General features: G+C 62.5%; 51 protein-coding genes and 3 tRNA genes (2 of these 54 cut by a window edge). 36 read left to right on the forward strand and 18 right to left on the reverse strand.

What is annotated here, in order from left to right; all coding sequences use genetic code 11:
• From KUV41_RS11025 to urtE, 7 genes are all read left to right on the forward strand, one after another.
• Positions 1–3,718 carry the 3' end of a non-ribosomal peptide synthetase gene (locus KUV41_RS11025; RefSeq protein ID WP_222486111.1) on the forward strand. Its footprint begins 9,500 nt before the window's first position, so 3,718 of the gene's 13,218 nt are visible here — the last part of the coding sequence; the start codon falls outside the window, past its left edge; its stop codon occupies positions 3,716–3,718.
• Between the two features lie 76 nt (positions 3,719–3,794).
• On the forward strand, positions 3,795–4,589 hold the full coding sequence (locus KUV41_RS11030; RefSeq protein WP_222486030.1) for a 4'-phosphopantetheinyl transferase: 795 nt from the start codon (positions 3,795–3,797) through the stop codon (positions 4,587–4,589).
• A gap of 363 nt (positions 4,590–4,952) precedes the next feature.
• Positions 4,953–6,203, forward strand: a complete 1,251-nt coding sequence (urtA, locus tag KUV41_RS11035; RefSeq protein ID WP_224852092.1) for an urea ABC transporter substrate-binding protein — start codon at positions 4,953–4,955, stop codon at positions 6,201–6,203.
• 105 nt (positions 6,204–6,308) lie between these two features.
• Positions 6,309–7,952 carry an urea ABC transporter permease subunit UrtB gene (gene urtB, locus KUV41_RS11040; protein ID WP_222486114.1) on the forward strand — a complete coding sequence of 548 codons (1,644 nt, stop codon included), beginning with the start codon at positions 6,309–6,311 and terminating at the stop codon, positions 7,950–7,952.
• Between the two features lie 2 nt (positions 7,953–7,954).
• Positions 7,955–9,094, forward strand: a complete 1,140-nt coding sequence (urtC, locus tag KUV41_RS11045) for an urea ABC transporter permease subunit UrtC (protein WP_222486115.1) — start codon at positions 7,955–7,957, stop codon at positions 9,092–9,094.
• A complete protein-coding gene (gene urtD / locus KUV41_RS11050) occupies positions 9,091–9,924 on the forward strand; it encodes an urea ABC transporter ATP-binding protein UrtD (protein WP_206944663.1) in 834 nt (277 codons plus the stop codon). The genes urtC and urtD overlap by 4 nt, the downstream gene beginning before the upstream one ends.
• 139 nt (positions 9,925–10,063) lie before the next feature.
• Positions 10,064–10,762 (forward strand): urea ABC transporter ATP-binding subunit UrtE, encoded by a 699-nt coding sequence (gene urtE / locus KUV41_RS11055; protein ID WP_206944661.1) that lies wholly within the window; start codon positions 10,064–10,066, stop codon positions 10,760–10,762.
• Between the two features lie 65 nt (positions 10,763–10,827).
• Here the strand turns inward: urtE and KUV41_RS11060 are convergent, their stop codons facing one another.
• The 5 genes from KUV41_RS11060 to KUV41_RS11080 are packed head-to-tail and all read right to left on the reverse strand — an operon-like array spanning position 10,828 to position 18,570.
• Positions 10,828–12,177 carry a sensor histidine kinase gene (locus KUV41_RS11060; RefSeq protein WP_222486117.1) on the reverse strand — a complete coding sequence of 450 codons (1,350 nt, stop codon included), beginning with the start codon at positions 12,175–12,177 and terminating at the stop codon, positions 10,828–10,830.
• On the reverse strand, positions 12,155–12,847 hold the full coding sequence (locus KUV41_RS11065) for a response regulator transcription factor (RefSeq protein WP_222486021.1): 693 nt from the start codon (positions 12,845–12,847) through the stop codon (positions 12,155–12,157). Before KUV41_RS11065 ends, KUV41_RS11060 begins: the two co-directional genes overlap by 23 nt.
• Entirely contained in the window at positions 12,841–15,993 is a 3,153-nt protein-coding gene (locus tag KUV41_RS11070; RefSeq protein WP_222486019.1) for an efflux RND transporter permease subunit, read from the reverse strand. Before KUV41_RS11070 ends, KUV41_RS11065 begins: the two co-directional genes overlap by 7 nt.
• Positions 15,986–17,212 carry an efflux RND transporter periplasmic adaptor subunit gene (locus tag KUV41_RS11075; RefSeq protein ID WP_222486017.1) on the reverse strand — a complete coding sequence of 409 codons (1,227 nt, stop codon included), beginning with the start codon at positions 17,210–17,212 and terminating at the stop codon, positions 15,986–15,988. Before KUV41_RS11075 ends, KUV41_RS11070 begins: the two co-directional genes overlap by 8 nt.
• Positions 17,209–18,570 (reverse strand): TolC family protein, encoded by a 1,362-nt coding sequence (locus tag KUV41_RS11080; protein ID WP_222486120.1) that lies wholly within the window; start codon positions 18,568–18,570, stop codon positions 17,209–17,211. Before KUV41_RS11080 ends, KUV41_RS11075 begins: the two co-directional genes overlap by 4 nt.
• Positions 18,571–19,006: 436 nt before the next feature.
• Between KUV41_RS11080 and KUV41_RS11085 the strand changes: the two genes are divergently transcribed.
• The 10 genes from KUV41_RS11085 (at position 19,007) to KUV41_RS11130 (ending at position 27,419) form a co-directional block, all read left to right on the forward strand.
• Entirely contained in the window at positions 19,007–19,942 is a 936-nt protein-coding gene (locus KUV41_RS11085; protein WP_222486123.1) for an urease accessory protein UreD, read from the forward strand.
• Positions 19,943–19,999: 57 nt separating this feature from the next.
• A complete protein-coding gene (gene ureA / locus KUV41_RS11090) occupies positions 20,000–20,302 on the forward strand; it encodes an urease subunit gamma (protein ID WP_206944647.1) in 303 nt (100 codons plus the stop codon).
• Positions 20,303–20,392: 90 nt separating this feature from the next.
• Positions 20,393–20,731 carry an urease subunit beta gene (locus tag KUV41_RS11095; protein WP_206944645.1) on the forward strand — a complete coding sequence of 113 codons (339 nt, stop codon included), beginning with the start codon at positions 20,393–20,395 and terminating at the stop codon, positions 20,729–20,731.
• Positions 20,728–22,431: an urease subunit alpha gene (ureC, locus tag KUV41_RS11100; RefSeq protein WP_206944636.1), complete on the forward strand. Its 1,704-nt coding sequence runs from the start codon at positions 20,728–20,730 to the stop codon at positions 22,429–22,431. Before KUV41_RS11095 ends, ureC begins: the two co-directional genes overlap by 4 nt.
• A gap of 125 nt (positions 22,432–22,556) precedes the next feature.
• On the forward strand, positions 22,557–23,219 hold the full coding sequence (locus KUV41_RS11105) for an urease accessory protein UreE (protein WP_315900579.1): 663 nt from the start codon (positions 22,557–22,559) through the stop codon (positions 23,217–23,219).
• Positions 23,220–23,227: 8 nt separating this feature from the next.
• Positions 23,228–23,923, forward strand: a complete 696-nt coding sequence (locus tag KUV41_RS11110) for an urease accessory UreF family protein (protein ID WP_222486282.1) — start codon at positions 23,228–23,230, stop codon at positions 23,921–23,923.
• A 127-nt stretch (positions 23,924–24,050) separates the two neighbouring features.
• Positions 24,051–24,701, forward strand: coding sequence for an urease accessory protein UreG (gene ureG / locus KUV41_RS11115; RefSeq protein WP_206944634.1), 651 nt, complete (start codon positions 24,051–24,053; stop codon positions 24,699–24,701).
• 62 nt (positions 24,702–24,763) lie between these two features.
• Positions 24,764–25,375 carry a HupE/UreJ family protein gene (locus tag KUV41_RS11120; RefSeq protein ID WP_206944631.1) on the forward strand — a complete coding sequence of 204 codons (612 nt, stop codon included), beginning with the start codon at positions 24,764–24,766 and terminating at the stop codon, positions 25,373–25,375.
• Between the two features lie 127 nt (positions 25,376–25,502).
• Complete coding sequence (locus KUV41_RS11125; RefSeq protein ID WP_222486125.1) at positions 25,503–26,978, forward strand: phospholipase D-like domain-containing protein; 1,476 nt, start codon at positions 25,503–25,505, stop codon at positions 26,976–26,978.
• A 219-nt stretch (positions 26,979–27,197) separates the two neighbouring features.
• Entirely contained in the window at positions 27,198–27,419 is a 222-nt protein-coding gene (locus KUV41_RS11130; protein ID WP_222163348.1) for a LapA family protein, read from the forward strand.
• Here KUV41_RS11130 and KUV41_RS11135 read toward each other — a convergent pair.
• Positions 27,355–28,341 (reverse strand): YihY/virulence factor BrkB family protein, encoded by a 987-nt coding sequence (locus tag KUV41_RS11135; protein WP_206944625.1) that lies wholly within the window; start codon positions 28,339–28,341, stop codon positions 27,355–27,357. The two genes, KUV41_RS11130 and KUV41_RS11135, sit on opposite strands and share 65 nt — an antisense overlap.
• A 117-nt stretch (positions 28,342–28,458) precedes the next feature.
• Here KUV41_RS11135 and arfB point away from each other — a divergent pair, with 117 nt between their 5' ends.
• From arfB to dcd, 4 genes are all read left to right on the forward strand, one after another.
• On the forward strand, positions 28,459–28,869 hold the full coding sequence (gene arfB / locus KUV41_RS11140; RefSeq protein WP_222163347.1) for an alternative ribosome rescue aminoacyl-tRNA hydrolase ArfB: 411 nt from the start codon (positions 28,459–28,461) through the stop codon (positions 28,867–28,869).
• A 411-nt stretch (positions 28,870–29,280) separates the two neighbouring features.
• On the forward strand, positions 29,281–30,942 hold the full coding sequence (locus tag KUV41_RS11145) for a hypothetical protein (protein ID WP_222486127.1): 1,662 nt from the start codon (positions 29,281–29,283) through the stop codon (positions 30,940–30,942).
• Between the two features lie 159 nt (positions 30,943–31,101).
• Complete coding sequence (gene apbC / locus KUV41_RS11150; protein ID WP_206944767.1) at positions 31,102–31,905, forward strand: iron-sulfur cluster carrier protein ApbC; 804 nt, start codon at positions 31,102–31,104, stop codon at positions 31,903–31,905.
• A 161-nt stretch (positions 31,906–32,066) separates the two neighbouring features.
• Positions 32,067–32,633 (forward strand): dCTP deaminase, encoded by a 567-nt coding sequence (gene dcd / locus KUV41_RS11155; RefSeq protein ID WP_206944619.1) that lies wholly within the window; start codon positions 32,067–32,069, stop codon positions 32,631–32,633.
• Positions 32,634–32,781: 148 nt separating this feature from the next.
• Here dcd and purN read toward each other — a convergent pair whose 3' ends face one another.
• Positions 32,782–33,513 (reverse strand): phosphoribosylglycinamide formyltransferase, encoded by a 732-nt coding sequence (gene purN, locus KUV41_RS11160; protein WP_206944617.1) that lies wholly within the window; start codon positions 33,511–33,513, stop codon positions 32,782–32,784.
• Positions 33,510–34,580 carry a phosphoribosylformylglycinamidine cyclo-ligase gene (gene purM, locus KUV41_RS11165; protein WP_222163344.1) on the reverse strand — a complete coding sequence of 357 codons (1,071 nt, stop codon included), beginning with the start codon at positions 34,578–34,580 and terminating at the stop codon, positions 33,510–33,512. Before purM ends, purN begins: the two co-directional genes overlap by 4 nt.
• Positions 34,581–34,752: 172 nt before the next feature.
• On the opposite strand from purM, the gene KUV41_RS11170 reads away from it, so the two are divergent.
• Together KUV41_RS11170 and hda are read left to right on the forward strand one after the other, a co-directional pair.
• Entirely contained in the window at positions 34,753–35,859 is a 1,107-nt protein-coding gene (locus KUV41_RS11170; RefSeq protein WP_206944613.1) for an AI-2E family transporter, read from the forward strand.
• The gene (gene hda / locus KUV41_RS11175) at positions 35,856–36,557 is read left to right on the forward strand and encodes a DnaA regulatory inactivator Hda (RefSeq protein ID WP_222239211.1); all 702 of its coding nucleotides are present in this window, start codon (positions 35,856–35,858) and stop codon (positions 36,555–36,557) included. The genes KUV41_RS11170 and hda overlap by 4 nt, the downstream gene beginning before the upstream one ends.
• Before the next feature lie 28 nt (positions 36,558–36,585).
• On the opposite strand, the gene KUV41_RS11180 is transcribed toward hda, so the two are convergent.
• Entirely contained in the window at positions 36,586–37,182 is a 597-nt protein-coding gene (locus tag KUV41_RS11180) for a carboxypeptidase-like regulatory domain-containing protein (RefSeq protein WP_261396018.1), read from the reverse strand.
• Positions 37,183–37,609: 427 nt separating this feature from the next.
• Entirely contained in the window at positions 37,610–37,993 is a 384-nt protein-coding gene (locus KUV41_RS11185) for a phasin family protein (RefSeq protein ID WP_206944765.1), read from the reverse strand.
• A 346-nt stretch (positions 37,994–38,339) separates the two neighbouring features.
• On the opposite strand from KUV41_RS11185, the gene KUV41_RS11190 reads away from it, so the two are divergent.
• Positions 38,340–39,719 carry a class II fumarate hydratase gene (locus tag KUV41_RS11190; protein ID WP_222486129.1) on the forward strand — a complete coding sequence of 460 codons (1,380 nt, stop codon included), beginning with the start codon at positions 38,340–38,342 and terminating at the stop codon, positions 39,717–39,719.
• Between the two features lie 85 nt (positions 39,720–39,804).
• Here KUV41_RS11190 and KUV41_RS11195 read toward each other — a convergent pair whose 3' ends face one another.
• The 4 genes from KUV41_RS11195 to KUV41_RS11210 form a co-directional block, all read right to left on the reverse strand.
• On the reverse strand, positions 39,805–40,881 hold the full coding sequence (locus KUV41_RS11195; RefSeq protein ID WP_206944608.1) for an endonuclease/exonuclease/phosphatase family protein: 1,077 nt from the start codon (positions 40,879–40,881) through the stop codon (positions 39,805–39,807).
• 225 nt (positions 40,882–41,106) lie between these two features.
• Positions 41,107–42,735 carry a glycerol-3-phosphate dehydrogenase/oxidase gene (locus tag KUV41_RS11200; protein WP_222486131.1) on the reverse strand — a complete coding sequence of 543 codons (1,629 nt, stop codon included), beginning with the start codon at positions 42,733–42,735 and terminating at the stop codon, positions 41,107–41,109.
• A 21-nt stretch (positions 42,736–42,756) separates the two neighbouring features.
• Complete coding sequence (gene glpK / locus KUV41_RS11205; protein WP_222163340.1) at positions 42,757–44,259, reverse strand: glycerol kinase GlpK; 1,503 nt, start codon at positions 44,257–44,259, stop codon at positions 42,757–42,759.
• Between the two features lie 187 nt (positions 44,260–44,446).
• The gene (locus KUV41_RS11210) at positions 44,447–45,205 is read right to left on the reverse strand and encodes a DeoR/GlpR family transcriptional regulator (protein WP_222163339.1); all 759 of its coding nucleotides are present in this window, start codon (positions 45,203–45,205) and stop codon (positions 44,447–44,449) included.
• 282 nt (positions 45,206–45,487) lie between these two features.
• Between KUV41_RS11210 and KUV41_RS11215 the strand changes: the two genes are divergently transcribed.
• From KUV41_RS11215 to KUV41_RS11225, 3 genes are all read left to right on the forward strand, one after another.
• Positions 45,488–45,564 (forward strand) — tRNA-Val (locus KUV41_RS11215).
• Between the two features lie 90 nt (positions 45,565–45,654).
• A tRNA-Val gene (locus tag KUV41_RS11220) sits at positions 45,655–45,731 on the forward strand.
• Positions 45,732–45,760: 29 nt separating this feature from the next.
• Positions 45,761–45,837, forward strand: a tRNA-Val gene (locus tag KUV41_RS11225).
• Positions 45,838–46,126: 289 nt separating this feature from the next.
• On the opposite strand, the gene KUV41_RS11230 is transcribed toward KUV41_RS11225, so the two are convergent.
• The 4 genes from KUV41_RS11230 to KUV41_RS11245 all read right to left on the reverse strand — a co-directional run bounded on the left by KUV41_RS11230 (position 46,127) and on the right by KUV41_RS11245 (position 49,246).
• Complete coding sequence (locus tag KUV41_RS11230) at positions 46,127–46,594, reverse strand: GAF domain-containing protein (RefSeq protein WP_222486003.1); 468 nt, start codon at positions 46,592–46,594, stop codon at positions 46,127–46,129.
• 83 nt (positions 46,595–46,677) lie between these two features.
• The gene (locus KUV41_RS11235) at positions 46,678–47,472 is read right to left on the reverse strand and encodes a MetQ/NlpA family ABC transporter substrate-binding protein (protein ID WP_206944598.1); all 795 of its coding nucleotides are present in this window, start codon (positions 47,470–47,472) and stop codon (positions 46,678–46,680) included.
• Positions 47,473–47,568: 96 nt separating this feature from the next.
• The gene (locus KUV41_RS11240) at positions 47,569–48,222 is read right to left on the reverse strand and encodes a methionine ABC transporter permease (protein ID WP_206944596.1); all 654 of its coding nucleotides are present in this window, start codon (positions 48,220–48,222) and stop codon (positions 47,569–47,571) included.
• On the reverse strand, positions 48,203–49,246 hold the full coding sequence (locus KUV41_RS11245) for a methionine ABC transporter ATP-binding protein (protein ID WP_222163336.1): 1,044 nt from the start codon (positions 49,244–49,246) through the stop codon (positions 48,203–48,205). Before KUV41_RS11245 ends, KUV41_RS11240 begins: the two co-directional genes overlap by 20 nt.
• A gap of 493 nt (positions 49,247–49,739) precedes the next feature.
• Here KUV41_RS11245 and KUV41_RS11250 point away from each other — a divergent pair, with 493 nt between their 5' ends.
• From KUV41_RS11250 to KUV41_RS11290, 9 genes are all read left to right on the forward strand, one after another.
• Positions 49,740–50,366, forward strand: a complete 627-nt coding sequence (locus KUV41_RS11250; protein ID WP_222163335.1) for a riboflavin synthase subunit alpha — start codon at positions 49,740–49,742, stop codon at positions 50,364–50,366.
• Positions 50,367–50,595: 229 nt separating this feature from the next.
• The gene (locus tag KUV41_RS11255) at positions 50,596–51,090 is read left to right on the forward strand and encodes a cytochrome P460 family protein (RefSeq protein WP_224907536.1); all 495 of its coding nucleotides are present in this window, start codon (positions 50,596–50,598) and stop codon (positions 51,088–51,090) included.
• A 238-nt stretch (positions 51,091–51,328) separates the two neighbouring features.
• The gene (locus KUV41_RS11260; protein ID WP_222486135.1) at positions 51,329–52,660 is read left to right on the forward strand and encodes an NCS2 family permease; all 1,332 of its coding nucleotides are present in this window, start codon (positions 51,329–51,331) and stop codon (positions 52,658–52,660) included.
• Positions 52,661–52,816: 156 nt separating this feature from the next.
• Positions 52,817–53,362, forward strand: coding sequence for an adenine phosphoribosyltransferase (locus tag KUV41_RS11265; RefSeq protein ID WP_206944586.1), 546 nt, complete (start codon positions 52,817–52,819; stop codon positions 53,360–53,362).
• Positions 53,363–53,365: 3 nt separating this feature from the next.
• On the forward strand, positions 53,366–53,842 hold the full coding sequence (gpt, locus tag KUV41_RS11270) for a xanthine phosphoribosyltransferase (RefSeq protein WP_206944584.1): 477 nt from the start codon (positions 53,366–53,368) through the stop codon (positions 53,840–53,842).
• 5 nt (positions 53,843–53,847) lie between these two features.
• Positions 53,848–54,531, forward strand: coding sequence for a uracil-DNA glycosylase (ung, locus tag KUV41_RS11275; RefSeq protein ID WP_222486137.1), 684 nt, complete (start codon positions 53,848–53,850; stop codon positions 54,529–54,531).
• A gap of 176 nt (positions 54,532–54,707) precedes the next feature.
• Positions 54,708–55,337, forward strand: a complete 630-nt coding sequence (gene upp / locus KUV41_RS11280; RefSeq protein ID WP_206944580.1) for a uracil phosphoribosyltransferase — start codon at positions 54,708–54,710, stop codon at positions 55,335–55,337.
• A 361-nt stretch (positions 55,338–55,698) separates the two neighbouring features.
• On the forward strand, positions 55,699–56,841 hold the full coding sequence (locus tag KUV41_RS11285) for an ABC transporter ATP-binding protein (RefSeq protein WP_222485997.1): 1,143 nt from the start codon (positions 55,699–55,701) through the stop codon (positions 56,839–56,841).
• A protein-coding gene (locus KUV41_RS11290) for an ABC transporter ATP-binding protein (protein WP_222486139.1) crosses the window boundary here: on the forward strand, positions 56,842–56,960 show its 5' end (the start). The gene runs 982 nt beyond the window's last position; 119 of the gene's 1,101 nt are visible here — the first part of the coding sequence; its start codon is at positions 56,842–56,844; its stop codon lies off the right edge, out of view.

A 56,960-nucleotide genomic window follows, 5' to 3' on the forward strand; every position in this document is an offset into this window, starting at 1 on the left:
GGTTGCGAGATCACTGACGCTGGATGAACACTGCTTCCGTCTTCGGGATATCAGCGACGTACCGCTCGAGGAGCATGATCGAACCATTGAGGAGATTCAGGCGCAGGATCGTTTGGAGAGTTTCGACCTGTCGCGCCCGGGACTGTTCCGCGTCACGCTGATTCAGCGCGGTACTCACGGAGTGACCGTGCTGGTCAATACCCATCATGCGGTGACCGACGGATGGTCGACCGCCCTGTTGTGGCAAAGCCTGCATGGCTACTTCGATGCCATCGAGCGGGGGGAGCATCCTCGTCCGGGGCGCGATGATGCCTACGCCGAAGCCCAGCGCTATCAGTTGCGACAGGCAGACGCTACCCGCTCCTATTGGGCCGCCAAGAAGGCGACCTGGGAAGGGGAGACCAGTCTGGAGGGGCTGCTCGAGGGTCGCGAGTGGCGTGATACTCGGGTCATACGGAGCCCGGTATCGGCAGGTCTGGTGCTGGAGGAGCCGGTGCAGGACGGCATGCAGTCTCTGTGTCACGAGCTGGGTGTCACCCTGAACACCATCGTGCAGACGGCTTGGCACAAGCTCTTGCAGGTCTACAGCGGAGCCTCCCAGACCATCACCGGCATGACGCTTTCCGGGCGCGATATCGCGGTACAAGGGATCGAGCAGAGCGCGGGTCTGTTCATCAATACGCTGCCGCTGGTCATCGACTGGCCCGCCGATGGCAGGCTACGTGATGTGCTCGCCACTGTTCAGGCCACCACCCTGGAGATGAACACCCACTGTGGGATTCCCTTGGCCGAGCTGCAGCCTGGGGCGCAGCGGCTGTTTCACAGCCTGGTGGTGTTCGAGAATTACCCGGTGGCCAAGGCCGACGGTGAAAGCGGAGACACCAAGCGTCATGTGCGCGGGGCCCAGGAAAAGGTCAACTACCCGCTGTCGCTGATCGTCTTCATGGACCAGGGTCGGCTGTCGTTCAAGCTGGAGTCTGACGCCAGCTGGTTGAATGAAGACAACGCTCAGCGTTTGCTCGAGCGGCTGACCCATGTGGTGGGGCAGATGGTGCATATCGCGGCGATGGGCGGTCGCCACTCCGAGATCGAGCTGTTGCTTAAGGAGGAGAAAGCGCAACTGCTGGACCAGTGGAACAGCACTCATCAGCCGCTGACGTCCGCCATGACCCTGCATGGTCTGTTTGAGGCCCAGGTGGCAAGGACCCCAGACGCCATTGCCCTTGTCGATGACGCGGTCCAGCTAAGCTATGCGCAGCTGAACAGCAGAGCCAATCGCGTCGCGCATGGTCTGCGTAAGCAGCACGTTGAGCTGTTCCAGCGACCGATCACCGCGGATACGTTGATTGGCCTCTACCTGGATCGCGATGTCGACCTGGTGGTGGCCATCCTCGGGATTCTCAAGGCGGGGGCCGCCTACGTACCGATGTCGCCGGAGCATCCGAACGAGCGTTCCCGTTTTATCGTGGAGGATGCTGGCCTCGGCTTGGTGCTGTGTCATGAGCAGTACCGTTCAAGGCTACAGGAATGGTGGTCCGACATGGCGCAGATGCCCGGGCTGGTGACGCTGACCGATGACGCCGCTTGGCTGGGCTCGGAAGACGACGCGACAGGGGGCGCAACGCCGGACAGTCTGGCGTATGTCATCTACACCTCAGGCACCACGGGGGTGCCGAAAGGGGCGATGATCGAGCACCGTCATGCGGTCAATCTGGTGGCGGCCCAGCGGCAGCGGTTTGGGGTGGAAGAGTGTGCCACCAGCCTGCTGTTCGCCGACGTCATCTTTGACGCCAGCGTGTTTGAGCTGTTTGTCAGCCTTGCCTGTGGTCTTCGCTGTGTCGTGTGTTCTCACGAGGTCAGGCGAGATGTGCTCGAGCTTGACCGAGTGGCCAAAGAGCAGAAAATCGAACTGGCCATCCTGCCCCCGGTCATGCTGGGGCAGCTTGACCCGAGTCACTGGCGCTCGCTCAAGACGCTGGTGGTGGGTGGAGAGGCGCCTGTCACCGAGCTGCTTGACCGCTTCTATCGGGACGATCTGCGTCTCTACAATGCCTATGGTCCCACCGAAGCCGCGGTCTGTGCGACGGCCCATCGCTATCACCCCGGAGACGCCGCCCAGCAGATCGGTACGCCGCTGTTGAACACCCAGGTGTACGTTCTTGATCAAGGCATGCGGCCTGTCCCGGTGGGCGCCACAGGAGAACTCTACATTGGTGGAGCCGGCGTAGGACGGGGCTATCTGAACCGTGACAGCCTGACCCAGGAGCGCTTCCTCGAAAACCCGCTGGCGCCGGAGCCGGATGCACGTTGTTCCGGTAGCCATCGTCTCTACCGCACGGGTGACCTGGTCCGCTGGCTACCGGATGGCGGCCTGCTCTACCTGGGGCGTAATGATGCTCAGGTGAAAATCAGGGGCAATCGTATTGAACTGGGTGAGATCGAAGCGGCATTGACGGCTCAGCCGGAGGTGCGCCAGGCGGTAGTGGTGGCTTATGGCGACGCCGGTCAGCAAAGTCTTGCCGCCTATGTGGTGTCCGCGGAGGAACAGCAGATCGAGGTCGCCACCTTGAAGCAGCGCCTGTCGGAGCGGCTGCCGTCCTATATGGTGCCAGCCAGCTGCCAGTTCATTGACGCGATTCCGTTGACCATCAACGGCAAGCTCAACCGCAAGGCGCTTCCTGCACCGACCCTGGAGGGCTCCGCCCAAGCCTACGTGGCGCCCAGGACGTCACTCGAGGCTCAGCTGTGCCAGCAGTGGCAAGAGGTGCTGGGCCATGAGCGGGTCGGCGTCGAGGATGACTTCTTCCTGTTGGGAGGAGACTCGATCAAGCTGATCAAGTTGACCTCCCTGATGCGGGCCCAGGCAGGGCACACGGTGTCCGTATCGGCGTTCTATCGCTACACCACGGTGTCCCAGCTGGCCGAGTTCATCGCCAGCGGGGAAGGCGAGGAGCTCAGCATGCTGATGCGCTTCCTCGGCGGCGGCAGGGAGAGCGGTAGTAAGCTGTTCATGGTTCATGCAGGCTACGGCAACAGTGATGTGTACAGGACGTTGGTCGACGCCATGGGCGAACACTACGCCTGTTACGGCATCGACAACTACAACCACACCGTGGTCCAACCGGAAGCCTCTTTGATCAATATTGCAGCGCTCTACCTCAAGGTCATGGAGGAGCATCTGGCGGTGGATCAGGAGGTGCGCCTGCTGGGTTGGTCACTGGGCGGCAATATCGCCACCGAGATGGCCTGGCAGCTGGAGCAGCGAGGCTTCACCAAGGTTCGTCTGTACCTGCTGGACACCTACTTCAACATGGGGGACGCGGACTTTCTTGGTAACGCCAAGGACGTGCGCGATGATTTCGAGCAGGAGTTGGTCAACAAGGGTATCCCGCCGGATGAGTTTCTGTTGAACCGCTGGGAGGAGCTGTACGAGGTCAACCGTGACATGCTGCGCTCCGCCCTTGAGCGACCGCTGAAGAGTACTCAGGTCGTGCTGTTCAAGGCGCTGGAAGAGGTGGCGCCCGTCGAGGGCCGGCCTGGTGGTGTCCCCGATGATCTGGTGCTGAGCTCGGTCTTTGACAATAACGTTGCCGAGTTCTCACGTACGGTACCCGCCCTCATTCCATGCCCGGGAGTGACCCATATGGGGATGCTGGATGCCGTTGACTGGATCGCCGAGGTGCTGGTCAACGACCTGACCGACCCCTTGAAGACGTAAGCGTATCGGCGAAGGTGATGCAGTATGTCAAATGTGACTGCCTGAGCCGTTCAGCCCCCGTCGGTCGAGAAGGGGAATGAGCTTCATCTCGATCGGCGGGGCTGGCACTCCGCTCACGGGCGATCGACAGGCCTACGGCCAGCCCTTCCAGCTGAGGGCACTGCACCGGCCTGGGCTCGCTATCGCTGGCTTCTGGCTCGCTAGCAGTGGGGCGGTGCAAATGTCGTGGGCGCGCAGCAAGGAGCCTGTGCGACAGGCGCTGGCCAGGGTGCCGTTGCCGTCCGAATTGGAGGGCGCTGTAGCGAAACGGCGCGATGAGTACCGGGCCGGGCGACTCTGCGCGGTCTATGCGCTTGGTCTGTTGGGCATCGACAGCGGGGTGCCGGGCAGGGGGGCTGACCGTCTTCCGCGGTGGCCCCCTGGCGTGCTTGGCAGCATCTCTCACTGCAGCGATCTGGCGTTATCCGCCGTGGCACCCTCTGATTTATATGCAGGGGTGGGCATTGACGTGGAGCAGTGTCTGGACGCTGATGAGGCCGATAGCGTGGCAGAGGTGGTCGCGAGTGGTGCTGAACTCCTGCACCTTCCAGGGTGGCTATCGAGGTCTATGGCGGTGACGCTTCTTTTCAGTGCAAAGGAGGCGATCTACAAGGCCATCTTTCCTGATCTAAAGCGCTACGTGGACTTTGCGGAGGTCTGTCTGCATCGTGCGCTGCCTGGCCTTCTTGTCTTTCGTCCGTCGTGCGCATGGCAATCTGCTGGACCAGCCCACGGGAGGGCGCCTTGTCACGAGCATATCGAGTGGCCTGTGGCCTTCCATATTGAAGCGGGGAAGGTCATCACCCTGTGCCTGCTCGGGGGTGAGTCGTAAGGCGGCTCTTAGCGGGATGGCGCGGAACGTCTTGAAGAACGTTACTAAGGCTTTGGGATGGCAGACGTCAACGTCTGCTTTTGGTGCAAGTCGGCTAGGGTGGCTGCACCAAGAGGGTGCCTTTGCCAGTCCGAAGAGAACCGGGAGATAACACCGGGGCCCGTGAAAACATAAGTGGCATGGAACTTGCTTTGTCAGAGTGAGGCGACGATCGCGCACCGCGACCTGTCGCCACGACTCCGATAACGACAACGTCACCCTGGAGAATTTCCCATGTCCTTAGCTTCGGCCTCTGCTGTGCTCAATCCTGCCCGCCGTTCCTTGGCGCTTTCTGCCTTTGCGCTGTCAGCACTGTCTGTGGCGATGGCGGCTCCCGCCGTTGCCGACGAGGACCCGATCAAGGTCGGCATCCTGCATTCCCTGTCCGGCACCATGGCGATCAGCGAGTCGACGCTTAAGGACACCATGCTGATGCTGATCGAGCAGCAGAATGAAGCGGGGGGATTGCTGGGTCGCGAGCTGGAGCCGGTGGTGGTTGACCCGGCATCCAACTGGCCGCTGTTTGCCGAGAAAGCGCGTGAGCTGTTGGCCCAGGATGAGGTCGACGTGATCTTCGGCAACTGGACCTCGGTCTCTCGCAAGTCCGTGTTGCCGGTGGTGGAAGAGCTTAATGGGCTGCTGTTCTACCCGGTTCAGTATGAGGGGGAAGAGTCCTCCGAGAACGTCTTCTACACCGGCGCTGCACCGAATCAGCAGGCCATTCCGGCCGTCGACTACCTGATGAACGATGTCGGCGTGGAGCGCTGGGTGCTGGCGGGTACCGACTACGTCTATCCGCGCACCACCAACAAGATCCTCGAGGCCTACCTGAAGTCCCAGGGGGTGGCCGACGAGGACATCATGGTCAACTACACCCCTTTCGGTCACTCGGATTGGCAGAACATCGTCTCCGAGATCAAGCAGTTTGGCGGAGCGGGCAAGAAAACCGCCGTGGTCTCCACGATCAACGGCGACGCCAATGTTCCCTTCTATCGTGAGCTGGCCAATCAGGGCGTTGATGCCGCTGATATTCCAGTCGTCGCCTTCTCCGTAGGTGAGCAGGAGCTGTCCGGCCTGGATACGGCTCCCTTGGTAGGCCACCTGGCAGCCTGGAACTACTTCATGAGCGTCGACGAAGACGCCAACTACGACTTTATCGACGCCTGGTACGACTACACAGGGGACGACAACGCCGTGACCAACGACCCCATGGAAGCTCACTACATTGGCTTCAACATGTGGACAGAAGCGGTGCGCAAGGCCGGTACCACCGAGGTGGACGCCGTCAAGGAAGCCATTATTGGGGTGTCGGTGCCCAACCTCACCGGTGGTTACGCCACCATGATGCCCAACCACCACATCACCAAGCCCGTGCTGATCGGTGAAATCCAGGACAACGGCCAATTCTCGGTCGTGTGGGAAACGCCCTCCACCGTCGCTGGGGATGCCTGGTCAGACTACCTGGAAGGCTCCCGCGATCTGATCAGCGACTGGCGTGCACCGCTCGAGTGCGGCAACTACAACGTGGTGCAGGGTAGCTGCGGCGGCGGCGCCGACGTTGCTGCCACGGAGTGACATTCGCTACCAAAAACACGGCCGGGGCGCCATGACGTCCCGGCCAGGACCACGCCCATCATGATGCCCTTGACGATCTGACAAGGGCGCTCACGGAATTCCGCTATGAACACAACAGCATGGCGATACTGGTTGAAGGCGCTGCTGCTGGTCAGCCTGGTCGCTCTTGGGCCATGTGCTCTTGGACAGGACAACGCCGCAGCGCAGGACACCAGTGCAACTCCAGAGGAAGACGCTGGTCGCGAGCTGCTGCAGGCACTCGCTGAGGCCAGCTTTCGCGAAAAAGAAGCGGCGATCGATGCCATTGCCGCGAGTGGTGACACGCGCGCACGCGGATGGCTCGAGAGTTTCGCCGAGGGCAAGCTGGCCCAGGTCAAGGACAGCGGCGACATTGTCGTGATTCTGGCCAACCGAGGCCGTCAATGGCCGGTGGCAGATGCCCTCACCATGGAAGAGGCAGGGGAGGTGTCGCGGCGCGAGCTTGACCGGGTCGCCATCAACAATCGTCTGCGTGGCCACCTGGACAGCACCCTGGCCCTGCTGGATCTGCGCGTCGATGATCCCGCGCAGCGGCTGATTGCAGCGAAAGCGCTGCTAGGGGACGTCGATACCGAGGTGGTGGAGTCCCTGTCGGAACTTGCCCAGAACGAGAGTGACCCGGAGGTGGCGGCGACCCTGACCCAGGCGATTGCCATCCACCGACTGGAACAGGGCGACAGCGCCGCTGTCGCGGACCTCGCCGGCAGTCTGAATGGACAGGTCAGGGCGGCATTGATGCAGGCCAGCCGCAGCGAAGACGCCGTGGTGGCCGACGCGGCGTCTGCAGCGCTGGCTGACATTGAGCAGTCGCTGAAGCTCAATCGCGCCGCCGAGACGCTCTACTTCGGCCTGTCGCTGGGCTCGGTGCTGGTGCTGGCGGCGATTGGTCTGGCGATCACCTTCGGCGTTATGGGTGTGATCAACATGGCTCACGGCGAACTGATCATGCTGGGAGCCTACACCACCTGGGCGATGCAGCAGCTGTTGCCGGGGCAGCCGGGGCTGGCGCTGCTGCTGGCGATACCGGCAGGCTTTCTGGTGGCGGCACTGGTGGGTGTCGCGATCGAGCGGGGCGTCATCCAGTTTCTGAAGGGGCGGCCGCTGGAAACCCTGCTGGCCACCTTTGGTGTCAGCCTGATCTTGCAGCAGCTGGTACGTACGCTGATTTCTCCCCTGAATCGTACCGTGGTGACACCGGAGTGGATGAGCGGCTCGCTGGTCATCAACGATGCGCTGTCGCTGACCCTCAACCGGCTGTACGTGCTCGGGTTTGCGGTGCTGGTCTTTGCCGCGCTGATGCTGGTCATGCGCAGGACGCGATTGGGCCTGGAGGTGAGAGCTGTCACCCAGAATCGTGCCATGGCGCGTTCCATGGGGATTCGGGCGACCCGTGTCGATATCTTGACGTTTGCATTGGGCTCCGGCGTGGCAGGCCTTGCTGGCGTGGCGCTGTCCCAGCTGACCAACGTGGGTCCCAACCTGGGTCAGAACTACATCATCGATTCCTTCATGGTGGTGGTTTTCGGTGGCGTCGGTAACCTGTGGGGCACCCTGGTCGCCGGGCTCTCGCTTGGCGTGATCAATCAGGTACTTGAGCCCTGGGCCGGGGCAGTGCTGGCCAAGATTCTGGTGCTGGTGTTCATCATTCTGTTCATTCAAAAGCGGCCGCGGGGACTGTTCCCGCAGAAAGGCCGCGCGGCGGAGGGCTGAGCATGATGACATCCCGACACTGGCTTGCTCGCCCCTTTGGCGAGCGCTCAACGCTGACCTTCCTGGCGGTGCTGTGTGGCGCCATGGCTCTGGTGGTGCTGGCCAACCTGTTGCCCGCCGATCACCCGCTTCACGTCTCTACTTATACCGTTACCTTGCTCGGCAAGTATCTGTGTTATGCCTTGCTGGCGGTCGCTGTGGACCTGGTCTGGGGGTATCTAGGCATTCTCAGCCTTGGCCACGGTGCTTTCTTCGCCCTGGGCGGCTACGCCATGGGCATGTACCTGATGCGCCAGATCGGCGACCGCGGCGTCTATGGCGACCCGTTGCTGCCCGATTTCATGGTCTTCCTCGACTGGGATAGCCTTCCCTGGTACTGGCTGGGGTTCGACATGCCGGGCGTGGCCTTTGCGATGGTGCTGTTGGCGCCGGGCCTGCTGGCGCTGGTGTTCGGCTTTCTGGCGTTCCGTTCACGGGTCACCGGGGTTTACCTGTCGATCATCACCCAGGCCCTGACCTTCGCGCTGATGCTGGCGTTCTTCCGCAACGAGATGGGCTTTGGCGGCAACAATGGCCTGACCGACTTCAAGGAGCTGCTGGGCTTCGACTTGTCCGCCGACAGCACGCGCCTGGGCTTGTTCATCGCCTCAGGCGTCGCCCTGGCACTAGGGTTTCTGCTGTGCCGAGCCATTGTCGTGAGCAAGCTTGGCCGCGTCTGCGTGGCAGTACGTGACGCTGAGTCGCGCACTCGCTTTCTCGGCTACCGGGTAGAGCGCTACCAGCTGTTCGTGTTCGTCGTCTCGGCGATGCTGGCCGGGGTCGCTGGCGCCCTGTATGTGCCCCAGGTAGGGATCATCAATCCCAGCGAATTCTCCCCGCTGTTTTCCATCGAGGTCGTGGTGTGGGTGGCCCTAGGGGGGCGGGCGACCCTGTATGGCGCGGTCATAGGCGCGCTGGCGGTGAACTATGCCAAGAGCGTGTTCACCGGGATCATGCCCGAGGCCTGGCTGTTTGCCCTGGGGGCGCTGTTCGTGCTGGTCACCGTGCTGCTGCCTCAGGGTATCGCCGGGCTATTGTCGCGTCGCCGTCAGCACGATGATGCACCTAACAACATGGCGGTAAAACAGGAGGCGACCCCATGAGTTTTCTGCATGGTCTGGCCGATCGCGATCGTGTCTTCGACTTTCTGGTGCCGCAGGCGTCCCCGGTCGATGTCCGCCATGGCCCCATCCTCTATCTGGAGGATGTCTCCGTCAGTTTTGATGGCTTCAAGGCCATCAATGATCTCAACCTGACCATCGACGACGGCGAACTACGCTGCATCATCGGCCCCAACGGTGCCGGCAAGACCACCATGATGGACATCATCACCGGCAAGACCCGCCCTGATACGGGCAGCGTCTGGTTTGGCAGTCGTCATAACCTGCTGACCAAGAACGAGCCGGAGATCGCACGCCTGGGTATTGGAAGGAAATTCCAGAAACCCACGGTGTTCGAGGCGCTCAGTGTGTTCGAGAACCTGGAGCTTGCCATGGCCACCGACAAGAGTCTGTGGCCCACCCTGGTCGCTCGACGGAATGCTGACCTGCGCAATCGTATCGAAGAGGTCATGGAAACCGTCGGCCTGTCAGCCTTGAGCCGTCGCCAGGCAGGCATCCTGTCCCACGGTCAGAAGCAGTGGCTCGAGATCGGCATGTTGTTGATGCAGCGCCCGCGGTTGCTGCTGGTGGACGAACCCGTTGCCGGTATGACCGAACAGGAAATGGAGCGTACTGCCGAGCTCTTGAAGGGACTGGCCGGCAAGCATTCCGTGGTGGTGGTTGAGCACGATATGGGCTTTGTCAGGTCCATCGCACGCACCGTCACGGTGCTGCATCAAGGCTCCGTGCTGGCGGAAGGCAGCATGGACAAGGTGGCCAGCGACCCCAGGGTGGTCGAGGTCTATCTGGGTGGCGATGAGGAGGCTGCATGATGGGACTGGAACGCTTTCCACTGGATCCCGGTGTACGAAGTGCCTATGTCGTCGCATGGGATCGCGTCAGGGGAGCCCGCATGAAAAGACGGCGATATCCGCGCTGGCTCGCTGCGCTGGCACAGCGGAGGGCCCGCCAATGCTGAACATTCGTGGGCTCAACCAGTTCTATGGCGAAAGCCATACGCTGTGGGACCTGGATCTGCAGGTGCCCAAAGCGGCCTGCACCTGCGTGCTGGGGCGCAATGGTGTCGGCAAGACGACGTTGATGAAAGCCATCATGGGCGAAGTGCCGATCCGTGGAGGCGCGCTGGAATACGCGGATGGCGTGGCTCTGGAGCGCCGTCGGCTGGAAGATCGCTCCCGCCTTGGCATCGGTTACGTGCCTCAGGGACGCCAGATTTTTCCACTGCTGACGGTGGAAGAGAACCTGCGTACCGGTCTGGCAGCGCGCGGGGACGGCCTGCGCCAGGTACCCGAGCGCATCTACGAGCTGTTTCCCGTGCTCAAGGAAATGCGCCAGCGTCGTGGCGGGGATCTTTCGGGCGGCCAGCAGCAGCAGCTGGCCATCGGGCGTGCGTTGGTACTCGAGCCTAAACTACTGATCCTCGATGAGCCGGGGGAGGGCATCCAGCCGAACATCGTCGCCCAGATTGGCGAGGTCATTCGCCGTCTGATCGCCGATGATGGGCTGACCGTACTGCTGGTGGAGCAGAAGCTCCCCTTTGCTCGCCGTTTTGCAGATCGTTTTGCCATCCTTGATCGTGGCCGGCGCGTAGCGGAGGGCGACATAGCAGCATTGAGTGATGACGTGGTGAAGCGCTACCTGACCGTCTAGGGCGAAAGTGGCGCTCGACAGCTCGCACCACCAGCCTTGCTCGGGCTCGAGTGAAGCGGGAGCCTTTAGCCGTGTGGCTCGGCGGCATCGACCAGGGTGAGCTGGACGTAGTGTCCTCCTGGCACCGGCCGGTTGTGATAGTGCCAGCCGAGCCGCTCGGTGAGCTGAGCTGTCAGCTCCAGGCCAAGGCCGAAGCCCAGGTCGTCGACAGTATCTGGGTAGCCTGCGGGGGCATCGTTGTCGGCATCTTGGCTATCACCGCTACCGTCTTCCTGCCCGTTGGCGCGCTGCAGGTTGTCGATAAAGATCGTCTTACCCTGCTGACGCAGGGTGACGTCACCCGCCCAGGTGTGCTGGAAGGCGTTGCGGATGAGATTGCCAAGGACCATGCGTAGCGCCACCTCGGACTGTTCCAGGGTGGCCGGGCTTGTGGTCACGCTGAGGGCGACGTCCTTGTCGCGTAGCAGGTAGCGGTGTTCTTCGACGATGTCCTGTACCAGCCGGTCCAGTGCGATGGGACGGGTGGGCAGATCGATGGGCTCGTCGCGGCTTAGCCACAGGAGGGTTTCCGTCAGATGCTTCATGTTCAGGCTGGCGCGATCCAGGCGATCGATGATCGACGCCAGCACGGATCGGGCCGCAGGCGCCTGCTCCGGCGGTAGCGAGCGGATCAGTTCGATGCCGCTTCGCATCACACTGATCGGCGTGCGCAATTCATGGCTTGAGTGTCGCAGGAAGCGATGTTCCCGTTCGAGACTGTCTTGCTGGGAGGACAGGCTGTCGCGTACCAGCGAGGCCAGTTCGTTCAGCTCGGGGTAGCGGAAGTCCGGCAGAGGGTCCTGCAGGTTGGCGCTTTCCAGATCACGCGCCCACCGGCCCAGGCGCGCCACCGGCTTGCTTAGCTGACGCAGCAGTAGCCAGATCGCCAGTGCCAGGGCGACGGCGGTACTGAGGCTGATAAGCAGAAGGCTCGTGAGGTTGTCACGGATTGTGCGGTGAACCAGGCTCGACATCTGCTGGCGTGTCAGAGTGTGGCTGACAAACAGCGTCCCCTCGGCGGTGGGAAAGCGCATGGCGAAGACCAGCCTGCCGCGGCGACCATTCGGCTTCGTCTCACGCGACGTCACCAGGCGCGTCTCCTGCTGCGGCGGCTGTGGCAACAAGCTGCGGATCTGCCTGGGCTGTTGCTGCCAGGTCGAGGTGACGGTGAAGGCGCCCAGGTCGGGTTCTGCCGTGCCTCCGGCCCGCTGGCGAATGTGCTGATGCACCGCCTGTTCCATGGCCCCCACCATGGTGCTGTCCATCCCCAGCTTGAAGTAGTGGGCCGCCAGCAGCGAGTAGCCTCCCACCAGCAGCGCACCCAAGGTGAGCAGGATCGCCGCGAGCTGTCGCTTAAGGCGTATCTGACGGATCATCCCGTGCCTCCCTCAGGGCGAACCCGCGTCCGGGGATCGTGTGTATCAGCGGCGGATCGAAGTCTCGATCCACGGCCTTGCGCAGATGGTGCATATGTACCTTGAGGCTATTGCTGTCGGGGGGTTCCTCGCCCCACACCGCCTCCTCCAGAGCGCGGCGGCTGACGACCGCGGGCGATGCGCGCAGCAGGGGTTCCAGCAGTCGCCAGCCGGTAGGTGACAGGTGCAGCGGCTGACCGTCTCTAAGCACCGTCAGGGAGACCAGATCCATCACCAGGCCAGCGTAGTGCAGCCGCTTGATCTGCCCGCTGCGTCGCTGGCCCAGGGCGCGAATGCGCAGCGCCAACTCCTTCAGTTCGAACGGCTTGACCAGGTAGTCATCGGCGCCCGCCTCGAAGCCATCGACCTTGTCGTCGAGGCGGTCGCGGGCGGTCAACATCAGGATGCTGGTGTCATCGCCCGCGTGGCGAACCTCGCGGCAGACGCTCAGGCCATCCAGTCGCGGCAGATTGAGATCCAGCAGGATGACGTCATAGCGATTGTCGCGGATGAGCGTGAGCCCGCGCTGGCCATTGCTGGCGTGATCGCACCGGATCTGCTGGATCTCCAGGTATTGCACGATGGTCATGGCCAGATCCAGGTCATCTTCCACCAGCAGCACGTTCAGCATGGGGTTTCGGCCTCGTCTTCACCGGGCGTGCGTCGCCTCCAGCGTGTGAGCCATTGCTCGAGGCTGGTCTGCAGGCTCAGCAGCACCGGTATCAGGATTAGCGTGATCAGGGTGGCGAACAGGATACCGTATGCCAGCGACACTGCGGCCGGAATCAGAAACTGGGCCTGATGGGACGTTTCTCCCAGGAGGGGATAGAGCCCGGCAAAGGTGGTGGCCGAGGTCAGCACGACGGCACGCATGCGACTGGTGGCGGAGGCGACGATGGCGTCCGGGATGGCCAGGCCTTCGTCTCGCAGCTCGTTGAAACGGGACACCAGCAAAAGGCTGTCGTTTACCACCACGCCGGATAGGGCAATGATGCCATTGAGGGACAGGATGCCGAGGGACAGGTCATTGAGCCAGTGACCGAGCAGCGCCCCGACCACGCCGAAGGGGATCGCGGTCATGATCAGCAGAGGCTGAACGTAGGACTTCAGGGGGACCGCCAGCAGCATGTAGATCAGCAGTATGGCGAAGGCAAAGACCGTGACCATCGAGGACTGGGTTTCCTGCTGCTGCTCGGCCTCGCCAGCGAAGTGGATGTCGACGCCGGGGTAGGCGCTGCGGATATCCGGGACGACCTCCTGCTCGAGCAGGGTCACCAGTTCGGTGGCCGAGATCAGCTCCTTGTCCACGTCGCCGGAAATATAGATGGCCCGCTGGTTATCGATCCGGGTGATGGTGTCGCGGGTGTAGCCGAGACTCGCTGTAGCGACGCTGGATAGCGGCAGCACGGTACCATCCGGTGCACGTACCCGCGACGACAGCACGTCGACCAGCGACTGGCGCTCGCTCTCGGGAAAGCGCACCTTCACCTCTATCTCGTCGTTGCCGCGCTGATAGCGCTGCACCACCTGACCATTGAAGCCCTGCATGACCTGTTCGGCCAGCTCGTCGGTGGTCATGCCAAGCGCGCGCCCCTGGGCGGTGAGGTCGAGCTGAAGCTGAGGTTGGCCCGGGCGGAGGTTGTCTTCCAGGCCGCTGACGGCATCAATGGCTTCAAGACGCGCGAGGAACTCGTCGCCGGCCGCGCTCAGCAGGTTATCGTCGCTGGCGCGAAGCTCGACGCGCAGCGCAGAGAAGTCACTGCGCCGGCTCTGAATACTCAGCGTGCGGGTGCCTTCCGGGAGCCCGGCAAGGGCCGTCCACTGGCGTGCGAACTGGTCAAGGTCGTAGGGCGAATCATCGGCAAGCTTGACCGTGACGGTCCCTGACTGGTCATCACTCGAGGTGATCTGCAGGTGCTCGATGGCGCTGACGCCTTTGCCCTGGCGCAGCGTGGCGTCGGCCTCGATGGCACTGTCCTGCAGGCGGTCCAGCGCCCGGTGGGTCAAGCCGTAGCTCGCATCGTTTTCCAGCGTGATGTTGGCGCGCGCCGTATCGCCTGCAATATCGGGGAAGAAACTCATGCGAATGCTGCCGTTGAACGGCATGGCCAGGACCAGGATCAACAGCGCCGTGAACAGCACTGTGACGCTGGTTCGATGCACCAGAGCGAGCTTGACCAGCGGACGATAGACGGCCTGGGTGAAGCGTTCCATCGCGCCAGAGGCGGCGTCCTGTAGCCGCCCCCACAGCCGGCCAAGACGATGACGGGAAGTCGAGGAGCGGGTATTCAGGTGCGCCAGGTGGGCCGGCAGAATCAGCTTCGACTCGATGATCGACAGCACCAGACACAGGCCGACCACGGCGGCGAATTGGGCGTAGAGCTTGCCTAGCCTGCCCTCTATCTGCGAGAGCGCAAAGAAGGCCACCACCGTGGTAAACACGCCAAACAGGGTGGGCACCGCGACGCGCAGGGTGCCACGAATGGTGTTGTCCAGGGTGTCACCATGGGCGCGGCGCTCGGCGTAGACGCTTTCGCCCACGACCACGGCATCATCGACCACGATGCCCAGCGCCATGATGAAGCCAAAGGTGGTGAATTCGTTGAGGGTAAGCCCAAGCAAGGGCTCGCCCATGAAGTAGAGCGTACCGCAGAACACAAAGGGGAGGCCCATGGCCACCCACAGCGCGACCCTCAGGTTGAGAAACAGCGCCAGCAGGGTAAACACCAGCAGAATGCCGTACAGCGCATTGTCGATCAGCAGAGCCAGGCGTTCGTTGATCGAGGTGCTGCGATCGTACCAGGTGGCCAGCTGCACGTTTTGGGGCAGAAGCCCATCGTCACGCCACTGCTGAATCACGTCGCGGGCGCCAATGACCGAGTCTGAAATGTCATCGGTGCCGGTGGTGACGATCTGTAACGCGATGCTGTCCTCGCCATCAAAGCGCGACAGGCTGGAGGTGGTGTCGTCGAAGGTGTCGCGGATCCTGGCCACGTCACCGAGACGGATCTGATCGCCCTGGGTGGTGGTGATCAGTGGAATGGCGGCGAACTCATCCTTGAGGTAGGCCTGGCGCGACGCCTTGAGCTGCAGGTAGAGATCGGCGTTGTGCAATACGGCGCTGGAGGTGCTGGTCGAGCTCGCATTGACCGCTTCCTCCACGTCGGTGAGCGAAAGGCCGTAGGCTTCCAGGCGACCCTCGTCGATCTCGATGGCCATCATTGGATCGAGCCAGCCACTGATCGAGACACGACTGACGTCCTGATGGGCCAGCAGGTCTGCCTTGAGGTCGTCGGCCAACTGCTGCAGGGTGGCGCGGTCAGCGTCGCCATAGAGCTGAATCCACAGCGAGTGCTCCTCGCGCTCAGCCTTGCTGATGACCGGATTGTCAGCGTCGGCCGGAAAGTTGGAGATGGCGTCCACCTGGGTCTTGACGTCTCTGAGCAGGGTATCCAGGTCGTAGTCGGAGGTCTTCTCCACGGTCACGGTGGTGCCACTGGTGGTGGAGGTGCTGACGATCGAATCGATACCGATGACCCCTTCCAGCGCATCCTCGATCTTGATCGCGAGTCCTTCTTCTGACTGCCTTGCCGAGCCACTGTCGTAGCTGACCGAGATGCTTAGGCTGTCGGGTTCTGTGCTCGGGAAGGCCTCCTTCTGGAGGGTGCCAAGGGCGCTGACGCCCAGCGCGATCACCAGCAACATCAAGAGATTGGCAGCGACCGGGTTGCGGGCAAACCAGGCGATCACGCCTTGGCGATGGCTCGTGTCAGACATCCTGACGGGCCTCCACGGTGGTCACCAGCATGCCCTGGACGTAGCTGCTCAGGGGTTGCACGACCACCCGGGTCGGCTGATCAGCGATCGCCTCGGGCGGTCTTACGTATATCGTGGCACCGTCGCTGAAGACGGCCTCGGTCGAGACGCTGGCCAGAGCGTCATCGTCGGTGACGTACCAGAGCTGTCCGGACTGGCCGAGGGCGGTGGCGGGGAGATGCCACAACCCATCGAGCGTACGTCCGCTGAGGCTCGCCTCGAGGAAAGTGCCGGGCAGCAGGGCGGGGGTCTGGTCGAACGGGGCCTGAACCGCGATCACCAGAGAGCGCTGGCGGCTGGTGGCGTCCAGGTGGTGATGCGCCCGGATGACCTGGCCGGTCCATTGCTCTCCGCTCTCGATATCGGTCAGCGTGACGGGCCAGTCACCCGCGGCAAGCGTGGCCGAGTCCGGTAGTTGCGCCCATTCCGCGGCGGACAGACTCACGGTGATCTCGATGCGGTCGGTGCTGACCAGGGTGGCGATCTCGGTGCCAGACTGCACGAAACTGCCCGGGGCGATGTGGCGATCGGTGATCAGGGCATCGAAGGGGGCGGTGATGCGGGTCTGGTCGAGGTCCTGGCGAGCGGCGGCCAGCGACGCCTTGGCCTCATCGACCGCCGCCTGCGCGGCGGCGAGCTGGGGGGCGCGAAGTACCAGCGGCGAGTCAGGCTCGCCCGTGAGCCCCGACGAGCGCCACTCGATTCTGGACTGTTCTCCCTGGCGTTGTTCCTCCAGCAGGCTCACCTCGGCAGTGGCCAGCGTCGATTGGGCGACGGCCAGGGCCTCCTGGTAACCACTGTCCTCCAGGGTGGCCAGCAATTCGCCTTTTCCGATACGAAGACCTCCCTCGAAGTTGTCGGCAATGCCGTCGACGCGCCCGGACACCTCGGCGCTCAGAGTCAGCTCGAAATGCGCACTGGCTTCTCCGTAGGCGTTGATGTGGGCAGCGTGGGCCGCGGTCTCTGCAGTGACCACCGTCACCTCGGTGCGCTGGGGGGCCTGCTGGTGGTCTTGCTGACCTGCCTGCACCTGGCCTGAATCGACTTCCGGCTGGCCACCAGGCCTGGGTGGCGAGTGCTGGCCTCGTGCCTGACCTGGCGTGACGACATGAACCACCACCGCCGCCAGTACCGCGAGGGCCAGACTCAGGGGCAGCGCTTTTCTCCAGCGACGTGTCATGGGTTTACTCCCAGTCCGAGTGCCAGGCCTAGATCGATACGATTGGCCAGGCGCTGATAGTTGAGGTCATCGAGTTGCGCCTCGAGGTCGTAGGTCTGCTGTTGCACCGAGAGCAGGTCGAGGATGTCGACCAGCCCCGAGCGGTAGCTCGACTGGTACTGGGCCAGGGTAGATTGCTGGCGATCCAGGGCATTGGCGATGTGCTGCTGTTGCAGGGCGAGCGAGCGCTCGAGCCCGAGGGCATCTTCCACCTCGCCAACCGCCTCGAGCAGGGTCTCGCGGTACGCCTGGTAGGCCTGCGCGGTCTCCAGTTCGGCTTCGTCGGCGGCTGCGCGAAGCTCGCCTCCCTGGAACAGCGGAGCCGTCAGTTGACCCAGCAGCGACCACACCGGATCGGTCAGCAGCGCCTGGGATGGCGAGTTGGCCACGTCCTCGATGGCGGCCTGCAGGCTGATGCTTGGCAGCAGGTCCTTGTAGGCGGCGTGGGTGCGATAGTCGGCCGCCTGAACGGCGTGGTAGGCCGCGATCAGGTCAGGTCGGCGACGCAGCGACTGACTTGGCAGCTCTGCCAGCGGTGTCAGTACCGCGGGATAGTCGTCGGCCACCGCCTCGCCGCTATCGGGAATCTCGCCCAGCAGGGTCTGCAGTGCACGCTGCTGCTGCGCCAGGCTCTCTTGATACTCCACCAGGCTGGCACGGGCACTGGCCGTGGAGCTTCGCGCGCTGTCCAGGTCCTCGAGGTTGCCGAGCCCGCTGCGATAGCGCTCAAGGATCAGGGACTCGTTGCTTTCAAGGGTGGACAGGCGCTGCTGCTGGATGGTGATGGCATGACGCTGCGCGATCAGCGCAAGCCAGCTGGTCATCACGTCGGCCGCCAAGGTGTCCCGGGCGGCCTGATACAGGGCCGCCTGTTGTGCGACGTCCTGATCGGCGGCGGCGGTGCGATCGGCAATCTTCTGCCACAGATCGGCTTCCCAACTGACCGTGACTGAGCCGCTGTAGGTGCTGGCACTGTCTTCGCTGTCACTGGCGCTGAAGCCGGCTTCGACCTCGGGCAGGCGGTCAGCACCGGTCTGGCGCAGCTGTGTCTGGCGGATACGCAGCGTCAACAGGGTCTGTTGCAGGCCGGGGTTGGCCTGCAGCGCCCTTTCAACGAGCTGATCGAGCGCATCGGACGCGATTAGGTCGTTGAGTGAGCCGACGTCGCTACCGCCGACAGCTGCCGACCAGTCCGGCACCTGGGCGATCAAGGCGTCGGTCCTGTCATGGTAGGAGGTTGGCTCGTCGATCATGGAGCAGCCAGCCAGCGTCAACAGCAGGACGCCCGCCAGCAAGGCAGGGAAAGGGGCCCGAACCATGATAATGGATCTCCTGGGTTCTCGAAGGCGCGCAGCATAGCCAAGCGGGGGGTTAAGGCAGGGTTAACGGCAATAGCAAGCGGCGTGACAGGAAGGCGATCGAAGGACGGTGGAGGGAAGGTAGAAGAAGGGCGGCAGGAAGAGCGGGTGAGGTCTCAGGCAGACAAGTGACCACGCTGCACAGTCCTGGCGACGAGGTCCACAGCAATAGCGACATGCGCACCAAAATGATGCCGGATGCGCTTAGCGGTGCACCGAGTTGGTGCCTTAGATAGCTAGGGGGGCTTCGTGGCGCACTTTCGGTGCACTATATATCGTTGATAATAAAGTAAAAAACAGGATTTAAAGGTGAGGTGGTACGACCATTGCACCGTCATCGGGCAGTATTGTGTGGCGTGGCCAGAGGCGTCACCACGAACCATCGTCCGGGAGAGCCATGAGCGCGCAGACAATACAGGATGTGACCGATCGGCACGGCCATCGCTTTGACGCGGGACGGCGCTGGGAGGCGAGGCTGTCACTGGGCTTTCGCCATGATGGTGCAGCGACTCGATTGCACCGAGTGGACCACCGTGGCCCCTTGAGGGTGCAGCGGCCCTTTTACCCCGAAGGACGCGACGGCACCTGCCACGTCTACCTGTTGCATCCACCGGGCGGGCTGGTCAGCGGTGATGCGCTGGACATTCAAGCACGGGTGGCAAGGGGTGCCAGCGCACTACTCACGACCCCTGCCGCTAACAAGCTGTATCGGGCGGACAGCAACGAGGTGAGCTGGTCCCAGCGCACCCGGCTGGTGGTCGAGCCCGGCGCCAGCCTCGAGTGGTTGCCTCAGGAAACCATTGCCTTCGATGGCTCTCGTGGGCGCCAATCTACCGAGATCGAGTTGCACGGGGACGCGCGCTGCCTGGGTTGGGAGGTGCTCGCCCTGGGCCGGCCTGCCAGTGACCTGCCGTTTGCCAGCGGCTACCTGGAACAGAGCTTCAGGTTAGCCCGAGATGGCCAGCCGCTGTGGATCGAGCGTCAGCCGCTTGATCCGCTTCACCGCCGCTTCAGCGGCGCCTGGGGCCAGCGTGGCTGCAGCGTTCAGGCCACCCTTTGGGCCGTAGGCTTGGACGATGGCGCGGCCGCGGTGGAGATGCTGCGCGAACAGCTGGCGGGCCGACAGGGACGCACCGACGATGTCGTCGATCTGTCTTCACCCTCGATGATGCAACAGCCATGGGCGGTCACTCTGCGTGATGGCGTATTGCTGCTGCGCTATCTCGGGCACTCGCGGCATGAAGCTTGGACGCTGTGTGAGGCTGCCTGGAAACTGCTAAGACCGATGTTGCTGGAGCGCACGGCCTGTCCGCCGCGCATCTGGTTCACCTGACTCCACGCCGACCGTCGTCTAGCGAGCGTCGTGTCGTCTGACCTTGAGGAAGTAACGATGGAGCTGACACCGAGAGACAAGGACAAGCTGCTGCTGTTTACCGCGGGGTTAGTAGCAGAACGGCGAAGGGCCAAGGGCCTGAAGCTCAACTATCCCGAGGCGGTCGCGTTGATCAGCTGCGAGATCATGGAGGGGGCCCGTGAGGGTCGCAGCGTCGCCGAGATGATGAGCTACGGCAAACAGATCCTGGGCCGTGACGATGTCATGGAGGGCGTTGCCGACATGGTCGACGAAGTTCAGGTCGAAGCCACCTTTCCTGACGGCACGAAGCTGGTGACCGTCCATCATCCGATTACCTGAACGGATGCCTGCTCAGTGTCGTCTGCCGCAGCGGCTTGCAGCAGCGACATGGGAGTAGACCGTTGCCAACGGACCATCAGAGGGCGAGGCATGATACCCGGAGAATACCAACTCAAGGACGGCGAGATCGCACTGTGTGAAGGGCGCGAGCGGGTGACCATCGAGGTGGCCAACCGTGGCGACCGGCCGATCCAGGTCGGCTCGCACTACCATTTCGCCGAGACCAATCCCGCGCTCTTGTTTGACCGCGTCAAGGCGCGTGGCTTCAGGCTGGATGTTGCTGCCGGCAGCGCCGTGCGTTTCGAGCCGGGCCAGACCCGTGAGGTCACCCTGGTCAGCTTTGCTGGCACTCGTCACATCTATGGCTTTCGTGGCGAGGTCATGGGGCCTTTGGGTACTGCATCGGATGTTCAGGGAGACCCGTCATGAAGATCAGTCGTCAAGCCTACGCCGACATCTACGGGCCCACCGTGGGCGACCGGGTGCGCCTGGGGGATACCGAGCTGTGGATCGAGGTCGAGCAGGATGCGACCCACTACGGTGATGAGGTCAAGTTCGGCGGTGGCAAGGTGATCCGTGATGGCATGGGGCAAAGCCAGCGTGTCGATGACGCGGTGATGGATACGGTGATCACCAACGCGCTGATTCTCGACTGGTGGGGCATCGTCAAGGCCGACGTCGGGCTGCAGGCGGGCAGAATCGCTGCCATCGGCAAGGCCGGTAATCCGGATACCCAACCGGATGTCACCATCGTCATCGGGCCGGGGACAGAGGTCATCGCAGGGGAAGGCAAGATCCTTACGGCGGGTGCCATCGATGCCCACGTGCATTTCATTTGTCCTCAATTGGTGGATGAGGCCCTGGCCAGCGGCATCACCACCATGCTGGGAGGCGGCACCGGGCCTGCAACCGGCTCCAATGCCACCACCTGCACGCCTGGCGCCTGGCACATTCATCACATGCTCAAGGCCTGCGACAGCCTGCCGATGAACATCGGCCTACTGGGCAAGGGCAACGCCAGCCTGCCCGAGGCGCTTGAAGCCCAGATCGAGGCAGGCGCCATGGGGCTCAAGCTGCACGAAGACTGGGGGACCACGCCTGCGTCCATCGACACCTGTCTAAGCGTTGCCGAGCGCTATGACGTGCAGATCGCGATCCACACCGACACCCTCAACGAGTCGGGGTTTGTCGAGGATACGCTGGCCGCCTTCAAGGAACGGGGCATCCACACCTATCACACCGAGGGAGCGGGTGGCGGGCACGCGCCGGATATCATCACCGCCTGCTCGAAAGAGTACGTGCTGCCATCCTCGACCAATCCCACCAGGCCCTACACGGTGAATACCGTCGATGAGCACCTGGACATGTTGATGGTGTGCCACCATCTGGACCCGAATATTCCCGAAGACGTGGCCTTTGCTGATTCGCGTATTCGTCGGGAGACCATCGCCGCCGAAGACATCCTGCAGGACATGGGGGTGATCTCGATGATCGCCTCTGACTCACAGGCCATGGGGCGTGTAGGCGAGGTGGTATGCCGTACCTGGCAGACGGCCCACAAGATGAAGGTCCAGCGCGGGTTGCTGCCCGAGGATGAGGCGTGCGGTGCAGACAATCTTCGCGCTCGGCGCTACATCGCCAAATACACCATCAATCCGGCAATCACCCATGGTATGGCCGAAGAAATCGGGTCGGTCGAGGTGGGCAAGCTGGCGGATCTGGTGCTCTGGGATCCGGCGTTCTTCGGGGTCAAGCCTGCTCTGGTTCTCAAGGGCGGAATGATCGCCATGGCGCCCATGGGGGACCCCAACGCTTCGATTCCGACGCCACAGCCGGTGCACTATCGGCCGATGTTCGGTGCGCTGGGGCAAGCGGCTGCGGCGACGCGAGTGAGCTTTGTGTCCCAGGCAGCGCTGGACTCAGGACTCAAGGAGTCACTGGGTTTGGCCAGCCGGCTGGTGGCATGTCGCAACGTGCGCGGCATCCGCAAGCGCGACATGAAACTGAATGATCGCTGCCCCGACCTCAAGGTTGACGCCCAGACCTATGAGGTGACCTGTGATGGCGAGCTTTTGACCTGCGAGCCGCTGGACGTACTGCCCCTTGCACAGCGCTACCACCTGTTCTAGGGCGTGTCTGAAAAGTGGCTGCGCTCGTCGACTTTTCGCACAAACCCTAGGGCTGCCTATGGGGTGAGGTGGTGGAAATAGGGAGAACCGCAAGTCGCGGCCGCACTACATTTTAGGAGATATCGATGAGCACGTTGCTGTCATTGACACAGCGTCTTGGCCCGCTGGCGGAGGACCAAGCCGAAGACACGCTGACCCTGGCCTATGACGATCGTATCAAGGGACGCCTGAGGGTCACCTTGGATAGCGGGCGCGGAGCTGGGCTGTTCCTGGAGCGCGGACCGGTGCTGCGCCATGGTGACGGACTGGCCAGCGACGATGGCGTGTGCGTGAGGGTAGTGGCGGCCCCAGAACCGGTAGTGAGTGCCTGGATTCTGCCTGGACCGCAGTCGGACCTGGCCCTGGCGCGACTGTGCTATCACCTGGGAAACCGGCATGTGACGCTGGGCATCGGGTGCGGCGTTTTCCAGGGGCAGGAGTGCCGCTACGTGCGGATTGCCCCCGATCATGTGCTGGAAGAACTCGCCGAGCGGCTGGGCGCCATCCTCGAGCGACACCAGGCGCCCTTCGATCCGGAGCCGGGCGCCTACACCATGGGCGGACATTCCCATGGGCACTCGCACGGGCACTCGCACGGGCACTCGCACGGGCACTCGCACGGGCACTCGCACGGGCACTCGCACGGGCACTCGCACCAGCATTCGCACGGGCACTCGCACGATCACTCCCATGCGAACTCGCAGGCGCCTTCCGGCCAGTCTCAGGACCCGTCCAGGGAGCCGGTCTGATGTCCGCAATGGCGACGGCTTCCTCACCGGACCTTGCGCTAGGCGACTTGGCGCTGCTGGGCCTGTTGCAGCTCGTCAGCCCAGCCTTGCCGATTGGGGCCTTCGCCTGGTCCCAGGGGCTGGAAAGCGCGTTTGAGCTGGGTTGGGTCACCGACGAGTCCAGCCTGGGTGACTGGTTGGAGGGGGTGCTGGAGGATGGCCTGGCGATGTGTGAACTGCCGGTTCTGATGCGCCAGATGACGGCCTGGCAGGCAGGCGATGCGTCCCTCGTTGCAGAGTGGGACCGCTGGCTCGCCGCAGTCCGCGAGACCCGTGAGCTGTTGGAGGAAGATCGCCAGCTGGGGGCTTCCTTGACACGCCTGATGGGCAATCTTGGCCTGCTGCCCGAGACAGCGTTGCCTGCTGCGCCAGGCTATGTGACCGCCTTTGCGGCGCTGTCGGTGCAGCGCCAGGTGCTGCCGCACAGCGCCATGCTGGGGTTTGCCTGGGCCTGGCTTGAGAACCAGCTGGCAGCGGCCTGCAAGGCACTGCCCCTGGGGCATACCGCGGCACAGCGAATAGTAGAACGGCTGCGTCCAGCTCTGGTCCACGCGGTGGAGCGCGCCGAGGCGCTGCGAGATGACGAGCTCGGTCCGGCATTGCCTGGCGTCGCGCTTGCCAGCAGCCTGCACGAGACCCAGTACTCGCGCCTGTTTCGCAGCTAAGCAAGCCCTTGCCCAGCGCTATGGCTTGACGACATGAAAGACAAGGTATCGACGTCATGACCGAACGTCGCCCTTACCATCATCCTGGCCCCGAGCGTGGGCCAGACACGACCGCCAGGAGAAGGCCATGATCAGCACTACGACTCCCTCCCAATGTCTACGCGTCGGTGTCGGCGGTCCAGTGGGGTCCGGCAAGACCGCATTGCTCAGGCAGCTCTGCCGAGCGCTACGAGATCATTACGATATCGCCGTGGTGACCAATGATATCTACACCAAGGAAGATGCGGACTTCCTGACCCGTAATGAGGCGCTGTCGCCCGATCGCATTCTCGGGGTCGAGACCGGTGGCTGTCCGCATACCGCGATACGTGAGGATGCCTCCATGAATCTGGCGGCCATCGATGATCTCCATCAGCGTCATCCGGGGCTCGAGCTGGTACTGGTGGAGTCCGGAGGCGATAACCTGTCGGCGACCTTCAGCCCGGAGCTGTCTGACCTCACGCTGTACGTCATCGATGTGTCGGCGGGGGACAAGATTCCGCGCAAGGGTGGTCCCGGGATTACCAAGTCCGATCTCTTGATCATCAACAAGATCGACATCGCTGAGCAGGTGCATGCTTCTCTGGACGTTATGGAGCGTGATTCTCGCAAGATGCGAGGAGATCGACCATTTGTCTTTGCCAACCTGTACGACGGGGTCGGTCTAGAGACCATTATCAGTTTTATACTCGAGCGGGGCATGCTGCCCGATCGTCGTACCGAGGCGGTCCAAGCCTGAGCGTTCCGCAAGGGAATAAGGCCGCGCCTGGCGTGGCGTCTTTTGTCTGCAAGGAGTTTGTCATGACACAGCGCATCACTGCGTCTCATGTTGTTCCGGCGGTGGCCGCCCTGGGTTTGAGTCTGGCCGCGCCGGTGGTGTTTGCACATCCCGGTCATGGGGTAGAGCACGGTGGTCTTGCCAGCGGTTTGATGCATCCCTGGCTTGGGCTTGACCATTTGCTGGCCATGGCAGCCATCGGCCTGTGGAGTCTTGGGCAGGGCGCCAGCATGCGTCGACTGACGCCGCTGCTGGCGCTGGTGGGTATGCTGGTGGGTGCTGGTATCGCCCTGGCGGGCTGGGTCTCTCCGTCGCTGCTTCCGGGCGTCGAGAGCGGCATCGCCATGTCGGTGCTGGTGGCCGGTGTGATGACAGCGGCGCTGCTGCGCTTACCGACAGCGTTAGGCGGCGTGCTGGTGGTGGCGGTGATGGCGCTGCACGGCATCGCCCACGGCGCCGAGATGCCGGCCGCCGCGTCTGTGGTGGGCTATGTCATCGGGTTCTCGATCTCGACGTTGGCGATTACCTTGCTGGCACGCTCGCTGGGTGGCTGGCTGGCCGCGCGCGAACAGCGCCTGCTGCGCGCGCTGGGTGCCGTCATTGCCCTGTGCGGTGGGATCCTGGCCATGAGTTGAGGCCGCCGCGGGGTACGCCCGCTGGTGTGACTCAGGGACCGCGCCCGGCTTCGTGCCGGGCGCTTCCGTTGTCGGCCGGGGTTTTACGCTATCATCGGCGCCACTCGACCAACGAAAAGGAAGCGCCATGGGATGGCTGGGTAAAGCACTGAAAGGAAGCCTGCTGGTGGTGTTGCTGGCGTGGCCAGGCATGGCCATCTGGCAAAGCGTCAAGCCACTGCCCAGCGACGTGGGCAAGGCGTGGCCGATGCGCTCGGTCGAGCGGGTGTCGTTGCTTGCCGATCGCACCTGGTACGACCGGCGGGGACAGCAGCAGCTGGATCAGCAGATCTTCGACGAGGCGGTGTCGATGATCGGCGAGGCCCGCCGCCTGATCGTGATGGACATGTTCCTGTTCAATCGCCTGGAGGGCCAGGCGGGGGCGAGAAGCGCCCGTTTCAGGCCTATCGCCGAACGTCTGACGGACGCGTTGATAGCGGCACGACAGCGTGATCCCGCGCCGCGTATCGTGGTGATCACCGATCCTCTCAATACCCTCTACGGGGGGCAGCAGGTGGCGCTCTACCAGCGCCTGGAAGACGCCGGGATAGAGCTGGTCATGACTCGGCTCGATAGACTGCGCGCCTCCAACCCGCTGTGGTCCGGACTCTGGCATCTCGGCCTGCATCGTCTCGGCAACGATAGTGAAGGAGGCTGGTTGCCCAATGCGTTTGGCGGCGAGCCGGTGACGCTACGAAGCTATCTGGCGCTGCTCAACTTCCGTGCCAATCATCGCAAGACACTGACGGTCGATACGCCCCAAGGCTGGTCGACGCTGATTTCCACGGCAAATCCCCATGACGCCAGTAGCCTGCATTCCAATGTAGCGCTACGTATCGATGGTGCATTGGCCGGGGATGTGATCGCCTCGGAGGCTGAGGTGGCGTCATGGTCCGGCGTTGAGGTGGCCTTGCCCGATAGTCGAGAGACAGGACCAGGCAACGCTGACCGTCGCCAGTCGTCAGGCGCCGAGGCAAGACTGCTGACAGAGGCAGCCATCCGTGACGCCGTGCTGGCGCGTATCGAAGAGGCTTCCCCAGGCGACAGGCTCGATCTTGCCGCCTTCTACCTGGCCCACCGCGAGGTGATCGCGGGACTGAAACGCGCCGCGTCACGCGGCGCCACGGTGAGGGTGCTGCTGGACCCCAACCGCGAGGCATTCGGTTTCAGCAAGGGTGGGTTGCCCAACCAGCCCGTTGCCGAGGAACTGCTGGCCTCGGGGGTTCAGGTGCGTTGGTGTCTGACGTCGGGAGAACAATGTCACAGCAAGGTCGTGCTGCTACGCAAGGAGGCGACGGCTGATCCGTCTGCACGCGATGCGGTCATCCTTGGCTCCGCCAATCTGACCCGGCGCAACCTGGATGACCTTAATCTCGAAAGCAGTGTCGAGGTAACAGGTCGGGAGCTGCCGGTGATCGATGCCCTGGGGCAATGGTTCGACCTGCGCTGGGAGTCGCCTCCCCATCACCGGGCCAGCCGCGCCTGGAGCGAGCGGGACGCCAGTGGCCGGCTGGCAGCGTGGCGCTATCGTGTGATGGAAGCCACCGGCCTGTCGACCTTCTGAGCGACGCGGAGCCGGGAGCTTGGCGGGCTAACGCGGGCGGGGTGAGACGCGTTGGCGCTGCAACTTGACAGTTTTGACCAGCGTGCCCATGTTTTGCACGGTTGGGCCGGTATGTCGCCTGTGCCTTGGGCCACGTTCCCCCTGGAGGCTGTCTGCCACGTCCGGCCGGCGTGGCGACGATGTCATTGAGTGAAAATTGGCACAAGGAGTGCTCAAGCAATGGACAAGGTTTGGCTGGTGGTGAAGGTGGTGATTCTGGCGCTGGTGGCCATTGTGGTGGTGCAGAACATCGACATGGTGCAGGTGAATCTGCTTGGCTGGACGCTCGCGATGCCGATGGCCTTGCTGGTCGTGGTGATCTATCTGCTGGGCATGGTCAGCGGCCGGGGTCTGATGGGGCTGATTCGTCGCCTGAAGGGCAAGGAGACCCATCGGCATTGACCGCTGACGCGGTGGCCAGACGCCGGCGTGGATCCTGATGCCATGCCAGTCCGAGCCGGCAGTTGTGTTCGAGTTCGGCGATGACCTGGGCGCCTAAAAGGAGAATGACGGCGCCTATCTCCAGGCTCAAGAGGACCACGATCAGCGTGGCCAGCGGGCCATAAACGGCACTGACCAGCGACAGGTTAGCGAAATAGTAGACCAGCGCGATCCTGACGCCTTCCCACATCAAGGCGGCGGCAAACCCGCCCGCCAGCGCCCGCCTGAGCGATATTCGCACCACCGGCAGAACCTTGTAGATGGCGCTGAAGAGCAGGAAAACCCCGAGAAAGCTGGTCAGGTTGAGGGCGGTGTCCGACAGAGATGCCAGCGGCAGTTCCTTGCCATTGATCGCCATCCAGAGACCGTTCAAGGTGTTGGCCAGGCTGACTGCCATGGCCAACGCCAGCAGCGCAGCGCTGAGTACCAGCATGAACGCATAGGGCAGCAGAAAGGAGACCCACAGGCTGCGGCTGTCCTTGACGTCGGGTTTGCGGAAGATCAGTGCCAACGCGTCTTCCAGCATGCGAAAGGCAAAGGAACTGAACAGCAGCAGCACCGGGATACCGTAGATCCCGATCGCATCCCGCGAGTCGAGCAGCGCACGCACGGACTCCAGCATGACCTCGGCGTGGGTCGGGGCAATGTGGCGCGCCTGCAGGGTGATGACATTGATCAGCTGATCTTCGTCCACCACCTGGGCCATGGCGACCACCATCAGGGCAAACAGTGGAATGGTCGACAGCAGGATATTGAAGCCAACACCGCCAGCCAGCAGCATCCCCCGGTTATGCAGGAATTGGCTCAAGACCCGCCACATGAACAAAGCCAGTCGGGGCAGCAGGGTGAACATGGCGTGTTGATACCAGCGTGGTGCGGTCATGGGCCCAAATCGTCCTTGAGGGATAAGGCATGATACGCTCGGACGCACCATTAGCGTCAAACGCGCGGTGAACCCACCGCCACGACGGCACCGGCATGGACGAAGGAGGTGCAGAGCATGCAATTGAGTCGACGCCTGTCGATCCCCTACAGCGATATCGTGATGACTGCGATACGTGCCCAGGGCGCCGGTGGTCAGAACGTCAACAAGGTAGCGTCAGCGATCCATCTGAGATTCGACATCGCCAGTTCGACGCTACCTGACGACGTCAAGGAGCGACTGCTGGCGCTTAACGACCACCGCATCACCCAGGACGGCGTGGTCATCATCAAGGCGCAGTCCGAACGCACCCAGGAAGCCAATCGAGCGGCGGCACTGGCACGCCTGCAGTCGCTGTTGCAGCAAGGTCTGGTAGTGCCCAAGGCGAGGCGGCCGACCAAGCCGAGCAAGGCGGCCAAACGACGTCGGCTCGAGGGCAAGAAGCAACGCGGCAAGGTCAAGGCCCTGCGTGCCAGACCGGATAGCTAGTCGCCATGCTTGGGCGAGCCATCGCTAGAGGACGCAACAGGGGGAACCGCAGGGCCGGCCAGCAGTCAAAGCCGAGACAGGCGGTGGCGGTCACAGCCCGCAGGAGTCAGGCCCAGGAGTAGTGTTTGATAATGCTTGCTAAGGCCTACTTTCGCCAATGGCTGCCCCTGACGTTGTGGCCCACTGGCAGTATGCTGTGACTAGCTGGACCAGCGTTCCGGCGGGCATCGCGAAGGGCCTGGTGAAGAACATGGCGAAGGCCTGTTGAAGAATATGGCGAAGGGCATTGCGAAGGACAGCGCGACGCAAGAGTAACGGCACAAGAATGGATCGCTGCCACGGCGCAGGCGTGTGGCGTGACGCGATAAGAGATAACGGACGCGAATCATTGCACCCCCAGGGAGACCCCGAATGGAAGAGATCAACCCCGACAAGGACAATAATACCGAGCAACATGGCCGTGGTAGCGAGACTCAGCCTGCACCCGCCTCTTCAGGTGGCTCTGGCTTGTTCTCGGATCATCGGGTGAAGGGCATTGCAGCGGTAGCGGGTGTGAGCTTGATCTGGGCCATCGGTGCCCAGTTGAGTGCCAGCTCCAATAATGAGGCTCGCACCGCGCTCTCCAAGGAGCTAGAAGCGAGCGAGTCTCGCGTTCAGACCCTGCGCGAGCAGGTAGCAGGCTTGGAAGAGAGCCAAGAAACCCTGTCCGCTCAGCGTGACGAGCTGGAAAGCCAGGTGGCGCAGTGGCAGGAAGCGGAGACCTCGCTTGAGGAGTTGCGCGGACAGCTGGCGACGCTGAAGGAAGAGGAGCAGGCCGCCCGCTCTGCTCGCGCCAGCGCCGAGGAACAGGCCGCCCAGGTGGAAGCGGACCTCAAGGAATTGGAAGCCACCCAAGCCGCATTGGAATCCGATCTGGTGGCCGCTCGCAACCGGCTGGAAGAAGCCCAGAGCGAGCAGCAGTCGCTGATCGAACAGCGAGATACCCTCAGGGCCGAGTCAGAGTCGCTGACCAGTGACATCGATGACGCCGAAAAACGGCTTGCCGACCTGAGCAGCAGCATCGAGGAAAAACAGACGTCTGTGGGCGATCTCGAGCAGCAGGTGGCACGGCTGGAGACCGAGCAGCAGGAGGCTCAGCAGCAAGCCGAGCAGGCTCAGTCCCGCCTCGAACAGATTCTTGCCGAGAACGCCGAAGAGCGCGAGCAGTCCGAGGCCCGCGTACGTCAGGCCGAGGCCCGCGCTGAAGAGGCGGTGGCCCGTCGCGACGAACTGTTTGCCAAGGTCAAGGAGCTCGAAGCGCGAGCCGAAGAGCGCCGCCAGCGCTTGGCGCGCCTCAATGGACAGCTGGATACCTGGCGCATCGAGCTGGAAAACCTGGATCGTGCTACCGCTGAGGCGGCCGGTCACTCCAGCTCCGCCGCGCAGAACGGAGGTAGCACTGGGTCGGTCGAGGTCATCCGCAGCGGCCAGGGGGATGGCCAGCGTCCGACTTCCGTCGCTGATGGGGCCTCGGTCAATGGCGACGATAGCGCCTCATCCACCGGCTCGGCTGCCGATCCGGCCAGCCAGAGCGACACCGAGTCGTCCGGTGAGAGCGCGGCAGCCGCCAGCGAGCAAGGCTCTAATGAAAGCGCGGCGGACGACGAGGATGTGGCGTCGGCTGAAGCCACGGGCAAGCCCTCCAGCGACGAGGAGCAGTCCTCGCAGCAGAGCGCTGGTGCCGGTGCTGGTGAAGAAGGCACGGCCTCGGGTGCTGAGGAGAGCACGGCCTCGGGTGGTGAGGAGAGCGCGGCTTCGGGCGCTGAAGAGAGCGCGGCTTCGGGCGCTGAAGAGAGCGCGGCTTCGGGCGCTGAAGAGAGCACGGACTCGGATGCAGGAGACAGCACCGCCGCGAGCGAGCAGACCTCCGAAACGGATGAAGCGTCCACCAACGGGTGGACGGATGAAGTCGCGGCAGGCGCCGCCGGTGCAGTGGAAACCGTAAAGGATGTCGCCCGCCAGGCCGCCGAGAAGGTGCGTGACGCCGCTTCCGCGGTAACAGGAGATGACGCCGCCGAGGATAGCCGTCAGTAACAACGATGGAGCGCAGTACCCGCAACGAGCGAGCCTACGGGCTCGCTCGTTGCGTAGTGGACGCCATTCATGCGTGATCCGGCTTAACCTCACCCGTCGCTGCCTCTATACTGGCCCGGCGGGCTATCCGCACCCATCTGGTAACAGGAGCGAGACGTGATCGAAGGGGTCAAGCATATCGTCGCCGTGGCATCCGGCAAGGGTGGCGTCGGCAAGTCGACAGTGACCGTCAATCTGGCGCTGGCCATGGCCGCCGAGGGCTATCGTGTCGGCGTTCTCGATGCCGACATCTATGGACCGAGCCAGGCCCAGATGCTGGGTGTCGGTGAGGGTGTGCGGCCACAGGCGAGTGGGGAAAACCAGTTCCTGCCCCTCGAAGCTCACGGGCTCCAGGCGATGTCCATGGCCTTTATGGTGGATGTGCGCGAGCCGATGGTCTGGCGCGGACCTATGGTGGCTGGCGCCTTTCAGCAGATGCTCAACCAGACCCGCTGGAACGAACTGGATTACCTGTTCATCGACATGCCCCCGGGCACCGGCGACATCCAGCTGACACTGGCGCAGAAGGTGCCCGTCGATGGCGCCGTGATCGTCACCACGCCCCAGGACATTGCCCTGCTCGACGCGCGCAAGGGCATCGAGATGTTCCGCAAGGTCAAGGTGCCGGTGCTAGGCGTTGTCGAGAACATGAGCCTGCATACCTGCAGTCAGTGTGGCCATAGCGAGCCGGTCTTTGGTGAAGGCGGTGGCGAACGGATCGCCGCAGAGTACGACACCCGAGTGCTGGGCCGGCTGCCACTTTCCCTGACGATTCGCGAGCAGGTGGACAGTGGGCGGCCGAGCGTGGTGGCAGAGCCTGAAGGCGAGGTCGCGACGTCCTTCCGTGAGATGGCTCGCCAGGTGGCAGAGCAGGTTGGTGCCCAGGGCGGTGATGATGGCCCGAGCATCAGCTTCAGCGACTAGAGCATCAGTCCCAGCGACACGAACGTAGCCTGGTGGCGCTGACCCGGGTCAAGCACTCACAGGGCAGGCGTGACTATTGCATCGTGACGTGGCATCGGGGGGCCGCTATCATGTGGCCCCACCGAACGCGTCCACTCTTTGAGCACCCAGCAGGAAGTCCCATGAGCATCAAGTCCGACAAATGGATCCGCCGCATGGCCGAAAACGAGGGCATGATCGAGCCCTTCGAGGCCGACCAGGTTCGCTACGTCAACGAACGGCGGGTCATCTCCTATGGGACCTCGAGCTACGGCTATGACGTTCGCTGCGCCGATGAATTCAAGGTGTTCACCAATATTCACTCGGCGGTGGTCGATCCCAAGGCTTTTGACGAAAAGAGCTTTGTCGACGTCAAGGGTGACGTCTGCGTGATTCCGCCGAACTCCTTCGCGCTGGCGCGCACCGTTGAATACTTCCGCATCCCGCGCAGCGTGTTGACCATCTGCCTGGGCAAGTCGACCTACGCCCGCTGTGGCATTATCGTCAACGTGACCCCGCTGGAGCCCGAGTGGGAAGGCCACGTGACCCTGGAATTCTCCAACACCACCAACCTGCCGGCCAAGATCTACGCCAACGAAGGCGTGGCGCAGATGCTGTTCCTCGAGTCCGACGAGGTGTGTGCCACCTCCTACGCGGATCGTGGCGGCAAGTACATGGGACAGCGCGGCGTCACCCTGCCGCGTACCTGATGGCTGAAGAGCGCTGGCCCGTATCAGCGCTGAGTAGCGAAAAAAGCCCGCTGACCATGTCAGCGGGCTTTTTCGACTGCAGCTCGTGGCGCCAGACAGCGTGGGTGCTGACGGAGTTGGCGTCCGGCAAGCTTATGGCGTGGCGCTGTTACTCATCCTCGTCCAGCTCTTCGGCGGCATCCTCATGAGACAGGCGCATGCCCCCTGGCGGCAGAGGCTGGCCGTCGATGGTGGCAATGTCGCCCTCGAGGCGTAGCCGCCCCTCCAGGAACCAGCGTACCGCGATTGGGAAGATCAGGTGTTCACGGCTGAGCACACGCTCTTTCAGCCTGGCTTCATCATCATCGGCCTGCACCTTGACCGCCGCCTGGATAGCCACCGGTCCACCGTCCAGCTCTTCGGTCACGAAGTGCACGCTGCAGCCGTGCTCGGCAACGCCGTCGGCCAGCGCGCGAGCATGGGTGTGCAGTCCCTGATAGGCAGGCAGCAGGGAGGGATGGATATTGAGCATCCGGCCCAGGAAGCGCTGCACAAAGCGCGGCGTCAGGATTCGCATGAAGCCTGCCAGTACCACCAGGTCAGGCTCATGCCGCTCGATCACCTTGATCAGCGCACCATCAAAGGCATCGCGGCTTTCGTACTCGCGATGGGGCAGCGCGACGGCGTCGATGCCTGCGTCCCGAGCCCGCTTGAGACCATGGGCATCGGCAACATTGGAGACGACTGCGACGATCTCGCCGCCCAGCTCATCGTGGGTCTGCGCATCGATCAGTGCCTGAAGATTGCTGCCGCCGCCAGAAATCAGCACGACGACTCTGGGCAGGGAGGCCTGCTCGGGAGTGAAACCGTTCAGCTCTCCATCGTTGACGCCGTGACTCATGACCCGGACTGCTCCAGCTGTACCTGCTCCTCATCACCCTGGCGCTCGGCGATGACACCGATACGGTGCACGCCTTCACCCTGGGCCTGCAGATGGGCTCTGATCTGGTCGGCCTGTGCCTCAGGCACCACCAGAACCATGCCAATGCCGCAGTTCAACACGCGGTGCATTTCATGTTCGTCGACGTTGCCCTGCTGCTGCAGCCAGTCAAACACGGCGGGGCGCTGCCAGCGGCTGGTGTCGACATGGGCCGTCAGGTGCTCCGGCAGCACGCGGGGCAAGTTCTCGAGCAGGCCACCGCCGGTAATATGCGACAGCGCATGGACCTGATAGTCGTCATGACGCAGCAGCTCCAGCAGCGGCTTGACGTAGATCCGGGTGGGGGCCATCAGGGCATCACCCAGCGGCTGACCGTCGATGTCGGTGTCGAGCTTGGCTCCAGACACTTCCAGAATCTTGCGGATCAGTGAGTAACCGTTGGAGTGCGGGCCAGAGGAGGTCAAGCCAAGCAGGACATCACCCGCGCCGACCTTGGAGCCGTCGATGATCTCGTCCTTCTCCACGACGCCCACGCAGAAGCCGGCCAGGTCGTAGTCGCTGCCTTCATACATGCCTGGCATCTCGGCGGTTTCACCACCCACCAGGGCACAGCCCGCCTGCTCGCAGCCGGCGCCGATGCCCGTCACCACGTCGGCAGCAATGTCGACGTCAAGCTTGCCGGTGGCGTAATAGTCGAGAAACAGCAGGGGTTCTGCTCCCGCCACCACCAGGTCGTTGACACACATGGCGACCAGGTCAATGCCGATGGTGTCGTGGCGACCGAGGTCCATGGCCAGTCTCAGCTTGGTGCCGACGCCGTCGGTGCCGGACACAAGAACAGGCTCGCGGTAGCCGGTGGGCAGCTGGCACAGTGCGCCGAAGCCACCGAGACCGCCCATCACCTCGGGGCGAGTGGTGCGTTTGGCCACACCCTTGATGCGGTCAACCAGAGCGTTGCCAGCGTCGATATCTACGCCGGCATCCTTGTAGCTGAGCGAGGCTTTCTTGGAAGAGGAGGAGTCGGTCATGACAGATCCTGTGGAGTCGGTCGACCCGCGGGCGTGGTGCGCACCACCGGGCGAACGTGAGACAATGGGCACGTTGGGGGCGAGGATTGTAGCACTGTGCACCGTCCGTCGCAGCCATGATGCATGGCCGGCCCGTCATCACATGGAAACGTGGTCTCTTGGGGAACAGCGAATGAACAAGCAGTGGTGGATCGTCGTCGCCGTCGCAGCTGCCGTACTGTGGTTTTTTGTGAGTATCGAACCGGTGCTGGCGCCGTTCTTTGTCAGCATGGTGCTGGCCTATCTGGGGGACCCGATTGCCGATCGCCTGGAAGATCGCGGGTTGTCGCGGCAGTGGTCGGTGGCGGTCGTGTTTGTGCTGCTGACCCTGCTGGTGGGATTGACCCTGCTGCTGGTAGTGCCGCTGCTCGGGCGGCAGATTGGTCAGTTGGCCGAGGCTCTGCCGGCGATCCTGAACTGGGTTCAGAGCACGGTACTGCCTCAGCTCCAATCCTGGACCGGTCTCGACCTGAGCACCGACTTCGATCAGCTGCGCCAGGCGCTGCTGGCCAATTGGAAAGAAACCGGCACCCTGGCCGCCAGTGTGCTGGCACAGGTGTCTCGCTCCGGCTTGGTGTTGGCCGGGTGGCTGGCCAACCTGGCCTTGATACCGGTGGTGACCTTCTACCTGCTGTTGGACTGGGACGTGCTGGTAGGCAAGGTGCGGCGCCTGCTTCCGCGACAGTGGGAGCCCACCGCCGTGCGCTTGGCCAAGGAGTGTGACGAGGTGCTGGCGGCGTTTCTGCGCGGGCAGTTGATCGTCATGCTGTGCCTGGGGGTGATCTACGCGGTAGGCCTGACCCTTCTGGGTGTGCGTTTTGGCCTGTTGATCGGCCTGCTGTCGGGGCTGGCCAGTATCGTTCCGTACCTGGGCGTCATCGTCGGCATCACGGTGGCTGGCGTGGTGGCATTTTTCCAGTTCGGCGACTGGTTGATTCTGTTGGGGGTGGCGCTGGTGTTCGGTTTCGGGCAGCTGGTAGAGAGTACGCTGCTGCAGCCAAAGCTGTTGGGCGACAAGATCGGTCTACATCCTGTGGCGGTCATCTTCGCGGTGCTTGCCGGTGGCCAGCTGTTTGGCTTTACCGGGGTGCTGCTGGCCTTGCCGGTGGCCGCCATGGTGATGGTCGTGCTGCGCTACCTGCATGAAACCTACAAGAACTCGTCGTTGTACGATGCCCATCAGCAGGGACGTGACGGCGCTCGCCAGCCCGCAGCCAATGCCGACGAGGACGTGCGATGAGCCGGTCTCCTGCACAGCTGCCCCTGGGGCTTGGGCTGCGTGATGATGCCACCTTCGAGAACTATCACGCGGGGGGTAACAGCCCCGTGGTCGAATGCCTGCGTCAGCAGTTCGAGGACGATGGGGAGTCGTTTCTGTATCTGTGGGGCGGCGAGGGGGGCGGGCGCAGCCACTTGCTCCAGGCGGCGTGCCATGAGGCTTCGGGCCGGGATTTCAGGACGCTGTATCTGCCCCTGGAAGAACTCGGGCACTTTCCTCCATTGATGCTGGAGGATATCGAGCGGCTCGACCTGCTGGCCATCGACGATCTGGACAGAGTGGTCGGGCGCAAGCGCTGGGAAGAGGCGTTATTTCATGCCTTCAATCGCCTGCGTGACAGCGGCAAGCGGCTGGTGATTGCGGCGGACAGGCCCCCCCGGCAGCTTGATGTCCAGCTGCCGGATCTTGCGTCACGGCTGACCTGGGGCATGACCTTCCACCTGCGACCCTTGTCCGACGAGGACCGCATGAGCGCTCTGACATTGCGAGCCCGGGTGAGGGGCATGGAAATGCCCGGCGAAGTCGCGCGCTATATTCTGCACCGTGGTCCCCGCGAGCTTGGCGAGTTGTTTCGCTGTCTTGACGTGCTGGATAGCGCCTCTTTATCGGCGCAACGCAAGCTGACGATCCCTTTCGTCAAGCGCGCTCTGGATTGGTAGAGGCGGCAACCGGGTTGCCGCCGTCGACTTACCGACTCAACTGCAGTTCACTGTGCCCGCCGTTGCTTAGCGAGACTTCCTTGATCACGATCTGGCGCATGCCGGTGGCGGGGTCCACCACCGTCCCGGAGGCGTAGAAGTCGCCAGGGGGAAGGTCTCGCAGCTGAAAGTAGCCATTGCCGTCAGTTCGCGTGGTGTGGGTGTACTCCCGCGCCCGCGGATCTGCGCGTTCCACCGCACGGCCTGCCAGCGCCTGGGCCGCCGCTTCGGCGGAATACTTGGTGATGGGAGCGAGCGAGACGGTCTCGTTGGCACCGATCACAGGTCCGGCGTCGGTGTTGAGCGTGAGGCGACCCGACAGCACCGCACTGCCGCTCTTGGGAAGCTTGGCGTAGACGTCCTCAGGGAAAGGAATCTCACGCGGGACCCGAGCCTGGTCGGCGGTGGGCTGGTCATCCCTCGGGCCTGGCTGCTCCACTGTCACATCCGGCTCGCCGATATCGATCACGTCTGGTGCGCGAGTCGTACCCGTCGTACTGATGCCCTGGCACCCGGCCAGCAGGGCGGCCAGCAGCATGACGGCCCATAGTGGGGTTGCGCGTGACAGCAGGGGGAATGCCTTCATGGCGAGGTCTCCTTTTCATGTCAGTAGGCCCTGTGCCCCATCAGCTTAACGCAAAGCGGCCCCCGATGGAGATCGGGGGCCGCTGATGAACGACTGGCGTCGTTCAGGCGAGTGCCGTTGCCGAATTACTTGGCGTTGGCGGTCGCCTTGGTAGCAGTGTCGGTAGACAGCGCCTTGACGCTTCCTGCAGATCCTGCAGATACAAGACGGCCCCCGATGGAGATCGGGGGCCGCTGACGAACGACTGGCGTCGTTCAGGCGAGTGCCGTTGCCGAATTACTTGGCGTTGGCGGTCGCCTTGGTAGCAGTGTCGGTAGACAGCGCCTTGACGCTTCCTGCAGATCCAGCAGATACAAGACGGCCCCCGATGGAGATCGGGGGCCGCTGATGAACGACTGGCGTCGTTCAGGCGAGTGCCGTTGCCGAATTACTTGGCGTTGGCGGTCGCCTTGGTAGCAGTGTCAGTGGCTGCCTTGACGTTGTCTTCGGCCAGCTTCTGGCTCTTGGAGACGAAGTCCTGCTGCAGGGCCACGACCTTCTCGGCGTCGCCTTTCATGCGCTCGGTCAGGTCCTTGGCGACCTTCTGCTGGCCTTCCATGTAGGAACGCAGGCCTTCTGCATCCTTGACGGAAGTGAAGGCGCGTGCCTGGGCCAGACCGGTCTCGGCGTAAGCCTTGGCAGCGTCCAGCTGAGCGCTGGCGAGCTTCTCGGCGAAGTCGACAGTCAGGTTGGCGTAGGCGCGAGCCGGACCGAAGAACAGAGTCTCGACTTGCTCGTTGTTGAACAGTGCTTTGGCGTCAAAAGTGCGCATCATCAGAACCTCCTGGGTTATCGAACTCACGCTAGGCCGGACCGTGGGAGTTGCCCTGTAGGTCGCTGCCTGGGTGTCTTCTGTTGCAGTGCACAATAGCAGAGCGTTTTGTGCATCGCAACATGTGTGTGGGCTGAGTCTGGCGATAGGTGCGGGAAAACGTGAAGTGGCACAGTGCATGCGTTTTAAGCCGATCGGACCGGGCATTTCGCCGCCAGCGCATGGGCACAACGATGACAGGGCACAGTGACAGCGAGATGACGCTTGCAAGCAGGCCTTGGCGCCACCATGGTGAAGGATGGGGGAGAAGACCGTGACCCTTGCCACTATCGATCAGGAGTGATCCATGACGCAGACACGTATCGAACGCGACAGCATGGGGGAACTGGAGGTTCCCGCCGGTGCTCTCTACGGCGCCCAGACCCAGCGTGCGGTCAATAACTTTCCCGTATCTGGGCAGGCCATGCCCGTCGCCTTCATTCATGCCATTGCGCGGATCAAGCGATCCGCCGCCGTGGTCAATGTGGCCCTCGGCCTGCTGGATGATGCGCGAGGGCAGGCCATTATCGAGGCGGCCGATGAGATCATCGAGGGACGCCACGACGACCAGTTTCCGATCGATGTGTTTCAGACCGGCTCTGGCACCTCCAGCAATATGAACGTCAATGAGGTCATCGCTCACCTGGCCAGTCGTGATGACCTTCAAGTGGGGCCCAACGATCACGTCAACATGGGCCAGTCGAGCAACGATGTCATCCCGACGGCGCTGCATCTATCGGCTGCCCTTGAGGTCACGGGCCGCTTGCGCCCGGCACTGGTGCACTTGCGTGACACGATTGATCGGCGTGCCAACGAGCTCGACGGTGTGGTCAAGACCGGGCGCACCCACTTGATGGACGCCATGCCGCTGCGCCTGAGTCAGGAGCTGGGGGGCTGGTCCAGTCAGGTAGGCCAGGCCATCGAACGCCTCGACAGTGCCCTGATTCGGCTATGTCGCCTTGCCCAGGGGGGGACCGCCGTGGGCACGGGCATCAATGCCCATCCCGAATTTGCACAGCGCATGGCGGAAGAGTTGTCACGCCTGACCGGACTGACGCTGAGTCCCAACGACAGCTTCTTTGCCAGTCTGGGGTCACAGGATGCTGCCGTCGAACTGTCAGGACAGCTCAAGGGGCTGGCCTGTGTGGTGATGAAGATCGCCAATGATCTGCGCTGGATGAACTCCGGCCCGCTTGCTGGGCTTGGCGAGATAGAGCTTGAAGCCTTGCAGCCGGGCAGTTCGATCATGCCGGGCAAGGTCAATCCGGTGATACCCGAATCTGCGGCCCAGGCCGCCGCTCAGGTGATCGGGCTTGATGCTGCGGTGACCGTGGCCGGGCAGAGCGGCAACTTCCAGTTGAATGTGATGCTTCCGCTGGTCGCCAACAACCTGCTGACGGCCATTACCCTGATGACCCAAACCTCGGTACTGCTGGCGGACAAGGCCATCGCGACCTTCAAGGTGCGCGAGGACAACCTGAGTGAACCGCTGGCGCGCAATCCCATCCTGGTGACGGCATTGAATTCAGTGATCGGCTATAACGCCGCGGCGGCGATTGCCAAGAAGGCGTACCAGGCAGGGCGCCCGATCATTGACGTGGCCGAGGAAGAAACCGAGCTGGGACGTGAGGAGCTGCAGCGCCTGCTTGATCCGGTCGCCCTTACCCAAGGGGGCATTCCCGAATAGCGTTGTCGAGTGGCGGCGACGAGACCCGTTGATGCCTTTGGCGAAGCCCTGCACGGTCAGGGCTTCGCCGCGTTGGTCGCTGACGTCAGCTAGGCTCGTCCCGCTCCTTGGCTTCTTCCACGGTATCCCGGGCATCACGAAACTCCGCCGGTGCCGCTTCGGGGGTGTCGTGTTCGTCTGCCCTGGCCGGTCGGTAGCAGAGCCGAGCAAGAATCGGAAAATGGTCCGAGCCGAAGGCGGGAAGTCGCTCCATATGCGCCAGGGTGAAATGCTCGCTGACGAAGACATGGTCCAGCGGCCAGCGCAGCAGCGGTATGTTGGCATGGAAACTGGCGAACAGCCCGCGCCCGCGGCGGGGGTCCAGCATCCCACTGACACGGCAAAACAGTCGCGTGCTGCGGGACCAGGCAACATCGTTAAGGTCACCGGCGACCAGTGTCGGAACGGGGTCCTGATGGATCAGCTTGGCCACCAGCATCAGTTCGGCGTCTCTCCATAGCGACTCTTCGCTCTCGCTGGGGGCCGGGGGGCGCGGATGCAGCGCGTGGAAGCGTATCTGCTCGCCACTGGGCAGCTCGACGCCACAGTGGATGGAGGGGATGTCATCCTGTATCAGCCATTTGACCTTGGTGTCGTGCAACGGGCGGCGAGAGTACAGGTGCATGCCGTAGAGGTTGTCCAGGGGGACGCGAACAGCGTGGGGGTAGCTGTCAGCGAGCCCCTCATCCAGTTGGCTGCCCCACCAGTCATCCGATTCTAGCGTCAGCAGCATGTCCGGCTCGTGGTCCCTGACCAGCTTGAGCAGCCCATCACTGTTGCGATTGGGTGTCAGCACGTTGGCGACCATCAGCGTCAGGCAGCGGTCAGCGACATCGTCTTCCGCCGATTTCACTTGTACCGGCCAGAGCGGTGTCCAGGGCAGCACGTATCCCGCCTGTATGATCGCCACCACCAAGGCGACGATCATCAACCAAGGCGTCAATAGCGGGCTGGCCAGGGGGCTTGCCAGGGCGCACAGCAGAGCGGCGAGGCCTAGCTGCAGGCGCGGAAATTCGCAGGCTCTAAGCCACCACCAGTGGGTGGGGATTCTGGCGATCAGGGTCGCAGCTGCGAGCACCGTCACGACAGACACCAGTATGACATCAGCGATCAACTCAACCATTCGGCGGTCCTTCGACGTGGTGGTAAACGGGAGATCGTTGATCAGACTAACGAGATGTAGCGCTGGACGATAGGGCCACGAGAGCCGTCTTTTCGCTAGGGCTTCGACAGCGCAGCGCAGATCGCGGCAGCGTAAGTGACCGGGACCACCAGCTTTCGGGCTGAGCCTCGTCGGTCTGAACCCCGGTGGTCTGAGCCCGCACCGCGGGTTGACGCCATCGTGGGCTCAGGCGAGCTTGAGGGGGGCAGGGCGGTGGGTGTGGAAGTATTCCTGTAGCTGCTGCTCGGCGTCGTCGCCGAAAAGAATGCGCGCGGCCTCTTCAAGGCCGGGGGCGTCGCGCAGGCTTTCGTGGTCCACCACTAGCGCAATCTTCGAGCGACGGCGCAGGAAATCGTCCATCCGGGTGATCATCTCCTTGCTGGCGGCATGTTCCAGCTCGCAGCGAAGGTACTCGGTGCCCGCTATCAGCAGTTCCCCTTGTCGGCGATCTCTGCGGATCTGATCAAGCATGCCAAAGGCGCTCAGGCCGTAGCGGCGCCACAGTCGCGTGCTCAGTGCCTCGCTGGATGAGGCCGGCGTCATCGTGTCCAGTTCGAGCAGGCGTGCTTGGTGCATGAACTCCCGTCGATCATCCGCGTGGGGTTCTCCATACCAGCGTGCATCCGGGTCAGGGATGGTGACGCCCAGGGCGGCGACTTCCGCGACGATTTCTTCGCCGACGTTCACACAGTCGGTGAGTTTTCCGCCAAAGATACTGATATGACGATCCTCGCTTGAGGTGTCGATGGCGTGCTTGCGTGACATTTGCAGAAAATCCCGTTGGCCGTCGGCACTGGCCTTGACCGCCAGCGGACGCACGCCACAACGGCTGGCAATGACGTCGCTGCTCGTCAGTGGACGCTCCAGCGTCAGACGCTTGTTGATGTTGTCGAGAACGAAGCTGACGTCCTGGTCAGTGACGGCGACTTCCGGGCGTTGCTCCCGAGTATCGGTGGTACCAATGCAGGTACGGGGGCCCATGGGAATAGCGAAGAATAGCCGGCCATCGTCGGCGAAGAAGGCCAGCACTCGATGGTGATCGGTCAGCCGCGGCACGATCAGGTGGATGCCCTTTGAGTAGGCGTGGTGGTGCTCGGTGACCTGGCCACTGCGTTGGTTGTGGTCATCCACCCAGGGGCCCGAGGCGTTGATCAACACGCTGGCATTGATGCGCAGTGAGGTCTGCGCCTGATGGTCCCAGCCATCGACCACCCAGTGCCCGCCCTGGCGGCTGGCACCCCTGGACTCGACATAATTGGCAGCGGCAGCACCATAGTCCAGGGCGGTGCGCACGAAGTTGAAGACAAAGCGGGCGTCATTGTCGTGTAGATAGGCGTCAGAGTACTCGAATCCACCCACGGCATTGCCGGTATCGACGATCGGCTCCCTGGCCTTGATGCCTTTGGGGTTGAGATAGCGCGGTAGCCGGGTGAAGGCATTGCCCATCAGCCAGTACAGCCAGGTGCCGAGCCATAGTGTGCGTGGGTGATGCCGGAAGCCCTTGTCGACGGTGGTCAGAAAGCGAATCTCCTGCACTGTCGAGGGAAAGCTGCGAATCAGATGGTTGCGGCTCTTGCAGAGTTTTCTGACCAGGGCAAAGTCATAGCTTTCCATGTACTTGATGCCGCCCCAGACCAGATTGGAGGAATGCTGGCTGGTTTCGCCGGAGAAGTCGCCCCGGTCGATAAGGGCGACCTTGACGCCCTTGCCTGCCAGGGCGGCCGCGCTGGCGGCACCATTGATGCCGCCCCCGACGATCACTACATCGAAGTGCTCGGTCTTGAGTCGTTGCACATGGGTATCACGCAGCTGCATGAGTCCGCCTCCCTGGAGGTGTCAGGTGTCGTCGCGCTCCCAGTTCATGGTCCGCCGCACGGCCTTCTTCCAACCCTTGTAGCGCCGCTCGCGTTCCTCTTCGGCCATCGCCGGGCAGAAGGTGCGTTCGATATCGCCACTGTGGGCCAGCTGCTCCAGGCTCCAGTGCCCGACCGCAATGCCGGCCAGATAAGCGGCGCCGAGCGCCGTGCTCTCGATGACCTGGGGACGCTCCACGTTGACCGCGAGCATGTCCGCCTGGAACTGCATCATGACGTTATTGGCCACCGCGCCTCCGTCGACCCTGAGTGCCTTCAGGGTGATGCCCGAGTCGGCCTGCATGGCATCGATGATGTCGCGGGTCTGGTAGGCCAGCGCATCGAGGGTGGCGCGAGTGATATGTTCCTTGCTCGAGCCTCTGGTCAGGCCGAAGATGGCGCCTCGGGCGTACATGTCCCAGTAGGGGGCGCCGAGACCCGCGAAGGCCGGTACCACATAGACGCCGTCGGCATCCTCGACCTTGCTGGCGTAGTACTCGGAGTCTTCCGCCGCGTCGATCATCTTGAGTTCGTCCCGCAGCCACTGAATGGCGGCGCCGGCGATGAAAATCGAGCCCTCCAGGGCATAGGTGACCTTGCCGTCCAGGCTCCAGGCCACAGTGGTCAGCAGGCCTGACGGCGACGGTACGGGGGTATCGCCGGTATTCATCAGCAAAAAGCAGCCGGTGCCGTAGGTATTCTTGACCATGCCTTTTTCGAAGCAGGCCTGGCCGAACAGCGCCGCTTGCTGATCCCCGGCAATACCGGCGATGGGGATCTGCGCCCCGCCGAACATTTCCTTGGCGGTGGTGCCATAGACCTCGCTGGATGACCTGACCTGCGGCAGCATGGCCAGCGGAATATCGAGAGCCTCCAGCAGGCGAGCATCCCATTCCAGGGAGTGAATATTGAACAGCATGGTGCGTGATGCGTTGGAGACATCGGTGACATGCTGTTCGCCACGGGTGAGATTCCACAAAAGCCAGCTGTCCATGGTACCGAACAGGAGGTCGCCGGCTTCTGCTCGCTGCTGGGCACCATCGACCTGATCGAGTATCCAGCGGATCTTGGTGCCGGAGAAGTAGGCGTCCACCACCAGCCCGGTGGTGTCACGAATATGTTGTTCAAGCCCCTTGTCCTTGAGCGCATCGCACAAGGGAGCGGTGCGCCGGTCCTGCCACACAATGGCGTTATGGATCGGCTTGCCGGTGTGTCGGTCCCAGACCAGGGTAGTTTCACGCTGGTTGGTGATGCCGATAGCCGCGACCTGACTGGGTTTGACCCCTTGGGTTTCCAGCACCTCCCGGGCCACCCCCATCTGGCAGCCCCAGATTTCCATCGCGTCGTGCTCAACACGGCCCGCCTGTGGGTAGTGTTGGGTGAACTCTTTCTGGGCGATGCCAACGATACGGGTCGCCTGGTCGAACAGGATCGCGCGACAGCTGGTGGTCCCTTGGTCGAAGGCAAGAATGTAGGGGCGTTGCATGGGCAAGGTTTCCTGAAACGCGAATGACGACTTCAGCGTGGTGGATGAACGTACGCTTGGCCAGAGGCGGTAACGGTTCAGAGGGTTTCGGATTCGAAAATAAGCATAGACAGATGTTGGCTAACGAACAAATGCATGCGCGAAAAACGACCATGGAGGCTCGCCTCAGGCCGCGGAGACAGGCGAGTCACGCGATGTGCAGGGCCACGTCATGTGTCCTGAGAAGGCGGGCAATGGGCTCTGGTGGCTGACGGTCGGTGAACAACGCATCGAGTTGTGCGACGTTGCCTTGCCGCACCACGGGGTTGCGGCGGAATTTCGAGTGGTCAGCGGCAAGAAATACCTGACGTGAATTCTGGATGATGGCCTGGGCGACGCGCACTTCCTGATAGTCGAACTCCAGCAGTGAGCCATCCTCGTCTATCCCGCTGATACCGATGAGGCCGATGTCGACCTTGAACTGATGGATGAAGTCGATGGTGGCTTCGCCGATGATTCCCCCATCCCGCGGGCGAACCTGGCCGCCAGCCACGATCACCTTGAAATCTTCCTTGGGGTGGAGGATGGACGCCACGTTCAGGTTGTTGGTGATGACTTCCAGTCCCTGATGCTCCAGCAGCGCTTCAGCGATCAGTTCGTTGCTGGTTCCGATGTTGATGAACAGCGAGGCGTGATGAGGTACCTGGCGGGCGACGCTGGCGGCGATCCGTCGCTTGGCATCCAGGTTAAGCGTCTTGCGGGTGGCGTAGGCGGTGTTGACGGTGCTGGATTCCAGGCCGGCGCCACCATGAACACGCCTGATGCGTCCCGTTTCGGCCAGTGCATTGAGATCGCGCCGGATCGTCTGCGGTGTCACGCCAAAGTGGTCGGTCAACTGCTCGATGCTGGCGTACCCCTGGCGGCTGACCAGGTCGATGATGGCATCCTGACGCTGTTGCTGATTCATCTCAGGCGTTCCCTAAGCGATATCTGGTGATCGTAAACGAACTTGGCAGTGATTGGCGATGGTCTTCACCCGGTGCTCGTGGTTCATGTTGGGGGAGGGCAAAGCGCATGGCCGAGCACGCTCCATCAGAAAAAATCATTCGGTGAACTCAAGGGCTTGCATTATTCTGACGATCCCGTAGAATTCGCATCCGTTGTCAGGGATGAGGCCCTTCAAGGCGTCGCCCAGACCGGTCCAGTAAAGGAAGGTTGCTCAAGGGTAATTCGTTCCTCTGGACAGTGTAGGACCATAGCTCAGTTGGTTAGAGCGCCACGTTGACATCGTGGAGGTCGGCGGTTCAAATCCGCCTGGTCCTACCATTATGCAGTTCTGCCACATTTCGTGCCGGTGCCTGTTGTAGTGGTACAGGTAGTAGTGGCACATGCAGTAATAGCAAGGCTGATCTTTGCAGGACCATAGCTCAGTTGGTTAGAGCGCCACGTTGACATCGTGGAGGTCGGCGGTTCAAATCCGCCTGGTCCTACCAGTCAGTAGCCGCAGTTAGCGTTATACAGCAGGACCATAGCTCAGTTGGTTAGAGCGCCACGTTGACATCGTGGAGGTCGGCGGTTCAAATCCGCCTGGTCCTACCAGATTCCAGAAAAAGGCCCCGAGCACTATTTGCTCGGGGCCTTTTTCGTTGGTGGATCATTGTGTCTTCACCGCGCCGTTCCCTGTCAGTGGTCCCTCGTAAAGCTCCAGGATGCCCTCGCTGACGAGAGGCGTGGTGACGAGGGACAGGCTGGCGAGGGGTAGGTGACGAGAGAGCAGGCGGAAGGGGTAGCGGCGGGCAGAGTAGGGCAGTACGCCCTGGAGGCGTCACTGCCCTTGAGGTGGCCGCGATGTGGTGAGGCTTAGGCCTCCGAACTTAGAACTCAGAACTCAGAACTCAGAACTCAGTCCACTGGCCTGCCGAAAGACCTCTACCAGGCGCTCGATGCCTGCCTGGTCGTCGGCGCTGAAGCGCCCTTGCTGTGGGCTGTCCAGGTCGAGGACTCCCCACAGTTGGCCTGCGGCATCGAGAATCGGGACGACCAGCTCGGAGCGGGATGCGCTGTCGCAGGCGATGTGGTCCGCTACCGCATGCACGTCGTCGACGCGCTGGGTCTCAAGGCTTCGGGCTGCCGCACCGCAAACCCCCTTGTTGAACGGAATGGGGTGGCAGGCTGGCTTGCCCTGGAAAGGGCCAAGCGACAGCACCTGTGGCGTCTTGTGAAGATAGAAGCCTGCCCAGTTCAGCGCTTCGACTTCCTGCATGATAAAGGCGCTGGTCTGAGCGGCGTTGGTCAGCCAATCATCGCTGTCGAGAAGGGCGCTGAGCTGACGCACCAGAAGGTCATAGGATGACATGAGGGTCTTGATTCCGTCCTGCAGAAGTGAAAAAGGCCGACCATGCTGATCAGCATTGGCCGGCCTCGAAGAGCCAGTATGGGTTACTTCCAGCCAGGCACCGCGGAGCCCTTGAACAGTTCCTCGGCCTTGGCAGCGACTTCGTCGCTCTGGTAGGCGTCGACCAGCTGCTGAATGGCTTCGCTGTCTTCGTCGCCGCTACGCACGGCAATGATGTTGACGTAGGGTGACTCGGGACCTTCCTTGACCAGCGCGTCCTCCAGGGTCAGGCCGGCGGGCTGAGCGAAGGTGTTATTGATGAAGGCCATGTCCACATCCGGCAGTACGCGGGGGAGCTGGGCCGCTTCGATTTCGCGGAAGTCGAAGTCGTGGGGATTTTCCACGATGTTCAGCGGTGTGGCCTCAAGGTTCTCCGGATCATCGAGGGTGATCAGGCCCTCGTTATGCAGCAGGATCAGCGAGCGGCCTTCGTTCGACGGGTCGTTGGGCAGGGCGATGGTGGCGCCCTCCGGCAGTTCGTCGATGCTGGTGTACTTCTCGGAATAGGCGCCGATGGGATACACGAAGGTGCGTCCGGCAATGGCGAAGTCATAGCCCCGATCATTGACCATGGCGTTCATGTACGGCTCATGCTGGTAGGCGTTCGCGTCCAGGCTGCCGTCGGCGAGTGCGGCATTGGGTGTCACGTAGTCGGTGAACTCAATGATCTCCACGTCCAGGCCATAACGCTCTTCTGCCAGCTCGGCGGCGACCTGCATGACGTCGGTCTCCGGGCCCGCTACGGTGCCTACCTTGATGCTGTGCTCGTCAGCGTTGGCCTGGCTGATGGCCAGTGACAGGGTAGAAAGGGCAAGGGCGCCCAGCAATGTCTTGCGCATGATCGGTGTCTCCCACAGGCGGTGATGACGTGTGCCGCGATGATAATGGAATAACAAAGGTTTTGCTAATTCGTTTTCGCTATATGTTGCTGAGGGTCATTTATGGTTGCTCTTGCGCACCAGATAGTCGCCCAGGCTCTGAAAGACTTGCACCATGACGACCAGAATAGCGACGGTGATCAGCATGATCGTTGGATTGAAGCGATTGTAGCCATAGCGGATGCCCAGGTCGCCTAATCCGCCGCCGCCAACGGCTCCGGCCATGGCGGAGTAACTGACCAGGGTGACGGCGGTGACCGTCAATGCGGTAAAGATGCCGCCACGTGCTTCTGGCAGAAGCACTTTTGAAATGATTTGCCAGGGCGTGGCGCCCATGGACTGCGCGGCTTCCACCAGGCCGGGAGAGATTTCGTTCAGTGCTCCCTCCACCAGACGTGCAATAAAGGGAATGGCCGCGATGGTCAGGGGGACGGCCGCGGCATTGGTGCCAATGGAGGAGCCGACCAGCATGCGAGTGAACGGAATGATGGCCACCATCAGGATGATAAAGGGGATCGAGCGCCCGATATTGGTCACGATGCCGAGCACCGACTGAAGGACCGGCTGTGCCAGGATCTGGCCAGGCCGAGTCACGTACAGCAGGACGCCCAGCGGGATGCCGACCAGGGCGGAGAGAATGCCCGAGACCGCCACCATGTACAGCGTGTCCAGAGTGGCTTCGAGAATCAGATTAAACATCGCGCTGGACATGGCCGAGCACCTCCACTGTCAGGTCATGGGCTTGCAGATAGTCGAGGGCGCGGCGAGTGTCGTCGGCACCTCCCATCAGTTCGGCGATCATCAGGCCGAGGGTGCGTTCCTGGATGGACTCGACCTTGGCCTGCAGAATGCTGACGTCGACTCCACACTCCCGGGCCAGGCGCGAGATCAATGGCGTTGATACTGCATCGCCGGAGAAGGCCAGGCGTACCACCGGGTGAGTGTGCTCGCCCGCCTGGGGTTCGAGTCGGTCGATCAGCTCCCGTGGCGGCTCCAGCTCGAGAAAGTCATTGAGGAAGTGGCGGCCAAGGGCCGTGCGTGGCGAGGTGAAGAAGTCACCCACATCGGCCTCCTCGACCAGCTCGCCGCCGGAAATCAGGCCGACTCGGTGGCAGATGGTCTTGACCACCTCCATCTCATGGGTAATCAGCAGGATGGTCAGTCCGAGCTTCTGGTTGATGTCCTGAAGCAGTTCCAGAATAGAGGCGGTGGTCTGCGGATCCAGCGCTGAGGTGGCTTCATCGCACAGCAGCACTTGTGGCCGGCTGGCCAGGGCCCGGGCAATCGCGACGCGCTGCTTCTGGCCGCCGGACAGCTGGGCGGGATACTGCTTGGCCTTATCCGCCAGGCCAACCAGCTCGAGCAGAGGCGTGACACGTTCCTTGATCTCCGCTCCCTTGACGCCCATCAGCTCAAGCGGCAGCGCCACGTTGTCGAACACGGTGCGCGACGTCAGCAGGTTGAAATGCTGGAAGATCATGCCGATGCGATGGCGGGCCTGATTGAGGGCCGGCCCCGCGAGCCCGGTCAGCTCCTGGCCGTCGACTTCCACGGTGCCCGTGGTAGGGCGCTCCAGCAGGTTGACGCAACGAATCAGGGTGGACTTGCCAGCGCCCGACAGGCCGATGACGCCGTGAATCTGTCCGCGAGGCACATGCAGGTTGACGTTTTTCAGCGCCTGGACCGCGCGTGGTCCGGTGCCGAAGGTCTTTGAGAGGTTGGTCAGTCGTATCATGTCAGCCACCGGGTGGGCACCGAGTGACCGGGGGCGGGCAGGACCATGGGCAGGTCAGGCAGAGGGCAGGCAAGAGCAAGGGGTGTCCAAAAAAAAGGCCACCCTGGCGGGTGGCCATCAACGCTGGACACACCCTTTTAGCTGCACTTCATGCGCTGACACCTTGTGAGTGTCATGGCACGGGCGCCCGCAATCCGGGTACAAATCGGCGCCTAAAAATGTAGCCGGCAAGAATAGGGGGCTTGCTGAGTCCTGTCAATCACTTGTCGACGTGGATGGGGGCGTCAAGATGGAGGTTCGTCTACCGCCGAGTCACCCGCCCACTTACCCACCCACGGGGAATGCCGGCAGAAGACCCATGAAGGCCAAGAGGGTGACGCTTGATCATCGCCTTTCGTGGGGCGGGGCCGTCGCTTGCATGGAACTTTAGGGCGGAGATCCATAGACTGGCCCGATCGAAGGCCGAGGCCTTTTCGCTGGCGAGGAGATGAGGATGTTTACCGGGATTGTGCAAGGCACCGCTGAAGTGGTCGACATGATCGAAGCTGAGGCGTTTCGCACCCATGTCGTGCGCCTGCCGGAGCACTTGCTGGAAGGTCTGGCACTGGGCGCGTCCGTGGCCCACAACGGGGTGTGTCTGACGGTGACTGCGGTGGACGGCGATCGGGTCAGTTTCGACCTGATGCGCGAGACCCTCAGGGTGACCAATCTAGGCGCGGTATCCATTGGCGACCGCGTCAACATCGAGCGTGCGGCGCGTTTTGGCGATGAGATCGGCGGGCACGCCATGTCAGGGCATGTCATGGCGCAGGCGGAGCTGGTGGAGCTGGACGAGGCGCCCAATAATCGGCGCCTTTGGTTTCTGTTGCCGGAGGGGCTGGACAGGTTTGTCTTCACCAAGGGCTATATCGGCGTCGATGGCATCAGTCTGACCATCGGTGCACTGCGTCAGGAAACCCGTGGCGGTGCGTTCTGCGTCGACCTGATTCCGGAAACGCTGGCCCGCACGACGCTGGCGGATCGTCGACCCGGAGACAGGGTCAATATCGAGGTGGACCCCCAGACCCAGGCGATTGTCGAGACCGTTGAGCGAGTGCTGGCGGCGAAAGGTGGCGCCTGAATCAGGGGCGGTGGCCTTGTTCGCTGTGGACGTCGGAGATCGTCTTGCTCGCTGTGCCGTAGCGCCCGTAGCAGAGGAGACGAGGGCCTTCCTCGCTTGAGGCGGTGCTAACTTAATCGGATGCCACATTCCGATTTTGCACCGACCGTGATCAGTGAGGACGACCATGAAAATGACAGCCAAGGCATTGGCGGCAGGGGCGTGCATCCTAGCGTGCGGGTTTGCCACGATGGCGACCGCCGAAAGTGATCTATCACCCTGGGTAGACGACGACGGCACCATTCACCTGCCCGAGAATTTCCGCACCGAGATGGCCCACCTGGGCTCCTGGTTTGTGCCAGAGGGAGATGCGAGCGGCTTCCACAACGTCTATACCGAGCCCGAAAGCATTGCTGCCTATCGGGAAAACGGCGTGTTCCCCGACGGTGCCGTGCTGGTGAAGGAGCTGCGCGCCCATAGCACCGGTGACTACACCACTGGCGCCGGTGTGAGCTACGAGAACGACACCATTAAACAGTGGTTTGTGATGGTCAAGGACGCGACCAACCGCTTTGCCGACAGCAATGGCAGTTGGGGGGACGGGTGGGGCTGGGCCTTGTTCAAGACTGACGACCCGGCGACCAATGTGTCGGCGGACTACCAGACGGACTGCCTGGGCTGCCATGTCCCGGCAAAGGACAAGGACTGGATCTATACCGAAGCCTACCCGATTCTGGTAGAGTAGCGCGCTTTCGAGAGTCGCCACCGTCGGGCGCAGGTGCTGTTGCATCGCGCCCGATGTGCGTTTTGGCACCGATCTGTTCGGTGGCAGACGCGGTCAAGCGTTGGCTTCATTGTGCAGTATCGTCGTGCGTCCCCCGGCGGCCTGCTATATGGTGTCTCTAGCCACCGGGTGGCGGGGCACGGTCGGTGACTCTCGTCCTGGACACCCCCTCATTGACTCCACGTGCAGGACCTAGCGCATGTCCAATCCCCAGCCTGAATCGAACCAGGGCAAGAGTCCCCTCGATCGCTTCTTCAAGCTCAGCGAACACCGTACTACCGTGAAGACAGAGGTCATCGCCGGGATCACGACCTTCCTGACCATGGCGTACATCATCTTCGTCAACCCAAGCATCCTGTCCGAAGCGGGCATGGACTACGGGGCGGTCTTCGTGGCTACCTGTGTGGCCGCGGCGGTGGGCTGTCTGATCATGGGTCTGTGGGCCAATTACCCCATCGCCCTGGCGCCGGGTATGGGCCTCAATGCCTTCTTCACCTACGGCGTCGTGCTCGGGATGGGCTATACCTGGGAGGCGGCACTGGGTGCGGTGTTCCTGTCGGGCGTTACCTTCTTTCTGCTCAGTATCTTCCGCATTCGCGAATGGATCATCAATTCCATTCCGATCACATTGAGGCTCGGGATTGCTGCCGGCATCGGCCTGTTTCTTGCCATGGTGGCCATGAAAAATGCTGGCATCATCGTGGATAACCCGGCCACTCTGGTGTCAGTCGGTGACCTTTCCGAACCTGCGCCGCTTTACGCCCTTGCCGGTTTCTTCATTATCACCGCGCTTGCTCACCTGCGGGTCACCGGGGCGGTGATGATCGGTATTCTCGGCGTGACGCTGGTTGCCATGCTGCTTGGACACAATGAATTCAGCGGTGTGGTGTCGATGCCGCCTTCCATTGCACCGACCTTGATGTCGATGGACCTCGCTGGCGCGTTCAACGTGGCGATGATCAGCGTGGTCTTTGCCTTCCTGTTTGTTGACCTGTTCGATACCTCCGGCACGCTGGTCGGTGTGGCTCATCGCGGTGGACTGCTGGACAAGGATGGCAAGCTGCCTCGTCTGGGGCGCGCGCTGATGGCCGACTCTACTGCCTCCATGGCAGGTGCGGCGCTGGGCACCTCGACCACTACCAGCTACGTCGAAAGCACGGCAGGTATCGCTGCCGGCGGGCGGACTGGCCTGACGGCCGTGGTAGTGGCCGTACTGTTCCTGCTCAGCCTGTTCTTTGCGCCGCTGGCGGGCTCCATACCTGCCTACGCCACGGCGGGGGCGCTGCTGTACGTGGCCTCCCTGATGGCGGGCAGTCTGGCTCACGCCGACTGGGATGATGCCACCGAGGCGGCCCCGGTACTGATCGCCGCTCTGGCCATGCCGTTGACCTTCTCGATTGCCGAGGGTATTGCCTTTGGCTTTGTCAGCTATGTCGCCATCAAGGCCCTGTCAGGTCGCTTCAAGGACCTGAATGTTGCCGTGGTCATCCTGGGCGTACTGTTTGCCATCAAGATGATTTTCCTCGATTGACCGGCGCTCCTCCGCCTCTCTCCGCCGCCGGCTTTGACGCAAATGGCGGCGGGTGGCGTGACGGACCGTGCAGCGGTCAATCTGACGGGTAGCCTTGTCAGCAGGGCTACCCGATGTTGTCATTTCCTTCGTACCCGATTTCTAGCGAGAACCGCCATGAGCATTTACGGCGACTACATCAAGTCTGTCATTCGCACCGTTCCCGACTGGCCACAGCCGGGCGTCAATTTTCGTGACATCACCCCGCTTTTGCAGAATAGTGCCGCCTTCCGCAAGCTCATCGATAGCTTTGTGCACCGCTATCAGGAGATGGATCTGGACGCGATTGCGGCGATCGACGCTCGCGGTTTTATCGTCGGCGCGCCCGTCGCTTACGAGCTGGGCTGCAGCTTTGTGCCGGTGCGCAAGAAGGGCAAACTGCCGTTTCGCACCATCAGCCAGACCTATACGCTCGAGTACGGCACGGCTGAGGTTGAGCTGCACTCCGATGCCTTCCGCAATGGTGATCGTATCCTGGTCGTCGATGATCTGATCGCTACCGGAGGCACCATGCTGGCGGCAGCTGAATTGATCAGTCGCAGTGGCGGCCAGGTGGTGGAGACCTCTGCCATCGTGGACCTGCCCGACCTGGGTGGTTCGCAGAAGATTCGTGATGCAGGTCACAGCGTATTTGCCGTTTGCTCGTTCACTGAGGACGAATGATCCATGAGTAGCCATCGTTATCACCGTCATTTTGTCGTCTCCTGGGACCAGCTGCATCGCGATGTGCGCGAGCTGTGTCATCGGCTGATCGAGCGCGACACCAAGGGCATCATCGCTATCACTCGGGGCGGACTGATTCCGGCCGCCTTGATCGCCCGTGAACTCAATGTGCGCTTGATCGATACGGTCTGTATCAAGAGCTACGACCACATGGAGCAAGAGGGCCTCGAGGTGCTCAAGGGCGTCGATCACGACGGCGAAGGTTGGCTGCTTGTCGACGACCTGGTCGATACCGGCAAGACCGCCAAGGCCGTCCGCGAGATGCTGCCCAAGGCGCATTTTGTGACGATCTATGCCAAGCCTGAAGGGCGCCCCCTGGTGGATCAGTACCTGACGGAGGTGGCTCAGGACTGCTGGATCCAGTTCCCCTGGGACATGGGTGTGGCCTATGTGGAACCCCTGGCCGACCAGCGTCGGTGATGGCCATGGGGCAGGTGTTGTCGGGAGCGTGGCAGCGTCACCTGGGAGCAGAGTTCGACGCGCCTTACATGCAGCAGTTGAAGGCCTTCCTGGCTGACGAGAAGGCTGCGCGCAAGGTGATCTATCCGCATTCGTCGGATTGGTTTCGCGCCTTTGAACTGACCCCGCTCGAAGACGTCAGGGTGGTCATTCTCGGCCAGGACCCCTACCACGGTCCTGGCCAGGCCCACGGCCTGTGCTTTTCGGTACGTGCCGGCATCAAGCCGCCGCCTTCCCTGGTCAATGTCTACAAGGAACTGTCCCAGGACCTGGGTGTGGAGCCTGTGCCCCACGGGCATCTCGAGGCCTGGGCGAGGCAGGGGGTACTGCTGTTGAACACCTCCTTGACGGTGGAAGAGGGCAATGCGGGCTCCCACCGCGGCAAGGGCTGGGAGACGTTTACCGATCGCGCTATCCAGACCGTGAGCGCCGAAGCAGGGCCCTGCGTGTTCCTGCTGTGGGGCTCCCACGCGCGCCAGAAGAAAGCGCTGGTGGATCGCCAGCGTCACCTGGTGCTGGAGTCGCCGCACCCCTCGCCGCTGTCCGCCCATCGAGGCTTCTTCGGTAACCACCACTTCTCGCGGGCGAATGCGTTTCTCCAAGAGCAGGGGCGTGGGCCGATCGACTGGCAGCTGCCGTCTAGCCCCTAGCGGGCTGCCTCGCCACCGGGCCGTGCAGGCGTCGGTGGCAAGGCTCAGCGGCGATTGTTCGCAGCGGGTTAACCTGAGAGCAGGATACGGGTAGAATGGCGCGCAATTTGTCGCCCGCGTCCATGCGACGAAGGTCGTCCTAGTCCCACCCTCTCCGTCATCTAAGAGGACTCGTCATGAGCGTCCATGCCATCGATCACCCCCTGGTCCAGCACAAACTCGGTTTGATGCGTGAAGCCGGTATCAGCACCAAGAGCTTCCGTGAGCTGGCTGGCGAGGTGGCCAAACTGCTCACCTACGAGGCGACTCAGGATCTGGAGCTGGAAGATCACGCCATCGACGGCTGGAGTGGCAACACCATTACCGTCAAGCAGCTCAAGGGCAAGAAGGTGACGATCGTCCCGATCCTGCGTGCCGGTCTGGGCATGCTGGAGGGCGTGACCGACCTGATTCCCAGTGCGCGGGTCAGCGTCGTTGGCCTGTACCGTGATGAGGAAACGCTGGAGCCTGTTCCCTATTTCTCGAAGTTTACCAACGACCTCGATGAGCGCATGGCGGTAGTCATCGACCCGATGCTGGCTACCGGTGGCTCCATGGTCGCCACGCTCGACATGCTGCGTGAACGCGGCTGTCAGCTGATGCGTGTGATCGTGCTGGTCGCGGCGCCGGAGGGCATTCGCCGCGTGCAGGAGGCGTATCCGGATATCGAGATTTATACCGCATCCGTGGATGAGCGCCTGGACGAGAACGGCTATATCGTTCCCGGTCTCGGCGATGCCGGCGACAAGATCTTTGGTACTCGTTGAGACCAGCCACGCCTGCGGGGTCATGATGCGGTCGGTCACGGCCGTCGCCCCGGCGAGTTGATCAGACTGGCTGTCGAGACATGCGCCCAATGTTCTTTTACGAACATTGGGCGCGTTTTTTTTCACTAAAACAACATTGCCTGCGCACGAGAGGATGCTGCGCAGAAGTGTTCTGCATTAGACAAAAGTTGATGAATTGGTGAAAGACGTTTTATTTCAATGTGTTGTGATGGATTGTTGGTGATGTGTCGGGGTGATTGAGGGGTTTCGTTTAAAAACACCGGGGTGCCTTCGACAATCTCTACTACCGTACAGATGACGCCTTCGAAGGAGGGCGATGTTCGGTGGAATGAGACGGCCCATGACCCTGATCCTCGACGGTGTCACCCGCAGGGTGGCAAACGAGACCCACATTGACGACGTTAGTCTGACGCTGGCGCCAGGCTCGTTCAATGTTCTGCTGGGGCGAACCCTGGCGGGAAAGACGAGCCTGATGCGCTTGATGGCTGGGCTGGATCAACCCAGCCGAGGACGTATCCTGATCAACGGTGAAGACGTGACAGGAAAGGGCGTGCGCCAACGCAATGTGGCCATGGTCTATCAGCAGTTCATCAACTACCCCCACCAGAGTGTCTTCGACAACATTGCATCTCCGCTCAAGCTGGCACGGGTTCCCAAGGCAGAACTTCGGCGCCGGGTGCAGGAGGTGGCTGAGCTGCTGCATATCGAGGGACTGCTGGATCGTCAGCCGCTGGAGCTGTCTGGCGGGCAGCAGCAGCGCACCGCGATGGCACGGGCGCTGGTCAAGGACGCTGAGCTGGTGTTGTTCGATGAGCCTCTGGTCAATCTGGACTACAAGCTGCGGGAAGAGTTTCGGGAAGAGCTGCGTGAGCTGTTCGCCCGACGGGACTGCATCGCTGTCTATGCCACCACGGAGCCCGCAGAGGCACTCGCGCTGGGTGGCGACACCGCCATTCTGCATGAAGGTCGCCTGGTCCAGCATGGGCCTGCCGCGACGGTGTACCGTGAGCCGGTGTCGCTGACCGCTGCGGACATGTTCTCCGAACCCCCCATGAATGTGCTCGAAGGCGAGATCCGGGACGGCCACGTCAGTTTTGATGGCGAGCCCGCTTTCGCCGTTGACGCCGGCATGTCGCGGCTCGAAGAGGGGCGCTACCACTTTGGGGTACGTCCTGCCCACCTGGCGATTGCGCCGCAATCCGACGATGATCTGGCCTTGGATGTCTGCGTCGAGCTGGCCGAGATCAGCGGCTCCGAGACGTTTCTCCATGTGGGCAACGCTCGCATGTCGCTGGTGGCCCATCTGGAGGGTGTGCACGGCTTTCAGGTAGACGCTCCGCTGCGGCTATATGTGCCGGTGCATCGACTGTACGTGTTCGACATGCAGGGCAGGACGGTGGCCGTGCCTGCTGAGGTGGGGGCCAGTATGTCACGCAGAGCCGAACACGCCCCCGCGAGTGCAATCCATCGGGAGGAGCGCTAGATGGCAGAGATACGTCTTGAGCAACTGGCGCACAGCTATCTGCAGCAGCCGTCCGGTCCGGCTGACTTTGCGATCGAGCGCATGACGCATACCTGGGAACAGGGAGGCGCCTACGCGCT

This window comes from Halomonas sp. DP8Y7-1, assembly GCF_019801685.1.
Lineage (GTDB): Bacteria > Pseudomonadota > Gammaproteobacteria > Pseudomonadales > Halomonadaceae > Halomonas > Halomonas litopenaei_A.

Bases quoted from the DNA above. Each gene is read 5' to 3' on its own strand.
- KUV41_RS11265 (WP_206944586.1), top strand. From the start codon at position 52,817: ATGAGCATTTACGGCGACTACATCAAGTCTGTCATTCGCACCGTTCCC.
- KUV41_RS11230 (WP_222486003.1), bottom strand. From the start codon at position 46,594: ATGTCATCCTATGACCTTCTGGTGCGTCAGCTCAGCGCCCTTCTCGAC.
- urtE (WP_206944661.1), top strand. From the start codon at position 10,064: ATGCTGAACATTCGTGGGCTCAACCAGTTCTATGGCGAAAGCCATACG.
- KUV41_RS11240 (WP_206944596.1), bottom strand. From the start codon at position 48,222: ATGTCCAGCGCGATGTTTAATCTGATTCTCGAAGCCACTCTGGACACG.
- KUV41_RS11180 (WP_261396018.1), bottom strand. From the start codon at position 37,182: ATGAAGGCATTCCCCCTGCTGTCACGCGCAACCCCACTATGGGCCGTC.
- urtD (WP_206944663.1), top strand. From the start codon at position 9,091: ATGAGTTTTCTGCATGGTCTGGCCGATCGCGATCGTGTCTTCGACTTT.
- ureC (WP_206944636.1), top strand. From the start codon at position 20,728: ATGAAGATCAGTCGTCAAGCCTACGCCGACATCTACGGGCCCACCGTG.
- arfB (WP_222163347.1), top strand. From the start codon at position 28,459: ATGCAATTGAGTCGACGCCTGTCGATCCCCTACAGCGATATCGTGATG.
- KUV41_RS11125 (WP_222486125.1), top strand. From the start codon at position 25,503: ATGGGATGGCTGGGTAAAGCACTGAAAGGAAGCCTGCTGGTGGTGTTG.
- urtB (WP_222486114.1), top strand. From the start codon at position 6,309: ATGAACACAACAGCATGGCGATACTGGTTGAAGGCGCTGCTGCTGGTC.
- KUV41_RS11185 (WP_206944765.1), bottom strand. From the start codon at position 37,993: ATGCGCACTTTTGACGCCAAAGCACTGTTCAACAACGAGCAAGTCGAG.
- KUV41_RS11110 (WP_222486282.1), top strand. From the start codon at position 23,228: ATGGCGACGGCTTCCTCACCGGACCTTGCGCTAGGCGACTTGGCGCTG.
- KUV41_RS11070 (WP_222486019.1), bottom strand. From the start codon at position 15,993: ATGTCTGACACGAGCCATCGCCAAGGCGTGATCGCCTGGTTTGCCCGC.
- urtC (WP_222486115.1), top strand. From the start codon at position 7,955: ATGATGACATCCCGACACTGGCTTGCTCGCCCCTTTGGCGAGCGCTCA.
- KUV41_RS11250 (WP_222163335.1), top strand. From the start codon at position 49,740: ATGTTTACCGGGATTGTGCAAGGCACCGCTGAAGTGGTCGACATGATC.
- ureA (WP_206944647.1), top strand. From the start codon at position 20,000: ATGGAGCTGACACCGAGAGACAAGGACAAGCTGCTGCTGTTTACCGCG.
- KUV41_RS11285 (WP_222485997.1), top strand. From the start codon at position 55,699: ATGACCCTGATCCTCGACGGTGTCACCCGCAGGGTGGCAAACGAGACC.
- glpK (WP_222163340.1), bottom strand. From the start codon at position 44,259: ATGCAACGCCCCTACATTCTTGCCTTCGACCAAGGGACCACCAGCTGT.
- KUV41_RS11145 (WP_222486127.1), top strand. From the start codon at position 29,281: ATGGAAGAGATCAACCCCGACAAGGACAATAATACCGAGCAACATGGC.
- KUV41_RS11085 (WP_222486123.1), top strand. From the start codon at position 19,007: ATGAGCGCGCAGACAATACAGGATGTGACCGATCGGCACGGCCATCGC.
- KUV41_RS11245 (WP_222163336.1), bottom strand. From the start codon at position 49,246: ATGATACGACTGACCAACCTCTCAAAGACCTTCGGCACCGGACCACGC.
- ureG (WP_206944634.1), top strand. From the start codon at position 24,051: ATGATCAGCACTACGACTCCCTCCCAATGTCTACGCGTCGGTGTCGGC.
- KUV41_RS11095 (WP_206944645.1), top strand. From the start codon at position 20,393: ATGATACCCGGAGAATACCAACTCAAGGACGGCGAGATCGCACTGTGT.
- urtA (WP_224852092.1), top strand. From the start codon at position 4,953: ATGGCGGCTCCCGCCGTTGCCGACGAGGACCCGATCAAGGTCGGCATC.
- dcd (WP_206944619.1), top strand. From the start codon at position 32,067: ATGAGCATCAAGTCCGACAAATGGATCCGCCGCATGGCCGAAAACGAG.
- KUV41_RS11065 (WP_222486021.1), bottom strand. From the start codon at position 12,847: ATGCTGAACGTGCTGCTGGTGGAAGATGACCTGGATCTGGCCATGACC.
- KUV41_RS11130 (WP_222163348.1), top strand. From the start codon at position 27,198: ATGGACAAGGTTTGGCTGGTGGTGAAGGTGGTGATTCTGGCGCTGGTG.
- hda (WP_222239211.1), top strand. From the start codon at position 35,856: ATGAGCCGGTCTCCTGCACAGCTGCCCCTGGGGCTTGGGCTGCGTGAT.
- purN (WP_206944617.1), bottom strand. From the start codon at position 33,513: ATGAGTCACGGCGTCAACGATGGAGAGCTGAACGGTTTCACTCCCGAG.
- ung (WP_222486137.1), top strand. From the start codon at position 53,848: ATGGGGCAGGTGTTGTCGGGAGCGTGGCAGCGTCACCTGGGAGCAGAG.
- KUV41_RS11060 (WP_222486117.1), bottom strand. From the start codon at position 12,177: ATGATCCGTCAGATACGCCTTAAGCGACAGCTCGCGGCGATCCTGCTC.
- gpt (WP_206944584.1), top strand. From the start codon at position 53,366: ATGAGTAGCCATCGTTATCACCGTCATTTTGTCGTCTCCTGGGACCAG.
- KUV41_RS11235 (WP_206944598.1), bottom strand. From the start codon at position 47,472: ATGCGCAAGACATTGCTGGGCGCCCTTGCCCTTTCTACCCTGTCACTG.
- KUV41_RS11120 (WP_206944631.1), top strand. From the start codon at position 24,764: ATGACACAGCGCATCACTGCGTCTCATGTTGTTCCGGCGGTGGCCGCC.
- KUV41_RS11260 (WP_222486135.1), top strand. From the start codon at position 51,329: ATGTCCAATCCCCAGCCTGAATCGAACCAGGGCAAGAGTCCCCTCGAT.
- KUV41_RS11030 (WP_222486030.1), top strand. From the start codon at position 3,795: ATGAGCTTCATCTCGATCGGCGGGGCTGGCACTCCGCTCACGGGCGAT.
- KUV41_RS11105 (WP_315900579.1), top strand. From the start codon at position 22,557: ATGAGCACGTTGCTGTCATTGACACAGCGTCTTGGCCCGCTGGCGGAG.
- KUV41_RS11195 (WP_206944608.1), bottom strand. From the start codon at position 40,881: ATGGTTGAGTTGATCGCTGATGTCATACTGGTGTCTGTCGTGACGGTG.
- KUV41_RS11255 (WP_224907536.1), top strand. From the start codon at position 50,596: ATGGCGACCGCCGAAAGTGATCTATCACCCTGGGTAGACGACGACGGC.
- KUV41_RS11135 (WP_206944625.1), bottom strand. From the start codon at position 28,341: ATGACCGCACCACGCTGGTATCAACACGCCATGTTCACCCTGCTGCCC.
- KUV41_RS11080 (WP_222486120.1), bottom strand. From the start codon at position 18,570: ATGGTTCGGGCCCCTTTCCCTGCCTTGCTGGCGGGCGTCCTGCTGTTG.
- upp (WP_206944580.1), top strand. From the start codon at position 54,708: ATGAGCGTCCATGCCATCGATCACCCCCTGGTCCAGCACAAACTCGGT.
- KUV41_RS11200 (WP_222486131.1), bottom strand. From the start codon at position 42,735: ATGCAGCTGCGTGATACCCATGTGCAACGACTCAAGACCGAGCACTTC.
- KUV41_RS11075 (WP_222486017.1), bottom strand. From the start codon at position 17,212: ATGACACGTCGCTGGAGAAAAGCGCTGCCCCTGAGTCTGGCCCTCGCG.
- KUV41_RS11210 (WP_222163339.1), bottom strand. From the start codon at position 45,205: ATGAATCAGCAACAGCGTCAGGATGCCATCATCGACCTGGTCAGCCGC.
- KUV41_RS11170 (WP_206944613.1), top strand. From the start codon at position 34,753: ATGAACAAGCAGTGGTGGATCGTCGTCGCCGTCGCAGCTGCCGTACTG.
- KUV41_RS11190 (WP_222486129.1), top strand. From the start codon at position 38,340: ATGACGCAGACACGTATCGAACGCGACAGCATGGGGGAACTGGAGGTT.
- purM (WP_222163344.1), bottom strand. From the start codon at position 34,580: ATGACCGACTCCTCCTCTTCCAAGAAAGCCTCGCTCAGCTACAAGGAT.